Below are 55,529 nucleotides of genomic sequence, written 5' to 3'. Positions count from 1 at the left end.
CGCCGCGCAGTTCGGCGTCATCGCCGGGCAAGGCAATGTCGATGGCAGACTGTTCAGGAGCGCGGAGGGTCAGCCCACCCTGAGCATTCCACAGGGCCGACAACTGGCTCATTTTCGCTTCAGCGCGCTGGGTCAGGAAGCGGCCGCTGGCTTCGTCCACGAGCATCCAGCGTCGGTCGCCATCAAGCCCCAGCTTGTCGAGATCGACGCTTTGCAGCACATCGACTTTGCCGGATTTCAACGGGTAACGATAAAGCGCGCTCAGACGCAGCATGGCCAGCTCCCTGGAGGATAAAGACGCCACCCTATACGAGCTGGTTCAGGGAATCAAAGAGCAAAGACTGTAGGAGTGAGCCCGCTCGCGATAGCGGTGTAGCAAGCAATGACTCGGGGCTGACACCCCGCTATCGCGAGCAGGCTCACTCCCGCACAGGGTGTGTGATCAGGCCGGGACTTCGTCGAGCATCAGGCGCTGGCGCACCACGTCGACCAGTTTGTCCGGCTGGAACTTGGAGAGGAAATTGTCGCAACCGACCTTCTTCACCATCGAGTCGTTGAAGCTGCCGGACAGCGAGGTATGCAGCACCACATACAGGCCGCGCAGACGCGGATCATTGCGAATTTCGGTGGTCAGACGGTAACCGTCCATTTCCGGCATTTCCGCGTCGGTGAAGATCATCAGCAGCTTGTCGGTCATGTTCACGCCGGTGTCGGCCCAGGCCTTGAGCATTTTCAACGCCTTCAGGCCGTCGCTGGCAATGTGCATTTTTACCCCGAGCTGGCCAAGGGTGTCGCGCAATTGCGAAAGCGCCACATTGGAATCGTCCACCAACAGCACTTCGCGGCCACGGGCACGCTCCAGCACTGGATCTTCGAGCTTTTCGCGGGAGACTTTGGCGTTGTACGGAACGATCTCGGCGAGAACTTTTTCGACGTCGATGATTTCCACCAGTTGATCGTCAACCTTGCTGATCGCGGTCAGGTAGTGCTGACGGCCAGCGCTGGTTGGCGGCGGCAGAATGGCTTCCCAGTTCATGTTGACGATGCGATCCACACCACCGACCAGGAAAGCCTGCACCGAGCGGTTGTATTCGGTGACGATGATCGTGCTGTTCGGCCCCGGCACCAGCGGGCGCATGCCGATCGCCTGGGACAGGTCGATCACCGGCAACGTCTGCCCGCGCAGATTGACCACGCCACAGACAAACGGGTGCCGCTGAGGCATCAGGGTCAGTTTCGGCAACTGCAGCACTTCCTGCACCTTGAACACGTTGATCGCGAACAATTGGCGCCCGGCCAGTCGAAACATGAGAATTTCCAGGCGATTCTCACCCACCAGTTGCGTGCGTTGGTCTACCGTGTCGAGAATGCCGGCCATCAATGACTCCTGGGCTTGTTCTGTTGATTTCACTAAGAGGGTTTATCGGCTGCGTGCGGCGAATCTTGATGACTGCTAAATTCGCATAGCAAAATGCCACATCCGACCATTGATGTCACATTAACATCATGGTTTACTGGCCCCCGTGATTTCATCTGCTACAGTCCTTGCGGCGCGACCTCGGTTTGCGTCCCAGGTTCCCGCGTCTAGGGGATTCCCCTACCCACAATCAGGCCCAACCTGATATTCGCGATATCCAATAGCCATTAATGTGACGCCATTCTCATTGCATGAACGGAGTCAGGCTATTGTGTGCGATCGCAGTTCAGTGGAAACACATCCTCTTGAAACCCCGAACTTGTGCACCTGCGCACCGGGGCGCGATCTCGCGACGGTTCATGATCGTCGACACACACGGCATTCCCTCATCAGACATGACGTGGTGGAGATAAGCATGCCAATCGACCGTAAAGAGTGGGCCCAGCGGTTCCCCGAATTTCTTGTCGAGGCGGAAACGCTGCTGGCCAAGTCCGAAGAGTGCCTCAGCCACCTGCAATTGATCAGCAACGACAAAGATGCCATCGATTGCATGCTTACTACCCTCCTCAAGCTCGCGGGCAGAGCCCAGGCTTTGGCCCTGGAAGCTGTTTCCGAGTTTTCCCTGCACATTTACGGCTTGCTCAACCTCGCGCAGGATCATGTCGACCTGCACGAACAGGCGCTCGCGGCCTTGAAAGACTGCTTCACGCTGATGGCCTGGCAGCTCGAACTGGTTGATCAGAACACCGGGCAATTGAGCCTGGATGACAGTGAACAGACCTCGTTGCTCGAGGCCTTCGCCTTCCAGGTCGGCCAGACTCGCTTTCAACCGGTACCCGCGTCACAGCCTTTGTCACTTATGTCCTATTCAGAGCGACAGGCCTGACCGAAGGCATGTCGTAATTGAAATGTTCATACCTGCCAGCGACAAGACCCATTAAATAACCCACCTGATCAGAGCGGATATTTTCCAGCAGGCCTCAGGGTTTTCCTGTGTCCAGGCAACCCAACTTCGGACACGTAACGATATCTATCGAACTCGATAAACTGACTTTTTCCATTATGGAACTTACGTCCAACATGTCGTATTTCCTGACTCATTGGACATATATGGCAAACGCGACCAACGGTATCTTAAGTGGTATTATGCCGACCGTTAGTTGCTTTCAATTTAATGGCACAGTGACTTCAGAGATCGACATCCAGCGAAGTTGACGGTCAATACCGCTCACTGAAGCCTGTTGAAATCAATAATATATTTGTCAGCATTTCCAGACAGAGACCCGTCAGCCTTCGGCAGGTCTACCCGCAGCGAACATCCATTGGCTCCATCCGTTATGTACGCCAGCCTCAAGTCAATCTCTACATGGCCACCCTCCCGGGAAAATGCCCGCCGGTTCACCCTCATATTGTGTGTGCTCGCGGCACTGGGCAGTCTGCTGACCTATGGTTTTTCCCTGCCACTTTACTTCGGGTTGCTGTCGCTCAACATCGCGGCCACGGCTTGTGTATGGGTGCAATATCGGCTGTCGCGCAAATCGATAAAGTTTCAGCCGCAGGAACTCGCAGATCGCTTGCTCGAAGTCCAGGAAAACGAGCGCCATCGCCTCAGCCGCGAATTGCACGACGACATTGGCCAGTTGCTGACCGCCGCCAAACTGCAAAGCGAATGGCTCAAGCGGCGGCTGCCGGAAGATTTGCAAGAGCACTGCACAACGCTTTGCGACACGCTGGAAGAAACCCTCAACAAGGTGCGCGATGTTTCGGCGATCCTTAACCCGCGCCAATTGACCAGCCTTGGCCTGGAGGCCAGCCTGCGCGCGCACCTGCTCAAGACACTGGCCAACACCCCGGTGCACTGGAGCCTCGATTGCCAGCAGCGCCTCAACGGTATTCCTGAAGAAATGGCGGTTGCCGCGTTTCGTATCGCGCAGGAAGCCGTGACCAATATCCTGCGTCACGCCCAGGCGAAAAATCTGCTGATACGCGTGCAGCGACTGCCTCAGGGACTGACGCTGATGATCACCGATGATGGCCAGGGATTTGCGCCAGCCGCCAATCCGGGACGAGAAGGACAACGGGGCATGGCCGGGATGGCCGAACGTATCGAGCAATTGGGTGGCACGCTGAGCGTCACCAGTGAGCCTGGCAATGGCACTCGGATCGAAGCACTTTTCCCCTGGGCGCCCCGGGCACTCGAGCGGGCCAGTACGAATAAGGTTATGCGTTGACTTGTAACTTACTTCTGGTGGATGACCACTCGCTGATCAGGGCCGGCGTTCGCGCTCTGGTATTGGATATTCCCGGTTACGCAGTAATCGGCGAAGCCAATGACGGCTCGCAACTGCTCGAAATGGTCGAGCAGTTGCGTCCCGACATCGTGCTTCTGGATATTTCCATGAAGGAAACCGGCGGCCTCGAAGCCCTGCAACGGCTCAAACGCGTGCGCCCGCAAAGCAAAGTGCTGATTCTGTCGATGCACACCGACCCTGCGCTGATCATGCAGGCGCTGGAGTCCGGCGCCCACGGTTATCTTCTGAAGGACACCACTGCCACCGAACTCGAACACGCGCTGGAAGCCTTGCGCAACGGCGAGCGTTATTTGAGTCCGGCGATCGCCCACACGGTGATCACCCAGGCGTTGACCCGGAATCAGAAGCAGCAACCGGAAGTGGCCGACTCGCATAATCTGACGGCGCGTCAGCTGGAAATTCTCCGGCTGATCGTGCGCGGCAAATCCACCCGGGAAATTGCCAACGGCCTCGGTTTGAGCATCAAGACTGTCGAGACCCACCGCTCGCAGATCATGAAACGCCTGCAAATCTACGATGTGGCGGGCCTCGTGCTGTTCGCCGTGCGCGAGCAGATCATCAGCCTTGATGATTGACCGACGGTTTGCCGCCCAACAGCGGTGAACCCTTGGGCAAATGCACCCGCAACGCCGCCGGACGCGCTTCAAAGCGCATGCTGTCGCCCTCCAGCGGTTCGCCGTCAAGATTGATATAAAGCCCCTCGGCCACCTTGATCTCGACCCACGGCAAGCGAGTGCGGACGAACATGTTGTCGATGCCGAAGCCGTCGCTCAGCAGGTTCTTCAATGTCCCGACCAACTCCTGTGGCGCGGGCAGGATACTGATATCGAGCATCCCGTCATCGACCAACGCCTGCGGACACAGCACGTGCCCGCCACCGGCCTGGCGACCGTTACCGATGCCCAACGCCAGCAGGTCGCCACGCCAATGGAAATCCGGCCCTTGCAGCTCACCATGGGCGGCGTGCAGCTCACTGAATCGCGACAATCCGGTGAACAGGTAGGCAGCGCCACCCAAGACCTTTTTCAGGTCTTCCGAGGTGTTGGCGGTGACCTGACTGCCGAAACCGCCCGTGGCCATATTAAGGAAGATCTGCCCGCCCACTTCGCCCAGATCAATAGCCGATGGCGGTGTATCAAGCAGTTCAAGCGCCTCGGCCGGCTCCAGCGGGATACCCGCCGCACGAGAAAAATCGTTGGCCGTGCCCAGCGGCAATAGCACAAGGCTGGCCTTATGGGGTTGTTGCGCAAGGGCTTCGGCGATGTCGCGCAAGGTGCCATCACCGCCGCCGGCAATAATTTGCGTGTACCCCGCCTCCAGCGCCTCCGTCATCAGACGTTGCGCATCGCCGGCTTCCCAGGTCAGTCGAACCGCCAGCTCCCAGCCTTTCTCGCGCTTGGCCTCGACGGCGGCACGTACCGACTCGTTGAGTGCCTGCTTGCCATGCAGAATCAATAGCGCCCTTCGCTCACTCATAACAGTCACTCCGACAATGGTTGGGTCATGAGATATCCGACCCTCGAAGCGCACAAAAAAGTCGCTGGAATCGCAATTAATTCAAGCGTCTGGCCGTGGCGTCCTACAGGGTGGTATTTATTCTTACAAAAAATGCGGAAACGGCTTAATTGACCAGACTTTGTGTGTAGTCCACCGTGTGTCGGCGCTATCAATCTTCAACCCAACAATACACAAGGACGTGCATGTAATGAGTGGATACACCTTCACGATTATCGACAATCAATCGGGCGACATCCGTTGCCAACGTCAACTCGAAGCAGAAGGCGGATGCGCTCATGCAAAGCGTTGATGCCAGAAAACCAGTGAGTCAGACCGTACCCGTCAGTGACTGTCACCTGCTGCATAAAACCGATACCAAAGACCGCGCCAAAACCACTGGAGACATCGCTATGGAACCTCGATTTGCCGAGCTTGAAACCCATCTCAAGTACATTCGACGCGACATGGACGAAGTCAGAGGTGACGTCAAATCGATCAAGCATCGTCTTGCCTATGCGGCAGGGGCAACCGCAGTGGTATTGGGTCTGCTGGGCTGGGTGGCCAACAGCCGTTTTGATCAGTTGGTGACGCTCGTGGGCTGAATGTCCGGAGTGCTGGCGCCGGTTGTTTGCAACCGGCACGGCACTCACGGCAGCGAGTTTCAACCGAGAAGATCGCTCATCGGGATGAAACCCACCTCATCACCGGCCACCAGCGTTCTTCCTTCCAGCACCTCGACAAGACCATCGGCCCAGGCAGCACTGCGCAGGACACCGGAGCTTTGATTGCGGTAAATGATTGCCCGCCCCTGCTCAAGACGACCGCGCAAATATTCCCGCCGGTTGCCTGCTTGTGGCCAGTCGAAGCCCGCAGGCACCTTGAACTTCAGCGGTTCGAGATCCTTCACACCTTGCCGGCGCAACAGATAAGGGCGAGTCAGCAAGGCGAACGTCACCAGCGTCGACGCCGGGTTCCCTGGCAAACCGATCACTGGCACATTGCGAAAATGGCCGACGGTCAATGGTTTGCCGGGCTTGATCGCAAGCTTCCATAACGCCAGCTCACCCTCCTCCCGCAACGCGATGCCAAGAAAGTCGGCCTCGCCGACCGACACGCCGCCGGTGGAAAGAATCAAGTCAACGTCCTGCAGTTCGCCCAAACGTTTTCGGGTGGTGGCCAGATCATCCGGAAGAATACCGGCATCGATCACTTCACACCCAAGCCGCTGCAGCCAGCTGCACAGCACCACGCGATTGCTGTTGTAGATCTGCCCCGGGCCTAACGCCTGCCCCGGTTCGACCAGTTCATCCCCGGTCGACAGCACCGCCACACGGACCTTGCGCACGACATTGAGCCCGGCACAACCCAACGATGCAGACAAGCCCTGCTCGATCGGGCCGAGCCGGGTTCCAGCCTCAAGGATCAATTCACCGACCGTGGTCTCCTGACCTTGCGGACGGATGTTCTGTCCTGCGGCCATCGTCTCGATGAAACGTACCCGGCCATCGGCCTGGACCTCGGCGTTTTCTTGCATCTCGACGCAATCTGCACCCGCTGGAACCGGCGCACCGGTAAAAATCCGCGCGCAGGTTCCCCGCTGCAAAGGCTCGGGCGCCTGACCGGCAAAAACCTTCTGGCTGACCGGCAGCGGTGCGCCCGTCCAGTCGGCCAGATTCAGGGCATAGCCATCCATGGCGCTGTTCGGCCACGGTGGCAGATCAAGGGTCGAAATCAGATCCTCGGCCAGCACCCGTCCCTGAACCTCGGCCAGCGGCAAGTATTCACGCTCGCTGATGGGCGAGGCCGCGGCCAGTTCCAGCAAGCGCGCCAACGCCGCCTCGACGGGCATCAGGCTAGCGGTCTTGCCCGGCTTACCCACGGGATTCACAAGGCGCCGCCTGTTTCAGATGCGTAACGAAATTGCACGGGCGGTGTCGAGCATCGAGCTGTTCGCCAAGAATGCCGTCCCAACCTGTACGCACCGCGTTGGTCGAGCCCGGCAAGCAGCAAACCAGCGTACCGTTGGCCAGCCCGGCGAGTGCGCGCGATTGCACGGTCGAGGTGCCGATGTCGGCTACCGAAATTTGCCGGAACAGTTCGCCGAAACCATCCACTTGCTTGTCGAGCAGGCACGCTACCGCTTCCGGCGTGCTGTCGCGACCAGTGAAACCGGTGCCGCCAGTGATCAGCACCACTTGCACGACATCGTCGGCAATCCAGTTGGCGACTTGCGCACGAATTTTGTAGAGATCATCTTTGAGCAAGACCCGCTCCGCCAGAAGGTGACCAGCCGCCGTCAAGCGGTCGACGAAGACCTGGCCTGAGGTGTCGGTTTCCAGGGTACGGGTATCACTGACAGTCAGTACCGCTATATTGAGCGGCACGAAAGGTACATCAGCCTTGGCTTTCATAGGCTCGTCCAGTTGTAGGAGAAACAGCCCGGTGTTATATCACAGCGCCCCATTTTTTCGCCGCCCCCGTGGAGAGCTGCCATGCCCCTGAATACGCAATTGCCACCCTGCTCCATTCTGCTCCTGGCAGGCGGACGCGGCCAACGCATGGGCGGCCAGGACAAAGGACTGGTGGAGTGGCTGGGCGAACCGTTGATTGCCCATCTGCACCGCCAGGTGCGGGCGCTGACTGATGACCTGATCATCTCGTGCAACCGCAATCGTGAGCGTTATGCACCGTTTGCCGATCAGTTGGTCACAGATGACGAAGGCGGATTTCCCGGGCCGTTGGCCGGTATCCTTGCGGGCCTGAACGCCGCCCGCCACTCGCACCTGCTGGTGTTGCCGTGCGATGTTCCGCGGATTGACGCAGCGCTGCTGCAAAGCATGCGCGAGACCGCCAGGCAGAATCCTGAAAAACCTTTAATGTTGCGCCATGACGAACATTGGGAACCGTTGCTGTGTGTGATTCCGGTCGCCCTTTTGCCTGCATTCGAAGAGGCCTGGAACCGCGGTGAGCGCAGTCCTGGCCGGGTCATGCGCAACCTCGGCGCCTGTGCACTGGAATGTCCTGACAATGACCCGCGACTGGCCAACCTCAATACCCCCGAACTGTTAAATTCGCACAACACTGTGTCAGACTGACAGCACTCAAGGAACTCTCACGCCTTGTATACGTCTCAAGCTCAGTAACCAAAAGAATTCCCATTCGGAGACACACCCATGACTCAACGGACCCTCGCCACTTTCATGCTCGCACTGGGCCTGGCTACCCTCGCTGGTTGCTCGTCGCCTACAGTGATCACCTTGAATGACGGTCGCGAAATCCAGGCCGTCGACACCCCGAAATACGATGACGATTCGGGCTTCTACGAGTTCAAACAGCTGGACGGCAAAGAAACCCGCATCAACAAGGATCAGGTTCGTACCGTTAAAGAGCTGTAAGCTCTGGGTCGACACCGGATACAGAAAAGCCCGCATTATTGCGGGCTTTTTCATGGGCGCTGGAAAGTGGACTCACCTCACCACTGCAAAGTGATCCGGCTCTCGAATTGCCGTTCTTCACCCGTCACCGGATCGATAAATCGCAGCCCCTGCGCCAGAAGCTTGAGCGGTTTGGCGTAGTCATCCTCGACGTCTTTCAGCACATCCGGATAAAACGGATCGTTGCAGATGCTCGCGCCAAGGGCGGTCATGTGCACACGCAGTTGATGCTTCTTGCCGGTCACCGGGAACAGCCCATAACGCCAGAGTTCACCGTTTTTTTCACGGACTTCCACCGCTGTTTCGGTATTACTGACACCCGGCCCTTCCTGCATGCGAAAGAACGGCTGGCCATCGACCAGGCGGCTTTTGTGGATCAGTGGAAAATCAAGATCGGGCAAGGCCGGGGCAATCGCCTCGTAACGCTTGTCGATCTGCCGTGTCGGGAACAGCGACTGGTAGGCCGAGCGGGTTTGCGGATGGGCCGAGAAAATCACCAGCCCCGCCGTGTGCCGATCGATCCGGTGCAGCGGCACCAGATGGGGGTTGTCCAACCGCCGAATCAAGCGCCGCAGCAGGGTTTGCTCGACATACTCGCCGGCGGGTGTCACCGGCAGAAAATGCGGCTTGTCGGCCACCACCAGATGTTCATCGGCATAGAGAATTGACTCGACCACCGGAATCGGTTTTTCGTCCGGCACTTCGCGGAAGTAGTGAATCCGCAGACCTTCCTTGTACGGCAGATCCAGCGTGATCGGCTGGCCCTGACCATCGAGTACCCGACCGCGGGCAATCCGGTCTAGCCATTGCTCGCGACCAATCGCACTGAAATGCTCGCACAGGCAATCGAGCACGGTCAGCCAGGAACCGGGCGGCAGGTACAGCGTGCTGGCCTGATTCTGAGCAGCAGAGAAAGTAGAGGTGGACATACGCGAATTCGAATCCTCAAGACAGGCCGGCATTATCCAACACCGACGGAAACGAACCTAGCGCAGAATCCTCAGGCGGGAATCGATTTGAGCGCCGCGGCCTCGGTGAACTCCTTTAGCCAGCGCAGCACATCGACGGCCTCCCAGCGTCCCGGGTCATACAAGGCGTACAGCAAACCCTGATAGCCGACCACATCGAGTTGCCGGTGGTAACCGGCACGCTGGAACAAGGCTTCGATCTCGGCAAAACAGGTGTTGAAATGCAGTTTGTTGAACGGCGTCTTGCCTTCCGTGACCAGCCCGTCCAGGCGCAATTCGAGGACGGCCTCGCGCACCACGTCAACCGACATCCGGTTCACGCTGTTCTTCAACTGTTCGACATTGACCACGGTTCATCCCTCTGACGCAATTACTGTATGAACATACAGTAACCGAATAAACCGCAAAGTGCCAAGGGATGGATGCGCGGTGACGACCAGCGGGGCCACGTTGCGAAAATCGCTCAGCGCAGGAACGCCACGACTTGATCGGCGCTGAACGGCCAGTCCAGTTCCGCACCGGTATCGACCCGACGCAGTACCGGGATGCGCAGGCTGTAAGCCTCGAACCAGCGCTCGTCTTCAGCGATGTCTACCAGCTCGACCAGCAGACCATGCTCGACAAAAGGCATCAGCTCGGCTTCAGCCACTTCACAGAGATGGCACCCCAGGGTGCCGAACAGCTGACATTCAGGAGGCATGTGCGCTCAACCAACAATTAATTCGCCCATTCTAGGCTCGCCTCCAAATGCCGTCGACCCGCTACCGCCCAAAGGCTCAAGCGCTGCACGCGCAAAACCCTGACGCACATCAGTTGGCAGAAATGGCAATTACGCGATCCTCCCGGACTTTTTGCCTCTACGCTTGAGAAGCTTGAGCCTGACATCGGAGTGTCCCGTGTTTGCCAATCTGTTGATCATCCTCGCCTCGTCCCTCGTGGTGATTGCCCTGTTCCGGCGCCTGCGCCTGCCACCGGTTCTGGGTTACCTGTGCGTCGGATTGCTGGTCGGGCCGAGTGCCTTCGACTGGGTCAATGAGAGCGAACACCTGCCCGATGTGGCTGAACTGGGCGTGGTGTTCCTGCTCTTTTCGCTGGGGTTGGAGTTCTCCCTGTCGAAGATGATTGCACTGCGTCAGGTGGTGTTTCGTCTGGGCAGTCAGCAGGTGTTGATCAGCACGGCGTTGCTGGGTTCGCTGCTGATGCTGCTGGGTATGCCGCTGACGCCTGCGCTGTTGCTCGGCGCAGGGCTGTCGTTGTCGTCTACGGCCATCGTTACCAAAGAGCTGGGCAGCCTCGGCGAGGTATTCAGCAGTCACGGCCAGAATGCGGTCGGCGTTTTACTGTTTCAGGACGTCGTCGCCGTGTTGCTGCTGACGCTGGTTCCGGTGTTTGCCGGCAGCAGCGACCAGGCCTGGTATTGGGCTTTACCGCTGACCCTGGCAAAAACTGTGGTGCTGTTTGTCGGGCTGCTGCTGGCCAGTCGCTGGTTGCTACCACGGCTGTTCCATGAAGTTGCCGCGTCGCGCTCGGCGGAATTATTCGTGCTGCTGGCGCTGGTGATCGTACTGCTGACAGCATGGCTCACGCATTTGCTGGGCTTGTCGCCTGCTCTGGGGGCTTTCCTCGCCGGCATGTTGCTGGGTGAAAGCCACTATCGGCATCAGATCGAGGCGGACATTCGGCCGTTCCGCGACATTCTGCTCGGGGTGTTTTTTGTCAGCATCGGCATGCTGATCAATCTGCAATTGTTCGTCAGCCACAGCCTGTTGATCCTCGGCCTGACGCTGGGACTGATGATCATCAAGGGCATCGTCGTTGCGCTGCTGGTGAAGTGGCGCGGCAGTGACAGTGAAACGGCATGGCGCAGTGGCCTGGCGTTGGCGCAGGGTGGCGAATTCTGTTTTGCCTTGATGGCACAGATGCAGCAGAACAGCCTGATGCCCAATGAACTGGGCGCTCTGCTGCTCGCAGCGACATTCTGCTCGATGCTGCTGACCCCGCTGTTATTGCGCGCCGCACCACGCCTCGCTGCGGCCTTGCACCGCAAGCCCAATCAGGAAGCGCAGATCGAGGAGATCAGCGCGCTCAATGCTGGCCTCGATAAACATGTGGTGATTTGCGGGTACGGCCGGGTCGGCCAATCCATCGGCCGTTTCATGCGCAACGCCCGGCAACCTTTCATTGCGCTGGACAATGATCCGGTACGAATACAGGAAGCCGCCTCGGGCGAAAGCGACGTGCACTACGGCGACTCATCGCGCGGCGATCTGTTGACCGCTGTCGGTCTGTTGCGCGCGAGGTTACTGGTGATCGCCGTCGACCAGAGTGATGTGGCCCTGCGCATCCTCAAGGAGGCGCGCCGGCTCAACGCGCACGTGCCGATTCTGGTGCGCACCCGCGACGACAGCCAATGGGCTGAACTGAAAGCCGCCGGCGCCACCGAAGTGGTGCCGGAGCTGCTGGAATCGAGCCTGATGCTCGCCTCTCACGCGCTGATCATGCTCGGACTGCCGGCGCATCAGGTGCAGGAGAAAGTCGATCAGGTGCGTATCGATCGCTATCGCCTGCTGCACGGCTTCTACCCGGGAGCCGTCGATGAGGAGACTTAATCCTGGCTCACCGCGCCGATCTTGTGCAGTGACAGATCGGCGCCGTAATACTCTTGTTCCTGACTCAGGCGCAGCCCGTGCAGCGCCTTGATCGCGCCGTAGACCACGAACCCGCCGACCAGCGCCACGGCGACACCCAGCGCGGTGCCGAGCAACTGGCTGATGAGGCTGACGCCGCCGATGCCACCCAGCGCAGTCTGGCCGAATATGCCGCAGGCAATCCCGCCCCACACGCCACACAAACCGTGCAATGGCCAGACACCCAGCACATCGTCGATGCGCCATTTGACCTGCGCAGCGGTAAAGCACCAGACGAACAATGCACCGGCAATCGCTCCGGTCACCAGGGCGCCGACCGGGTGCATCAAATCAGAACCGGCACAGATCGCCACCAAGCCAGCCAACGGGCCGTTGTGCAGAAAACCCGGGTCGTTGCGCCCGACGAGCAGCGCCGCCATGGTGCCGCCGACCATCGCCATCAACGAGTTGACCGCGACCAGACCACTGACGCCCTGCAACGTCTGCGCACTCATCACGTTGAAGCCGAACCAGCCGACAATCAGAATCCACGAACCGAGCGCCAGAAACGGAATGCTCGACGGCGCGAATGCGACCAGTCGTCCGTCGCGATAGCGGCCGTTGCGCGGGCCCAGCAACAGCACGGCGGCCAGCGCCAGCCAGCCGCCCATGGCGTGCACCACCACCGACCCGGCGAAATCATGGAAGGCTGCACCGAACTGCAACGTCAGCCAGGCTTGCAGGCCATAGTTGCCATTCCAGATCATGCCTTCGAAAAACGGGTAGATGAAGGCCACGATCAATGCTGTGGCGCACAGCTGCGGAACGAAGCGCGCTCGTTCGGCAATGCCGCCGGAAATAATCGCCGGAATCGCCGCAGCAAAGGTCAGCAGGAAGAAAAACTTCACCAGTCCATAACCATGATCGGCATTCAGTACAGCCGCTGGCTGCATGAACGTCACGCCGTAGGAGATCCAATAGCCTATAAAGAAATAGGCCAGCGTCGAGACGGCGAAATCACTGAGGATTTTCGACAATGCGTTGACCTGGTTTTTCTGCCGGACCGTTCCGACCTCAAGAAAGGCGAAGCCGGCATGCATGGCCAGGACCATCACCGCGCCGATCAGAATGAACAACGTATTGGAGCTGTGAACCAGCGTGTCCACAGCGCTTTGCAGATTTTCCATGAATAGGCAGACCTGAAGGCTAAAAAGGCACCAAAGCGGTTCGTGCGCACATTTCATGCACCAAGTTGCGACCGCGCAGTCACCGAATGGAATTTCGGCTGAACCGTTTTGGCGCACGAGGTCGATGTGCTGACACCCACCGGGATTATTTGAGTTAAGGTTTTCCTGCATGCGCGCCCGGCAACAGCGCACGACTTGCGAGCGACGCACCACGACACAGCAAAAGTTGTACCAGTCATTTCTACTGAACCTTCGCGCAAGGCTCATACTCGAACGCTTCAGACGTCACTTACGGAGATCTACCCATGGCCAGCATCAAGGCAAAGACTGCTCAAGAAATCCTCATGAACGACTTCCAGACCCTGGTCGCCGACACCGAACGGTTGCTCGAGCACACCGCCACCCTGGCCGGCGATCAGGCGGATGAACTGCGCGAACAGATTCACGACAGCCTGTTGCGTGCCCGGGAAACTTTGAAGTTGACCGAAGACACCTTGCGCGAACGCGGTCAGGCTGCTGTCAGCGCGACTGAAGATTATGTCTCGGCCAATCCATGGCAATCGGTGGGCATCGCGGCCGGTGTCGGCTTTCTGATTGGCCTGCTGGCCACACGGCGCTGATCATGTCGATCGGTGAATCCGGCCCGACTGCGGGCACCGCCTCCTCCACCCGGCGCCTGGGCGCAGCCGTCCTCGGTCTGCTGCACAGCCATGTCGAATTGTTCGGCATCGAATTGCAGGAGCAAAAATCACGCACCGTCAGCCTGTTGCTGTTCGCAGGCCTGGCGCTGGTGTTTGCTCTGCTGTTGCTGGTGGGTTTATCGACACTGGTCATGATCATCTTCTGGGACACTTATCGCCTTGCCGCGATCATCGGTTTGTGCGTGTTTTATACCCTGGCTTCGATCTTCTGCGGGCTGCGCCTCAAGGCTGCAATCTTCGATGAGTCCTCGCCCTTCCACGGCACGCTCGAAGAGCTGGCCAACGACCGGGAGCGCCTGCTGCCATGAGCCTGCCTGAACTTCCACACAACAGCTCACGCCGGGAAATGCGCAAGGCATTGATTCGCTTGCGCATGGAAATGCACCGCCAGGAAATCCGTCATGAAGTCGGGCAAGTGCTGCAGCCATTGCAGCGCGTGCGCGGCATGACGCAAAACCTGCACGACGGTTTTGGTATCAAGCACGCGCCGTTGTGGGGCGTGGCCGCTGTCACGCTACTGGGCTTTCTCACCGGCAAAGGCGCAAAAAGCGGCGGCGTCGGTGGTCTGACCCGGTTGGTTCGACTGGGCACCAGCCTTGGCCCGTTGATCAAACTGGTGATGCAGAGTTCGAGCAAACGCTAAGCCGATACATCTGGCTACATTCTTGCACTGTCGCTGGGATGAACCTCTTTACCCGGAGGTTCAATCCCGCGCGCCTACCCGGTCGGCGGGGTTCAACCAGAACAAAAACGACTAAGGAGGCCTCGTGATCGACGGGCAACCGCTCGCCTGCTTTCAGCCTTTCATCGATACCGCCACCGGACGTATTGCAGGCGTCGAAGCATTGGGCCGCCTGCGCCAGCCTGATGGTCAACTGACGTCGGTCGGGCCGCTGTTCGCCGACCCGCGCATGCCAGCCATCGCCTTGCGCCGCCTCGACCGGCAGATCCGCGACAATGCCATAAGCCGTCTGCATGAAGCGCCGGCAGATTGGTTTCTCAGCCTTAACATGTCGCCGCGCTGGATCAGCCGTCTGCGCCCGGACCAGGCCCTGCCCAGCCTCAAGCAACTGGCGCGACACAACGTCGATCCGCAACGCATCGTGTTCGAAATCACTGAACTGGGTGGCAACGGCCAACGTCTGGCCGAGGTCGTTGCGCGTTATCGCGATGCTGGCGCGAGAATCGCCATTGACGATTTCGGTGCCGGTTATTCACAACTTGATCGCGTACTGGCGCTGCAACCGGACATCCTCAAACTCGACATGCGCCTGTTTCAGGCCGCCGCCCTTGGCGGGCCGAGCAGTGAGGTGGTCAAGGCACTCGCGCAGATGGCCGAGAAAACCGGCTGCTGGATCATCGCCGAAGGAGTCGAGACCGAAGCGCAACTGAATTTCGCCCTCGAGTGCGGATCACGTTACGTGCAGGGTTTCCTCTTCGCCCGCGCGCAGGAAGCGTTCTTTGCCACCGATGCTTTCGTGCCGCGCTTCGCCGAACTGCGCCAGCGCTATGTGCAACAAAAACTCGCCGAGCGCGGACGTTTGATGCAGATGCGCCAGCAACTCGGCGAATTGATGGCCATCCTGCAAGGCTGGGCCGGAGCGCATGCACCGCTCAGTGCACTGCCGCAACTGGAAGCCTTTCCCTGGCTGCTGCGCTTTTACCAGTGCGACCGCCACGGCACGCAACTGACCCCAAACCTGGAGTGGCGACACAACGGCTGGGTCGCCGATAACCGCTATCTGGGCCACAACTGGTCATGGCGTCCGTACTTCTATCACCTGCTCGCCGAAGGCTGGGAAGAGCGGCGCCTGACCCTGTCCAACACCTACCGCGACGCCACCAGCAATCAGTATTGCCTGACGGCCGGGCAGTTTTTCGATAACGGCGAGCGGCTGCTGTTGATCGACATTGACGCCGCAGGGTTGTAGTTCCGCTTGCAGGCGTGCGCACGAACCGGGAAGCTAGGGCAACAGTCATCCTGACGGAGAGAATCAGCCTTGGATTGGCAAACCCTGCTCAACCGCGAACGCCTCGGCAAGCCGCTGCACAGCCCGCAAGAACTCGGCCGCAGCCCTTTTCACAAAGACCACGACCGCATCATCTTCTCCGGCGCCTTCCGCCGCCTGGGCCGCAAGACCCAAGTGCACCCGGTGTCGAGCAACGACCATATTCACACGCGTCTGACCCACTCGCTGGAAGTCAGTTGCGTGGGTCGTTCGCTGGGCATGCGGGTCGGCGAAACCCTGCGCAGCGCCCTGCCCGACTGGTGCGACCCGAGTGATCTGGGCATGGTGGTGCAATCGGCGTGTCTGGCCCACGACATCGGCAACCCGCCCTTCGGTCACTCCGGTGAAGATGCCATTCGCCACTGGTTCCAACAGGCCGCCGGGCGTGGCTGGCTCGATGCAATGAGCGAAGCCGAGCGCGGTGACTTCCTCAATTTCGAAGGCAACGCTCAAGGCTTTCGGGTACTGACTCAACTGGAATATCACCAGTTCGACGGTGGCACTCGCCTGACCTACGCGACCCTCGGCACGTATTTGAAATACCCGTGGACGGCACGTCACGCTGACTCGCTCGGTTACAAGAAGCACAAGTTCGGCTGCTACCAGAGCGAGCTGCCGCTGCTCGAGCAGATCGCCCACAAACTGGGTCTGCCGCAACTGGAAGATCAACGCTGGGCGCGCCATCCGCTGGTTTATCTGATGGAGGCCGCCGACGACATCTGCTACGCGCTGATCGATCTGGAAGACGGTGTGGAAATGGAGTTGCTCGAGTACGCCGAAGTCGAGTCGCTGCTGCTCGGGCTGGTCGGCGATGATCTGCCGGAGACTTACCGTCAGCTCGGCCCGCAGGATTCCCGCCGGCGCAAACTGGCGATTCTGCGCGGCAAGGCCATTGAGCATTTGACCAATGCGGCGGCGCGAGCATTCGTCGAGCAACAAGACGCGCTGCTCGCCGGCACTCTGCACGGCGATCTGGTCGAACACATGCACGGTCCGGCCAAACGCTGCGTGTTGAACGCCAAGGACATTGCCCGCAAGAAGATCTTTCAGGATAAACGCAAGACGCTGCATGAAATCGGCGCCTACACCACGCTGGAGATTCTCCTCAATGCGTTTTGCGGTGCGGCACTCGAGCAGCACAATGGTCGTACGCCATCGTTCAAGAGCCGCCGCATCCTCGACCTGCTGGGAAACAACGCACCTGACCCGCATGGGCCGCTGCACGCGTCGTTCCTGCGCATGATCGATTTCATCGCCGGCATGACCGACAGTTACGCCAGCGACATGGCGCTGGAAATGACCGGTCGCTCCAGTCACTGACAAGGTTCGTCTCGACCGTCCAGCCTGCGCTGGCCGGTTGAGTGCGGGTGTCGTGAGTATTCATCGCCCCCCCCTGGAACCCATGTGTCTCTCAAAAAGCCTTTAAAAACTTTCCTGAAACATTAATAAACATCTACCCGATATCTTTAAACAACTTAGAACAGCCCTATAAACATACAAACCCCACACTTCCTAACGCCACACCTAGTTCAACCGTAGTCGAATTCCCTTAAGTGTGTAGGAATAATCCTATATTGCCGCTAGAGCCACCTCAGTTCATGCGAGCGCTCATTCATCTGAGCTAAGGTGCGCGCTTTATTCGCGTACGTATGGGATTTGATTATGAACTCCGTTTTTATTGTCGATGATCACCCCGTCATCCGACTTGCCGTTCGAATGCTGCTGGAGCACGAAGGCTACAAGGTCGTTGGCGAAACCGATAATGGGGTCGACGCCATGCAAATGGTCCGCGAATGCATGCCCGATCTGGTCATCCTCGACATCAGTATCCCCAAGCTCGATGGGCTGGAGGTTCTCGCCCGTTTCAACGCCATGAGCACCCCGCTCAAGACCCTCGTACTGACCGCCCAGTGCCCGACTCTCTTCGGTATTCGCTGCATGCAGTCCGGCGCATCCGGTTATGTATGCAAGGAAGAAGACCTCAGTGAACTGGTCAGCGCCATCAAGGCGGTTCTTTCCGGTTACAACTACTTCCCCAGCCAGGCACTCAATCCGGTACGCAGCGACGATATACGTTATGCCGAACTTGAACTGTTCAAATCCGTCAATGACCGTGAACTTATGGTCTTGCAGTTATTTGCCCAAGGCCGTACTAACAAGGAAATTGCCAAAGGCATGTTCCTCAGTAACAAGACCGTCAGCACTTACAAAAAACGCCTGATGCAAAAACTCAAAGCCAAGTCCCTGGTGGAACTTATCGAGATGGCCAAACGTAACGCATTAGTGTGAGAGCCCGCATGCCCATTCGCTTTGTCCATCTTGCCGGACTGATTGCAGGCCTGTTTCTGAGTACACAGGTTCTGGCCTCCCTCCTCGCCCCGCACAGCTATGTCCTGCGGAGCCGGTCGACGTTCGAATTGATGCCAGTGCCCCTCGATGCCTCACAACGGCAATGGTTGCAGGGACGGCATGAACTGATCCTGGGCACCTCCGCCCCGGATTATCCACCGTTCGACATGACGTCAAGCGGGCGCGACTACGAGGGCTTCACCGCGGACTACGCCGGTTTCCTCGGCCAGGCCACCGGCCTGCCAATCCGCATCGAGCGCTTCGCCTCCCGGGACGCGGCCCTGGAGGCGCTGCTGGCGGGCCAGGTCGACATGCTCGGCAGCGCCAACGGATTCGAAGCGAGCAACCCCGACATCGTCCTTTCCATCCCCTACGCCATCGATCAACCGGTGCTGGTGACCCGGGAAGACGAGACCCGTTCGCTGACCGAACGGCTGGCCGGATTGCGTCTGAGCATGGTCTATCACTACTTGCCGCAAGAAGAAGTCAAAGCCCTGTACCCGAAGGCCATTCTCACTTCCTACCCGTCCTATCAGAATGCGATCAACGCGGTAGCATTTGACCAGGCCGACGTGTTTCTCGGCGACACCATTTCCACCCACTACATGATCAACAGGGGTTACCTGAACAACATTCGCATGGCCAACTTCGGCAAACAGGAAGCCCATGGCTTCAGCTTTGCCGTACACACTGGCAACGGGCAACTGCTGAACATCATCAACACCGTACTCAATGCTGTTCCGCGCAGTGAACGCGACAGTATTGCGAAACGCTGGAGTGCCGGCAGCGACATCCTGCTGACCGACCAGAAGTTGCAATTGACCCGTAATGAAGAAGAATGGCTCAAACAGCACCCGGTGATTCGAGTGGTGGTGAACGACGCCCTCGCTCCGCTGACATTTTTCGACAGCGACGGCAATTTCCGGGGCATCACCGCCGACCTGCTCGAACTGCTGCGACTGCGCACCGGACTACGCTTCGAGATTCGCCGCAGTCACAGCGACGACGCAATGATCGAGCAGGTCAGGCTGCATCAAGCCGATCTGATCGCTGCCCTGCTACCAAGTCCGCAACGTGAGAAGCGCCTGCAATTCAGCCGCCCCTACCTGGAAAACTCCTACGTTTTACTGACGCGCAAAGCCGCTGACAGCCCTTCGCATCTAAGTCAGCTCAAGGATAAGTACCTGGCGATCGCCCAAGGCAGTCCCTTGACCGATTACCTGCGCCGCGAGTTTCCACACATCGAAGTCATTGAAACGTCCGATACCTTCAGCGCCGCGACCTTGCTTGCCGAGGGCAAGGTTGATGGCGCCGTCAGTTCGCTGGTGATTGCCAACTATCTGATTTCCTCGCGCATCTTCGAACACCCCTTACAGATCACTACCACCCTTGGCACACGTCAGGCAGCGTTTTCACTGGCCATCGCGCGAGGCAATACCGAGCTGGGCTCGATCCTCGACAAGGCACTGCTAAGCATCACGCCCGAAGAACTGGGCGTGATCAACAGTCGCTGGCGGGGTTTCTCGACAGCGACGCAAAGTAACTGGCGGCATTACCAGCGCCTGTTCTATCAAGTGATTGGTGGTGCCTGCCTGCTGCTGTTGTTGTCATTGCTCTGGAACGCTTACATGAGTCGACAGATCAAGCAACGCAAGATGGCCGAACGGGCCTTGAATGATCAGTTCGAATTCATGAGTTCGCTGGTCAACGGCACGCCCCATCCCATCTATGTGCGTGATTGCCAGGGTTTGCTGCAGAGCTGCAACGACAGCTACCTTGATGCGTTCAATGCCAAACGCGAAGACGTCATCGGTAAAAGTGTCATGCAAGGCACGCTGAGCAACGCGTTCGAAGCCCAGACATTTCAGGCGGACTACCAACGGGTGTTAGCTGAAGGTACGCCGCTGGTACTTGATCGTCCGTTGCATATCGGTACCCGACGCTTGACGATCTATCACTGGATATTGCCCTACCGCGACTCCAGCGGCGAAGTCAAAGGCATCATCGGTGGCTGGATCGACATCAGCGAGCGCCGCCAACTGTTCGATGAACTGCGCCTGGCCAAGGAACAGGCGGATGACGCCAATCGCGCCAAAAGCACCTTTCTGGCGACCATGAGCCACGAGATCCGCACGCCGATGAATGCGGTGATCGGCATGCTCGAACTGACCCTCAAGCGCATGGACCAACAGCATCCGGACCGATCGTCAATCGACACCGCCTACCACTCGGCCAAGGATCTGCTGGGACTGATCGGCGATATCCTCGATATCGCCAGAATCGAGTCCGGCCGCCTGAGCCTGAGCCCGGAACGGGTCAACCTTGTTGAAACGGTGGCGTCGGTGGCGAGAATCTTCGATGGCCTCGCCCGACAGAAAAACCTCCCCCTGACACTGACCGTCAATCCACCCGAACTGGACGTCGACGTTGATCTGGACCCGATGCGCTTCAAGCAGGTGCTGTCGAACCTGATCAGCAACGCCATCAAGTTCACCGAACACGGACGCATCCGTATCGACCTCGACATACTGCCCGGCGGCACACCCGAACTCTCACTGATCCAGTTGACGATTCAGGACACCGGCGTCGGTATCAGCGCCGAAGTCCAGCAACGACTGTTCGAACCTTTTTCCCAGGCCGACAACTCTCAACAGCAAAGTCGTGGCGGCGCAGGCCTCGGTCTGTTCATCAGTCGCAGCCTCTGCGAAATGATGGGTGGCCGGTTGCAATTGTGCAGTCAGCCCGGCATCGGCACCCAGGTCTGCCTGTCGATGCCGCTACAGACGCTACCCAGCGAAGTGAGCACCGCACGGCGCGAGCCGCCGATCCGGGTGACTTTCGCGCCGTTGAACATATTGGTGGTCGATGACCATCCGGCCAATCGCCTATTGATGTGCCAGCAACTGGAATACCTCGGGCACCGCTTCAGCCTGGCCGAAGAGGGTCGAAGCGGTCTGGAAAAATGGCAGACCGGCAATTTCGATCTGGTCATCGCCGACTGCAATATGCCGGTGATGAACGGCTATGAGCTGACCCGAGCGATTCGCCAGCAGGAGCAACTGACCGGGAAACCACCGTGTACCGTGCTGGGTTTCACGGCCAACGCGCAACCCGAGGAAATCCAGCGCTGCAAACAGGCCGGCATGAACGACTGCCTGTTCAAACCGCTGAGCCTTAGCGCGCTGAGCCACTGGGTCAATGAACTCAAGCCGGCCTTCCCGGCACCAACCTTCAACCTTGAAGGCCTCAGTCAGCTCACGGGGGATAACCCGGTGCAGATCCAGCGTCTGCTCCGCGAACTGCTCAACAGCAGCCGGCTTGATCGCCAGGAACTGCTGGCCTTGTCGCCGCACTCCGACCGCGAGGCGTTGATCGTGACGGCGCACAAGATCAAGGGCGCCGCGCGGATCGCCCAGGCGTCGCGCCTGATCGCCTGTTGCGAAGCACTGGAGCAAGCCTGCGTACAAGTGCAGTCCGCAGCCACCATCGCTCAACACTGCAAAACCACCGACACGGCGATACTTGAACTGGAGCAGGCATTGCAGCAACAGCTGGAGCAGAACCATAAAAGCAGAATGACCGAGCCTTAACTATGCTTGGGCGCTGAGCAGTGTGTTTATCCCCCATGGAGAGTCAGCAATGCCCAGCCCACTGCGCACGGATCAACGCCGGTTCCCTCTGCACGTACATATCAGCGTGATGTTCACCTTCCTGATGTTGCTGACCGCAGTGGTGCTGGGGCTGTTCAATTACAGCCAGACGACCCGCATCATTCTTTCGAGCAGTGAGCATCTGTTCAATCGGATCGAACAGGATGTACGCCTGGATCTGCACGCCACGTACCAGCCGATCCGCCACTTGTTGAGCCTGCTGGCCGACTACCCCGCGGCCCAGGCAACTGATCTGCAACAGCGTCTGGCTCTGCTCAAACCCTTCAGCCAGTCGCTCAAGGACAATCCTGACCTCGCCTCGCTTTACCTCGGCTATGGCAATGGCGACTTCTTCATGGTACGGGCCTTGCGCAGCGAGGCCTTGAAGACCCAGCTCAAGGCGCCGCCGGCAGCGGTGTATCAAGTCTGGAGCATCGAGCACGACGGCAGCGCCGGCACCCGCTCGCAGTCATTGTTTTTCGATCAGGGCCTGTCGCTCCTCGCCCGCCAGGACAACCCCGATGACAGTTACGATCCACGCAGCCGCGATTGGTACAGCAACGCCCGGCAAAGTGGCGACCAGATCACCACCGAACCCTATGTGTTTTTCTCCACTCACAATGTCGGTACCACCCTGGCCCGGCGCAGCGCTGACACGACGGTCATCGGCGCCGACCTGACCCTCGCCGCACTCTCGGCGACGCTGATCAAGCACGTGGTGACACCGAACACCGAGATCGTCCTGTTCGACGCCGAAGGCAATGCCGTGGCCTGGCCGGACAGCAGCCGACTGATCGTCGACGACCGCACCGCGCGCCTGGCCAAGGCTGCCGACTTGAGCCCGCGCCTGCATGCCTTGTTGTCCGGCGAGCAGCACGGCAATCGCATAAAAGTCGATGGCCGCCCGTGGATCGTCGCCCGCAGCAGCTTGCAGGAGGGCGGGCCGCAAGGCCTGCAAATGGCCTTGCTGGTGCCGGAGGATGAATTGCTCGTCGACGCTTATCGCATGCGCTGGCAAGGCGCGCTGATAACCCTGGCAACGTTGCTGTTGTGCCTGCCATTGGGCTGGCTGATTTCGCGCACACTGGTCAAACCCTTGCACGCTCTGGTCAAGGAAGCCGATGCGATTCGCAGTTTCGACTTCAATTTCCCGGTGACCCGGCGCTCGCCCGTGCTGGAAGTTGACCAACTGAGTCTGTCGATGGCGCGCATGAAGGACACCCTGGCGAGCTTCTTCCGCATCACCGACAGCCTGTGCGCCGAAACCCGCTTCGCGCAGTTGCTGCAACGGGTGCTGTTCGAGACGGTGCAGATCGCCCAGGCACAGGCGGGCCTGATTTATTTGCGCGAGAGCGATGGCAGCCGCATGGAGCCTTATGGATTGGTGATCGATGACACCCCGCAAACCCTGGAAACTTTCGACATTCAGGGCCACGACCTGCAAACGAGCCAGGGCCCGGCATGGTTCGAGGAACTGGTGCACGCCGACAATGTGGTCATAAACCTCGGTTTCGAGCAGGCCAGGGATTTGCAAAAAGTATTGCTCGCGATGACGTCACCGCGCGTGCATCTGATCGGCATGCGCCTGCGCAACCGCCACAACGAAACGATTGGCCTGTTGATTTTGCTGGTCAATGACAGCGGCACGCCTGCCGATCTGGAAAAACTGCGCCCCGACCGTATCGCCTTCCTGCAAGCGGTATCCGGCGCGGCGGCAGTGAGTATCGAAAGTCAGCGCCTGCAGGCGAAACAGAAACAGTTGCTGGACGCTTTCATTCAATTGCTCGCCGGCGCTATCGATGCCAAAAGTCCGTACACCGGCGGCCACTGTCAGCGCGTGCCGGAGCTCACCCTGATGCTCGCCCAGGCTGCGGCGGCCAGCCAGGCACCGGCGTTCAGCACCTACCAGCCCAGCGAGGATGACTGGGAAGCCTTGCACATTGCGGCGTGGCTGCATGATTGCGGCAAGGTCACGACACCGGAATACGTGGTCGACAAAGCCACCAAGCTGGAAACCATCAACGACCGCATCCACGAGATTCGCACCCGCTTCGAGGTGCTCAAGCGCGATGCCTGGATCGATTACTGGCAAGCGCTGGCCAAGGGCGCAGACGAGGTGGCATTGCGCGACCTGCGGGATGCCACACTGGCTGCGCTGGACGCAGACTTCGCCTTTGTCGCCCGTTGCAATCTGGGCGGCGAAGCCATGGCCGAAGCCGATCTGCAACGCCTTGATAAGCTTGCCCGCCGGACCTGGACGCGCACGCTGGATGATCGATTGGGCGTGTCGTGGGACGAAAACCGCCGTCAGGCCCGCACGCCTGCGCCGACCCTGCCGGTCAGCGAATCGCTGCTGGCAGACAAGCCCGAACATCTGCTTGAAAGAGACAAGAACGAGTTGATACCCGAAGACAATCCATGGGGTTTCAAGCTGGATGTACCGCGCTACAAATACAATCGTGGCGAGTTGTACAACCTGAGCATCACCCGTGGCACGCTGACCCGCGAGGAGCGCTACATCATCAATCATCACATGGTGCAGACAATCATGATGCTCAGTCACCTGCCATTCCCCGGCCACCTCGAGAGCATCGCCGAAATCGCCGGCGGCCATCATGAAAAGATGGACGGCAGCGGTTACCCGAAACGCTTGAAACGTGAGGAAATGAGCCTGCCGGCAAGGATGATGGCGATCGCCGATATTTTCGAAGCGCTGACCGCAGCCGATCGGCCCTACAAGAAGGCCAAGTCGCTGAGCGAAGCGTTAGGGATCATGGCGACGATGTGCCGCGAGGCGCACATCGATGCACAGCTGTTCGGCTTGTTCGTCAACGAGGGTGTGTACCTGCAATACGCCGCACGTTTTCTCGACCCACAGCAAATCGACGCCGTGGATGCGGCCAGCCTGTTGCACAAGGCTGGCCTCACCGCATGATCAGCAGTCGGTCAGACGCAGGAAGATCGACGCCAGTTGTTCGATGCCGGCCTGATCGTCGGCGCCAAAACGCGCCAGTTTCGGGCTGTCCAGATCGAGAACAGCGACCAGGCGGCCGTCCTTGACCAACGGCACGACCAACTCACTGTTCGACGCGCTGTCGCAGGCGATGTGCCCGGGAAACGCGTGCACATCTTCGACCCGCTGGGTTTGCCGAGTGGCCGCCGCCGCGCCGCACACGCCACGACCGAATGGAATGCGCACGCAGGCGATTTGCCCCTGAAACGGGCCGAGCACCAGTTCTTCGTTGCGATTGAGGTAGAAACCGGCCCAGTTCAGATCATCGAGCTGGTTGAACAGGAACGCCGAAAACTGCGCAGCGTTGGCGATAAAATCGCGCTCGTCAGCCAGCAGCGACTCCAGTTGAGCGGCCAACATGCCATAGCCTTCGAGGCCCTGGCCGCTTTGTTGCAAATCAATCATGCCTTGTGCTCCAACAATTTCAGTCCCACCCAGTATCGGGCGAATTGATACGCGCAACGTCCGTTGCGATTACCGCGGCCGGTGGCCCAACGCACGGCAAGGATGTCCAGCTCTTCGTCGCGCTGCCAGCTCAGGCCGGCCTTGGCGGCCAGTTGGCCGATCCAGTGTTCGACGACGTCGAGGAAATGTTCTTGGGTAAACGGGTAAAACGACAGCCACAGGCCGAATCGATCCGACAGGGCGATCTTGTCTTCGACGGCTTCGCTTGGGTGCAGCTCGCCATCTACACGTTTCCAGTTTTCGTTGTCGCTTTCCTTTTCCGGCACCAGATGACGGCGGTTGGAGGTCGCATAGAGCAAAACGTTATCCGGCGCCTGCTCGAGCGAACCGTCGAGCACGCTTTTCAGGACGCGGTAATCGCCTTCACCGGACTCGAACGACAAATCATCGCAAAACAGCACGAAGCGTTGTGGCAGTTTACCGATCTGCTCGACCACGCGGGGCAGGTCAGCCAGATGGTCGCGCTCGATTTCGATCAGGCGCAGGCCGGATTTGGCGTGTTCGGCGAGCAGCGCCCGTACCAGCGAGGATTTGCCGGTACCGCGCGAGCCCCAGAGCAATGCGTGGTTGGCCGGCATGCCGTCAAGGAATTGCTGAGTGTTGCGGCCCAACTGCTCGAGTTGACGGTCGACACCAATCAGGTCGGACAGGCGCATGTCGAGGCTGACTTCCAGCGGCAGCAGATACCCGCTGCGCCCGTCACGCTGCCAGCGCGCAGCCAGGCACGTGCCCCAGTCAATGACGGGGCGCGATGCCGGCAACAGCGGTTCGATTCGCGCCAGAACCGATTCGGCGCGCTCAAGAAAAGCATTCAATCGGGAATCCACGTCTTCTCCTCGGGCATTTTCAAAGTGATGATGGTAACCCTGCGACGGCAAACAGATTTAAACCCCCGCGCCGCGCCTTGTTACAAGGCGATTCGGGAACCTCGGCATCCATACATGATCGACTATGCTTGAGCAGCGAAGGGAAACGGAAGTGGTTCAACACCCCATGGATATCAAATTCACCCACCGGCTGTCTTACAAGCAAGCCAGGCTTACTGTGCTGGTCGGGTTCATTCTGGGCACGCTGCTCAGCCTGCTGCAAATCGGCATCGATTATGCCAGTGAAGACGCCTCCATCAATCGTGAAATCCTGTCTTTGCTGGAAATCAGCCATAACCCGGCATCGCGCATCGCCTACAACATCGACGCCGAACTGGCACAGGAACTCACGCTGGGTTTGCTGCGTTCGCCGGCGATCGTCTCTGCGCAACTGACCGACAACAACGGTACGGTGCTGGCCAGCGTCAAACGCCCCGAACTGCAGAGCAGCTATCGGGTGATCAGCGACTTCCTGTTTGGCGCCAAGCGGCAGTTCGAAGACCGCCTCTATCTTGATCACTTGCCCAACGAATCTCTGGGTGTCTTGAGCCTTGAAGTCGACACTTATGCTTTCGGCAGCCGTTTTCTGCGCCGCGCGGAAATCACCCTCCTCAACGGTTTTGCCCGCAGCCTGATCCTGACCGGAATCCTGCTCGCGCTGTTTTACGTCATGCTGACCAAACCACTGGTGCGGGTGATCCGCGAACTCAGCGGGCGTGACCCTCGTTCCGCCGAGCCAACAACTCTGGAGTGTCCGGCCGGGCACGGCAATGACGAGATTGGCGTGCTGGTCAAAGTTGCCAACCAGCAGTTCGAAAACATTGCCACCGAGATCCAGCAACGCCGCAACGCCGAAAATCGCCTGACCGACTATCTCGGCCAACTGGAAAACATCGTCTCGGCGCGCACCGCTGAACTCAAGGCGATCAACGCCCGGCTCAGCCAGTCCAACCAGGAACTCGAAGTTGCGCGCAGCACCGCGCTGGAAATGGCCGAAGCGCGCTCGGCCTTCCTCGCCAACATGAGCCATGAAATCCGCACGCCGCTCAACGGTTTGCTGGGGATGATCGCGCTGTCGCTCGACGGCCCGCTGAACGCCGAGCAACAGCAACAGCTGTCGATTGCCCATGACTCCGGCAAGGTGCTGGTGGAGTTGCTCAACGATATCCTCGACCTGTCCAAGTTCGACGCCGGGCAACTGGAGCTGGAAAATATTCCGTTCGATCTCGGCTCTCTGATCGAAGACACGGCCAACCTGCTGTCGCAGAATGCCGCGCCGAGCGTTGAGCTGACTTGCCTGATCGATCCGCACTTCCCCGCTCTGGTACTGGGCGATCCGACCCGGGTTCGGCAGATTGTCAGCAACCTGCTGTCCAACGCGCTGAAGTTCACCCGTTTCGGCCGCGTCGATGTGCGCCTGTCGGCTTACAAGGACGGCGTGCGCATCGAGGTCTGCGACACCGGGATCGGCATCGCCCAGGATGCGCAGGTGAAAATATTCCAGCCGTTCACCCAGGCCGGCGCCGGGATTACCCGCCAGTACGGCGGCACCGGGCTGGGACTGGCACTGACCTACAACCTCTGCGAGGCCATGCAGGGACGTCTGACCATCAGTTCCGAGACCGGTTTTGGCAGTCAGTTCTGCGCCGAGTTGCCACTTCCCTGCCACACCCGCGCGCTGGCCCCGGCGCCACTGCACGGCAAAGTACTGGCAATCACTGCGGGCAGCAGCGGCCTGGCCGAGTTGCTGCAAAGCGTGCTGCCGGTCTGGGGCCTCGAGTATGAACAGCGCACCATCGACGATTCGCTCCTGGGCCTGACGCCAGACGTGCTGATTACCGACTGTCCGGAATGTCTGTTCGGCTTGCGACCGACCCTCGTCGCGCCAATTCTGCTGGTGACCGCCTACGGCAGTTTCCTGCCCAGCGAAGAGGCTGCCGCCCTCGCGCCTTTGCAGCAACAGGCACGACCGCTGGCGCGTAATGCGCTCTATCAGAATCTGCGTCGCACCCTGCAACCGGACACCACCACGATCAACGATGCGCGTCTGGAGTCTTCACCCAGCGTGCGGCGTGGGCGGGTATTGCTGGTCGAGGACAACCCGGTCAATCAGTTGGTGGCCAAGGGCATGCTTGGCAAGCTCGGCTGCGAGGTCGTAGTCGCCGCGCATGGTGCCGAAGCGCTGGATCAGTTGGAGTATCACGAGTTCGACATGGTCCTGATGGACTGCAACATGCCGGTCATGGACGGCTACGAAGCCAGCCGGCAGATTCGCCAGAGCGGACGCTGGCCGAGTCTGCCGATTGTCGCCCTGACCGCCAACGCCATGTCCGAAGAGCGCGAACGCTGCCGGGCGGCGGGCATGAGCGACTATCTGGCGAAACCGTTCCGCCGCGAGGAACTGGCGGCACTGCTGGATCAATGGATTCCGTCTACGACAGCGCTTTGATCTGCCCCAACAGTTGATCGAGGCCGTTGCGCAGGTCGTTGAGCCGGTCCAGATCCACACCGCTGTCGCACAGCAGCCGGGCCTTCAGCGGCCCGACCTGTTCGCGCAACGCCTGGCCAGCAGACGTCAGACTCAAATGCACTTCCCGCTCATCACGGGCCGAGCGCTGCCGTTGTACCAGTTGCAACTGCTCAAGACGCTTGAGCAATGGCGTCAGCGTGCCGGAGTCGAGCGCCAGGCGTTCGCCCAAAGCCTTGACCGTCGGTTGCTCCGGCGCGGCGTCCTGCCACTCCCACAACACCAGCATCGCCAGATATTGCGGATAGGTCAGGCCGAGTTGATCGAGCATCGGCTTGTAGGCACGAATCACTGCCCGGGACGCGGCGTACAGTTTGAAGCACAACTGACTGTCGAGCTTCAGCGAATCGACCGACAGATTGTTCATTTGAGCAGGGCTTCGATCTCGCGGCTCAGGTCCTGCGGCTTGGTTGCCGGGGCAAAGCGCTTGACCAACTGGCCGTCCTTGCCGATCAGGAACTTGGTGAAATTCCACTTGATGCCCTGAGAGCCGAGTACGCCCGGCGCACGTTTCTTCAACTGCACGAACAGCGGATGGGCATCGGCACCGTTGACTTCGATTTTCTTGAACAGGGGGAAGCTGACACCGAAGTTCAACTCGCAGAATTCGCTGATTGCGCCTTCGTTGCCCGGCTCCTGCTTGCCGAACTGGTTGCAAGGAAAGCCCAGCACCACCAGGCCCTGATCCTTGTAGGTCTGCCAGAGTTGTTCAAGGCCTTTGTACTGTGGGGTGAAACCGCATTTGCTCGCCGTGTTGACCACCAGCACGGCTTTGCCGGCGAAATCAGCGAGGGTCTTTTGCTCGCCTTTGATGGTGGTGCACGGAATATTCAGCAGGTTGTCGCTCATGAGACGGGCTCCGCAGATAATCGGGAAAGGCCAAACATAGCGAGCAATTAAATTGTGTGCAATTTAATTAATAGAAACACCCTCGTGTAGGAGCTGCCGAAGGCTGCGATCTTTTGATCCTGTCCTTAAAAAGCAAAATCAAAAGATCGCAGCCTTCGGCGGCTCCTACAGGGGTTGATCGCACGGTTCGACAGGCGTGCGATCGTCGAATTGATCGCACCGTCCGAAAGGCGTGCGATTGTGGGTTTATTCGCGCGGTTCGAGGTTCAGGCACACCGAGTTGATGCAATAACGCAGGCCGGTGGGCGGCGGGCCGTCCGGGAACACATGACCCAGATGCGCGTCGCAGCGGGCGCACTTCACTTCGGTACGGATCATGCCGTGGCTGACATCGCGGATTTCGGTCATTGCGCTTTCGCCGATCGGCTCATAAAAGCTCGGCCAGCCACAACCGGAGTCGAATTTGGCTTGGGAGTCGAACAATGCTTCGTTGCAGCAGACGCAGTGGTAAACACCGTCGGTTTTGGTGGCGTTGTATTTGCCAGAGAACGGTCGCTCGGTCGCACTGAGGCGGCAAACCTCGTACTGCTGCGGATCGAGCATGGCCTTCCATTCTTCCAGGGTTTTTTCCAACTTTTCCATCATCACACCTCAGCGGCTGAAAAAGCCCGATCTGTACCTTTTCCACGGATCGGGTGGCACGTATGATTGCGCCTTGTTTTGACGCCAGTCTGGCAGCCACGTTACACGCACTCAAACGGATTTTTTGCAGCGTTGAGTGCCGGCAACCGATTGGCGTGCACATGCAGGATTCCCAGTACGGTAGTTCATACAGCGTCTGGATCGTTCATTTTCGGGATCACATCGCCATGCAGTTCAGCAAATCGAACAAGCTCGCCAACGTCTGCTACGACATTCGCGGCCCGGTGCTCAAGCACGCCAAACGACTGGAAGAGGAAGGCCAGCGCATCCTCAAGCTGAACATCGGCAACCCGGCGCCGTTTGGTTTCGAGGCGCCGGACGAAATTCTTCAGGATGTGATCCGCAACCTGCCGACCGCGCAAGGCTACAGCGACTCCAAAGGCCTGTTCAGCGCGCGCAAGGCGGTGATGCAGTATTACCAGCAAAAGAATGTTGAAGGTGTCGGCATCGAAGACATCTATCTGGGCAACGGCGTGTCCGAGCTGATCGTGATGTCGTTGCAGGCGCTGCTCAACAACGGCGACGAAGTGCTGGTTCCGGCGCCGGATTATCCACTGTGGACCGCCGCCGTCAGTCTGGCCGGTGGTAATGCCGTGCATTACCTGTGCGACGAAGGCGCCGACTGGTTCCCGGATCTGGCCGACATCAAGGCCAAGATCACCCCGAACACCAAAGCCATGGTGATCATCAACCCGAACAACCCGACCGGTGCGGTGTATTCGAAGGAAGTGCTGCTGGGCATGCTGGAAATCGCCCGCGCGCACAACCTGGTGGTGTTCTCCGACGAGATCTACGACAAGATCCTCTATGACGATGCCGTGCACATCTGCACCGCGTCGCTGGCGCCCGACCTGCTCTGCCTGACCTTCAACGGTCTGTCGAAGTCGTACCGTGTGGCCGGTTTCCGCTCCGGCTGGATCGCCATCTCCGGGCCGAAACACAACGCCCAGAGCTACATCGAAGGCATCGACATGCTGGCCAACATGCGCCTGTGCGCCAACGTGCCAAGCCAGCATGCGATCCAGACCGCACTCGGTGGCTATCAGAGCATCAACGATCTGGTGCTGCCGCAAGGTCGTCTGCTGGAACAGCGCAACCGTACCTGGGAGCTGCTCAACGACATTCCGGGCGTCAGCTGCGTCAAGCCGATGGGCGCGCTCTACGCCTTCCCGCGCATTGATCCGAAGGTCTGCCCGATCCACAACGACGAGAAGTTCGTTCTCGACCTGCTGCTTTCCGAGAAGCTGCTGGTCGTTCAGGGCACCGCGTTCAACTGGCCATGGCCGGATCATTTCCGTGTGGTCACCCTGCCCCGCGTCGACGATCTGGAAATGGCCATCGGCCGCATCGGCAACTTCCTCAAGTCCTACCGCCAGTAACTGGCCAGCAGTGCGCGACGGCCCGAACGTCGCGCAATGTCTGATTCAGCAACACTTCTGTGATCCGCGCCTGCACAGGCCTTCTACACTTGCGATTCGAACCGGTCACCCGCGTCGGAGGTAATGGCGACGGGTCGCCGCCGTGCGTCATCGGTAGCGATATTGACAGTGGGAATTGTCCTGCACGCCTGCGAATTCGCTGTAGGACACAGTTTGAAATAGTCACTCGGTTGAATAGCCCCGTGCCGCACCTTATATACCCCGCAGTACGCTACATCTTTAGCTTGAGGAGATTTCTACAACCATGATGCGCATCCTGCTGTTTTTGGCCACTAACCTGGCGGTCGTGCTGATAGCCAGCATCACCCTGAGCCTTTTCGGCTTCAACGGGTTCATGGCGGCCAACGGGGTTGATCTCAACCTTAGTCAGCTGCTGGTTTTCTGTGCGGTCTTTGGTTTCGCCGGTTCGCTGTTCTCGCTGTTCATCTCCAAGTGGATGGCAAAGATGAGCACCGGTACCCAGATCATCAGCCAGCCACGTACCCGTCATGAGCAATGGCTGCTGCAAACCGTCGAGCAACTGTCCCGTGAAGCCGGGATCAAGATGCCCGAAGTCGGTATTTTCCCGGCCTACGAAGCGAACGCTTTCGCCACCGGCTGGAACAAGAACGACGCGCTGGTCGCGGTCAGCCAGGGTTTGCTGGAGCGTTTTTCGCCCGATGAAGTGAAAGCCGTGCTGGCCCACGAAATCGGCCACGTTGCCAACGGCGATATGGTCACCCTGGCACTGATCCAGGGCGTGGTGAACACCTTTGTGATGTTCTTCGCGCGGATCATCGGCAACTTCGTCGACAAAGTGATCTTCAAGAACGAAGAAGGCCAGGGCATTGCCTACTACGTGGCAACCATCTTCGCCGAACTGGTTCTGGGCATTCTCGCCAGCTCGATCGTCATGTGGTTCTCGCGCAAGCGCGAATTCCGTGCCGACGAAGCCGGTGCGCGCCTGGCCGGTACCAGCGCGATGATTGGCGCCCTGCAACGCCTGCGTGCCGAACAGGGCCTGCCGGTGCACATGCCGGACACCCTGAACGCCTTTGGTATCAACGGTGGCATCAAACAGGGCTTTGCCCGCATGTTCATGAGCCACCCGCCGCTGGAAGAGCGTATTGACGCACTGCGTCGTCGCGGTTGATCAGATTGGCGTAAATACAAAAGGCCCGCAGTGATGCGGGCCTTTTTTTTGTTGCCTGACAAATGGGTTGCTCCCAATGGCCTCATCGCTGGCAAGCCAGCTCCCACAATGATTTGTGGGCGCTGAAGATTTTGATGAACACCCGAAACCCTGTGGGAGCTGGCTTGCCAGCGATGGGGCCGGCCCTACTGGCGCAGAACTATTGGCTGGAAATCCGGTACACCCGCTCCTCAAGCCGCGTCACCCCCGCCTGCAAGAACTTCCAGCTCTCGCCCAGCACATCCTGCTCTTCCAGCATCTGCAGCTGCCAGACATCTCCCAGCAACCGCTGCACCTCTTCATCCACCACCGCAAATGGCGGCCCCGGCATCTGCGCCTGATCGTAATCCAGCGTAATCAACAGCCCTTGCACCCCTTGCGCAAGGATCTGCTGAAGATGCGCCGCATACCGCTCACGCATCGGCAGCGGCAAGGCGATCAGTGCCGCCCGGTCGTACAGCGCCGAGCAGTCGGCCACATCGTTCGCCGTCAACGCGAAGAAGTCACCACACCACAACTCGATGGCATCACCGCGATAGACCTTGAACGCGCCCTTCTGACTAATCTGCGGCTGAATCTGATGCTCGGTGAAGAAGTCTTCGATCGCCTTTTCCGACAGTTCGATCCCGAGCACCGAATGACCGCGCCCAGCAAGCCACGCCAGATCCAGACTTTTCCCACACAAAGGTACGAGCACCCGCGCCGATGCCGGGACCGCCCAGTGCCGCTGCAAATACGGGTTCACGTCAGGCAGATGAAAACCGATCTGGCCCGACGCCCATTTCTTGTGCCAAAACTCAGGCTGCATGTATCACTCCCAAAAAATCGATCAAAAAGCGCTAAAACTTATATTAGATTTAGATCAAACAACTGACTGAAGATGGCTCATCTTAACGCTCAGGATCCTTTCCATGTTTCCCAGCCTGTATATCTCCCATGGCTCGCCCATGCTTGCGCTCGAACCCGGTGCCAGTGGCCCGGCACTGGCGCGACTGGCAGCCGAACTGCCCCGGCCGAAAGCCATCGTGATCGTCTCCGCACACTGGGAGAGCCAGGAATTGCTGGTCAGCAGCCATCCGCAACCGGAAACCTGGCACGACTTCGGCGGCTTCCCCCGTGCACTGTTTGAAGTACAGTACCCGGCGCCCGGCGACCCACAACTGGCCGCCGAAGTCGCCGCGCTGCTGAACAGTCACAACCTGCCCGCGCGCCTTGATTCACAACGTCCGTTTGATCATGGGGTGTGGGTACCGTTGTCGCTGATGTATCCGCAAGCCGATATTCCGGTAGTGCAGGTCTCGCTGCCAAGCCGCGCCGGCCCGGCGTTACAGACCCGCGTCGGCCGAGCGCTGGCCAGCCTGCGTGATCAGGGTATTTTGCTGATCGGCTCCGGCAGCATCACTCACAACCTGCGCGAACTGGACTGGCATGCCGGCCCGGAAAGTGTCGAACCGTGGGCGCGGGATTTCCGTGACTGGATGATCGACAAGCTGGCGGCCGACGATGAGCCGGCGCTGCATGACTACCGTCAGCAGGCGCCGAACGCCGTGCGCAACCATCCGAGTGATGAGCATTTGTTGCCGTTGTATTTTGCTCGGGGTGCGGGTGGTGAGTTCAGCGTGGCGCACAAGGGCTTCACGATGGGTGCGCTGGGGATGGATATTTATCGTTTTGGTTGACGCCTTCGCGAGCAGGCTCGCTCCCACAAAGGCAAAAAGCAGGCAAAAAAATCCCCGAACCAGTCGGGGATTTTTTATCTGCGATCAATCAGCTCAGGGGCCGATCAATCTTCGCGATAGCGACGCAGTTTCAGCTGCTTACCGGCAACGCGAGTGTCCTTCAGTTTGGTCAGGAGTTTGTCCAGACCATCTTCCGGCAGCTCGACGAGGCTGAAGCTGTCACGCACCTGGATGCGACCGATCGCTTCACGGGCCAGACCGCCTTCGTTGAGGATGGCGCCCAGCAGGTTTTTCGCAGCGATACCGTCACGCGCACCCAGCGCGGTACGGCAACGAGCACGGCCTTCGCCCAAAGGCATTGGCGCGCGACGCTCGCGGTCACCACGATCAGGACGATCACCGGTGCGCTCAGGACGGTCGCCACGCGGTGCATTGTTCGGCACCAGTGGACGTTCCTTCTCGATCGCTGCCAGGGTCAGCGCTTGGCCATTGGTAGCCTTGCGCAGCAGCGCAGCAGCCAGAGCACGCGGAGTGCAGCCGATGTCTGCAGTCAGACGATCGAGCAACTCACCGTGAGTCGATTCGGCATCAGCAACCAGCGGCGACAGGCTGTTGGTCAGTTTCTTGATGCGTGCATCGAGAACAGCTTGAGCGTCCGGCAGGCGTACTTCAGCCACTTTCTGACCGGTTACACGCTCGATCACTTGCAGCATGCGGCGCTCACGTGGAGTCACCAGCAGCAGTGCACGACCTTCGCGACCGGCACGGCCAGTACGGCCGATACGGTGAACGTAAGATTCCGGATCGTACGGCATATCAACGTTGAATACGTGAGTGATGCGCGGAACGTCCAGACCACGAGCAGCAACGTCGGTCGCAACAACGATGTCCAGACGGCCATCTTTCAGCGAGTCGATGACGCGCTCACGCTGGTTCTGGGCGATGTCACCGTTCAGCGCCGCGGCTTTGTAGCCTTTGGCGTCGAGGGCGCTTGCCAGATCCAGGGTCGCTTGCTTGGTGCGTACGAACATGATCAGAGCGTCGAAATCTTCCACTTCCAGCAAGCTGAGAACGGCCGAAGTCTTCTGGTCAGCGTGAACCAACAGGTGAGCCTGTTCGATCGCGGTAACGGTCTGGGTCTTGGTCTGGATCTTCACGTGTTGCGGATCGCGCAGATGGCGTTCAGCAATGGCACGGATCGACTGCGGCAGGGTAGCCGAGAACAAAACGGTCTGACGGGTAGCTGGCAGAGCCTTGAAGATGACTTCCAGGTCATCCATGAAGCCCAGCTTCAACATTTCGTCAGCTTCGTCGAGAACCAGGTGGTTCACGGTCGACAGAACTTTTTCGTCACGGCGCAGGTGGTCGCACAGACGGCCCGGAGTGGCGACAACGATCTGTGCGCCATTACGGATTGCTTTCAGTTGCGGGCCCATCGGCGCGCCGCCGTAAACGGCCACAACAGTAACGCCCGGCATCTGCTTGGCGTAGGTTTCGAAAGCGGTTGCTACTTGCAGCGCCAACTCACGAGTTGGCGCCAGGATCAGGGCTTGCGGTTCGCGCTTGGCAGGATCGATGCGGTGCAGGATAGGCAGTGCGAACGCGGCGGTTTTACCGGTACCGGTTTGCGCCTGGCCAATCATGTCCTGGCCGGCCATGATGATCGGGATCGATTGCTGCTGAATCGCCGAAGGCTCTTCGTAGCCAGTCGCTGCGACGGCTGCAAGAATATTCGGGTTAAGATTAAAAGCGGCGAATCCGCCGGTTTCCTGGGTCATGGGTCTGCCTCTAAGTGCATCCGCAAAGACCCATGCTCCAAAGCTGCGCATGCCGTGTTGAGACTCAAGAGTCGCCCTGGCAGCTTTGTCGGCGGGGATTTGCGAAAACGAATGAATGAAAAAAAAGAATCGTCCGGGAAGAGCCCGCAATGCGGACGTGCAGCCGAAGCTGACTTCGGGAAATTGCGCTACCTAAACGCGGCCCGGTTAAAGGCCGGCGCGCACTATACCGGATTTTGCCCAAAAAGGGAGCTTTTTTTATCGGCAAAATACCTGTGTCACCGCTGTGTAACGGGGTTTTGCGGATAATCGCGCCAAGGTCTATTTTTCAAAGGCCCGGCCCTGCGGGCGATGACGCTTAAACGATTCATCGACATGCGGCATTCCGTCGCTGCACCCGCCCTTCCCGCCCGAGGATCCAGCCATGAATCAGCCCTGCCCCGGCCGCGTCAGCCGAGAACGCCGTGGTCACGTCCACCTGATTGGCCTTGACCGAGCGGCCAAGCGCAATGCTTTCGACCTCGACCTGCTGAATGAGCTGAGCCTGGCCTATGGCGAGTTCGAGGCCGACAGCGAGGCACGAGTCGCGGTGGTGTTCGGCCATGGCGAACACTTTACCGCCGGTCTGGATCTGGTGAATACCAGTGGCGCACTCGCCGAAGGCTGGCAGGTTCCGACCGGCGGTTGCGATCCGTGGGGCGTTTTCGTCGGCCCACGGGTGAGCAAACCGGTGATCGTCGCCGCCCAAGGTTATTGCCTGACCATTGGCATCGAGTTGATGCTGGCCGCCGACATCAACCTGTGTGCGAGCAATACTCGCTTCGCGCAAATGGAAGTGCAGCGTGGGATCTTTCCTTTTGGTGGCGCGACTTTACGTTTTCATCAAGTCGCCGGCTGGGGCAATGCGATGCGCTGGTTGCTGACCGGCGATGAGTTTGATGCGCACGATGCGTTGCACCTGGGGTTGGTGCAGGAAGTGATGGCCAGTGAAGACCTGCTGCCACGGGCGATTGAACTGGCTGAGCGAATTGCCCGGCAGGCGCCGCTGGGGGTGCAGGCGACGCTGATGTCGGCGCGACAGGCACGGTATGAAGGTGAGACGGCGGCGGCGCAAGGGTTGCCGGCGTTGGTGAAGAAGTTGCTGGCCAGCGAGGATGCCAAGGAGGGCGTGCGGTCTTTGGTTGAGCGCCGACCTGGCATCTTCAAAGGAATCTAACCCCCCTGTAGGAGCTGCCGAAGGCTGCGATCTTTTGATGTTGATCTTGTAAAAAACAGGATCAAAAAATCGCAGCCTGCGGCAGTTCCTACAGGGGGCGGTGATCAGGTCGCCGGGCGAATGGCGTTGATCAACGACTGCAACGAATAGCCCAACTGTGGCGCCAGCGCTGCGGCCCGCGCGGTCAACGCTTGCATGTCCAGCTCCTGATCGAGGTCCGCCGGCACCAGCAGAATCACATTGCCCTCCTTCACCGGCAGCTCCCAATAATGCCGGTGATAGAGCCCGCGCAACAGTGCCGCGCCCAGCGGCTGGCCATCATCGGTGGCCCACTGATTGATCACCAGCCAGCCACCCGGATTCAGACGCTTCTGGCAATCACCGAGAAAACCCCAGGCCAGATGCCCGACACCCGGGCCGACGTCAGTGTAGAGGTCGACGAAGATCAGATCCGCAGGCTCTGCGGTCGGCAACAACTCCAGCGCATCGCCGACACGGATGTACAGGCGAGGATCATCATCCAGCCCAAGGTATTCGATAGCCAGACGCGGCACATCCGGGCGCAGCTCGATCGCTTCAACGTCTTCCAGCGGCAGAAACTTGAGGCATGCCTGGGTCAACGTACCCGCACCAAGCCCTAGAAACAGCGCACTCTCCGGCAACTCATGGCACAACGCGCCAATCAGCATCGCGCGGGTATAGTCGTACTCCAGCCAGCTCGGATCAGCGGTGAACACACAGCTCTGCTCGATGGCATCGCCGAATTCGAGAAACCGGTAGTCAGCCACTTCCAGCACGCGAATCACGCCGAACTCATCCTGTACTTCGGCGAGCAGATGCTCGACGCGCTCCTCAGTCATTTCGTCTCCTGATGGTCACCGGGCGCGGTGACGCGATGGCACCGCTGTGGCGCCGTGGCAAAGCGGCGATTGTCGGCGATGGGGCGGGAGCAGGTCACGCACTAATTGCTGCTAACATGGCCTTCCGTGCGTAGAACCTTAGAGACCGTGATGAGCCAACCGTGGAGCCCTGATAGCTGGCGCGCCTTGCCGATCCAGCAACAACCCCAATACCCCGACGCCGCGCACCTGCGCCAGGTCGAGCAAACCCTGGCCAGTTATCCGCCACTGGTGTTTGCCGGTGAAGCGCGCGAACTGCGTCGGCAGTTTGCCGAAGTCACTCAGGGCCGGGCATTCCTGCTGCAGGGCGGCGATTGCGCGGAAAGCTTCGCCGAGTTCTCCGCCGCGAAGATTCGCGACACCTTTAAAGTGTTGTTGCAAATGGCGATCGTCATGACCTTCGCGGCCGGTTGCCCGGTGGTCAAGGTCGGGCGCATGGCCGGTCAGTTCGCCAAGCCGCGTTCGGCCAACGACGAGACCATCGATGGCGTGACCCTGCCGGCTTATCGCGGCGACATCGTCAACGGCATCGGTTTCGATGAGAAGAGCCGCGTACCGGATCCGGAACGTCTGCTGCAGTCCTATCACCAATCCACCGCGACGCTGAACCTGTTGCGCGCCTTCGCCCAGGGCGGCTTTGCCGATCTGCACCAGGTGCACAAATGGAACCTCGATTTCATCGCCAACTCGGCGCTGGCCGAGAAGTACAGCCACCTCGCCGACCGCATCGATGAAACCCTGGCGTTCATGCGCGCCTGCGGCATGGACAGCTCGCCGCAACTGCGCGAAACCAGTTTCTTCACCGCCCACGAAGCGTTGCTGCTGAACTACGAAGAAGCCTTCGTGCGCCGCGACAGCCTGACCAACGATTACTACGATTGCTCGGCGCACATGCTGTGGATCGGCGACCGCACTCGTCAGCTCGACGGCGCGCATGTCGAATTCCTCCGTGGCGTGAACAACCCGATCGGGGTGAAAGTCGGCCCGAGCATGAACCCGGACGATCTGATCCGCCTGATCGACGTGCTCAACCCGGACAACGATCCGGGGCGCCTGAACCTGATTGCGCGGATGGGCGCGAACAAGGTCGGCGATCACCTGCCGGCGCTGATTCGCGCGGTGCAGCGTGAAGGCAAGCAAGTGCTGTGGAGTTCCGACCCGATGCACGGCAACACCATCAAGGCGAGCAGCGGCTACAAGACCCGCGACTTTGCGCAGATTCTTGGCGAGGTGAAGCAGTTCTTCCAGGTGCACGAAGCGGAAGGCAGCTACGCCGGCGGGATTCACATCGAGATGACCGGGCAGAACGTCACCGAGTGCATCGGTGGGGCGCGGCCGATTACTGAAGATGGCTTGTCGGATCGCTATCACACGCATTGTGATCCGCGGATGAATGCTGATCAGTCGCTGGAGTTGGCGTTCCTGATTGCTGAAACCCTGAAGCAAGTCCGCCGCTAAGGTTTCGACATCTCTATCGCTTGAACGGGCCTCATCGCTGGCAAGCCAGGCTCCCACAGTGATCGCGTCGGTCACAAGACCCGTGTACGACACGGACACTGTAGGAGCTGCCCAAGGCTGCGATCTTTTGATCTTGATCTTATAAAAACAACATCAAAAGATCGCAGCCTTCGGCAGCTCCTACAGGGGTCAGTCCAGTTGCGCTAATGCCACCCGCAACCGTGCGGCACTCTCGCGCTGACAATTAAGCTGCACCCGCGCAAGCCCGAGCCAATCCGCCATCCGCCGCAAATTCAGCGCCAGCGCCAACATCCCGTCCGCATCCAGCCCCGGCACCTCTTCGTGCAGCGCATGCACCGCCAACCGCCCCGCCGCTCGCTCGGCACGCACATCCACCCGCGCCGCAATCCGCTCGTTGTGCAAGAACGGCAACACGTAATAGCCGTAAACCCGCTTGTCCTGCGGCGTATAGATTTCCAGCCGATAGCGGAAGTCGAACAACCGCTCGGTGCGGCTGCGCTCCCAGATCAACGAGTCGAACGGCGACAACAACGCACTGGCAACCACCTTGCGCGGGACTTTTGGCTCCGGCAGGCAATAAGCAATCTGCCGCCAACCGGCGACTTCGCACATCTGCAACTGCCCGGCCTCGACCAGCTCCGCCAAGCGTGGTCGCGCATCCGCCGGGTTCAGGCGAAAGTAATCACGCAGGTCTTTTTCCGTGCCGACGCCCAACGCCTGCGCCGCATGCAACAGCAACCCACGCTGCGCCTCGGCCTCATCGGGCAACGCTTGCTGCAGGATAGAAGAAGGAATCACCCGCTCCGGCAAATCGTACAACCGCTCAAACCCACGCCGCCCCGCTACCGTCACTTCACCGGCGGCGAACAACCACTCCAGCGCATGCTTTTCTGCGCTCCAGTCCCACCAGGGCCCGGCCTTGTCTTCACGCGTCGACAGACTGCCGGCACCCAGCGCGCCCTGCTCTTCAACCGAACTTAAAACCCGACGAACAACGTCCTGCTGCTCACGGCCGAACTTTGCCAGTTGCTGATAGATGTCCTCACCACGTTTGGCCCGCTGCATGCGCCAGCCCATCAATGGGAACATCGACAGCGGCAACAACGACGCCTCATGCCCCCAATATTCAAACAACGAACGACGACGCCCCGAACTCCAGGCAGCCTGGTCGAGCAAATCAGCGGAATAGGAACCGAGACGGGAAAACAGCGGCAGGTAGTGCGAGCGCACCACGGCGTTGACGGAGTCGATCTGCAACAGCCCCAGCCGTTCGATCAGCCGGTTGAGGTGTGGCGCCTTGACGGTCGGCGGCTGGCGCCCGTTGAACCCTTGGGCAGCCAGCGCCAGACGTCGTGCCTGTTTGAGGGAAAAGGATACTGTTGCGGGCATGAGCATCTCCTTGTCTGCTCGCAACCTACCTCACCTGAAAGTGGTTTGTGTAGCACTGGCGCCATCATTTATGCATCGGGTCATCCCAGAACGGCCGCACGGCTTCGTGTTCAACGTCGGCACGACTGACCCCGATGTCCTTCAACGCTTCGTCACTCAGACTGGCGAGCAACTCGCGCTCACGGTGCAATTCATACCAGCGGCTAAACTTGTGCAGCAGATCGGAAACGATATGGCCGTGGCCGGAAAATTTGTCTTCGTCTACATACTCTCTTTGACCTTTCATCGTCTTGCCCTCCTTGTGGATGGCTCAAGTCTCGCCCTGGCGTTAAGATCAATCCAACGAATGTTTCTGATGGCATGCATCACGGAGATTCATCAATTGTCGGCCTACCCCAGTATCGATACCGATGTTCTGCGCACCTTCGTCGCGATTGCCGATCAGGGCGGTTTCACCCGCGCCGGCGAGATGGTCAACCGCACGCAGTCGGCGGTGAGCATGCAGATGAAACGTCTGGAAGAAGACGTGTTGCAGCGCCAGCTGTTCGAGCGCGACGGACGCCAGGTGCGCCTGACTGCCGAAGGCCAGGTGCTGCTCGGTTACGCGCGGCGCATCCTCAAGCTGCACAGCGAAGTGTTCAACACCCTGCGCGAGCCACACATGGTCGGCACGGTGCGCATCGGTACGCCAGACGATTACGTCATGCGCTTTCTGCCAGGGATCCTTTCGCGATTCGCGCAGTTCTACCCGCTGATCCAGATCGAAGTGCATTGCGAGTCGACCAAGCAGCTGTTGCAGCGCACCGATCTCGATCTGTCGATCGTCACCCGCGAGCCGGGCAACGAGATCGGCCAGCTGTTGCGCAAGGAGCGTTTCGTCTGGGCCGAGGCGCAAAACTTCAGCGCCCATGAGCAAACGCCGCTGCCCTTGGCGATGTTCAACAGTGATTGTTTCTGCCGTTTGTGGGCGTGCAATGCGCTTGATGCCATGGGCCGCGATTACCGCATTGCCTACAACAGCACCAGTTTGTCGGCGCTGATGGCCGTGGTCAGCGCCGGTCTGGCGATCACCGCGCAACTTGAAAGCCTGATCACCCCGGACATGCGCATCCTCGGTGCCGATGAAGACCTGCCGCTGTTGCCGGAAGCCAGCATCATGCTGATCCGCAACCTCAACAACCCTTCGCCGATCACCGAATGCCTGGCCGAGCATATTGTCGAAGGCTTCAAACTTTAAACGCGAGCATCACCGCACACAGCACCAGAAAACCGCAGAACAGCCCACGCAGCAGCCGTTCCGGCATGGCGTGGGCGACCTTGACGCCCCAACTGATGCTGGCCAGACCACCGATGGCCAGCGGCAGACCGATCATCCAGTCAACTTCGTGATGCACGGCGTAGGTCACCAGGGTCACGCCGGTACTTGGCAGCGCCAGCGCCAGTGACAAGCCTTGCGCGACGACCTGCGTGGTGCCGAACAGGCTGGTCAGCACGGGCGTCGCCACCACCGCCCCGCCGACCCCGAACAAACCGCCCATGGTCCCGGACGCCGCACCGAGCACACCCAGCCACGGCCATGAATAACGCATCTCGGACGTCGCTGCCGGTTGGCGGCCGAACATCTTCAACAGGTTGTACGTCGACAACACCACAAGGAACGCGACGAAACCGATGCGCATGGTTTGCGCATCGATGCCGACCGCCCAGATCGAGCCGATCCAGGCAAAGCAGAACCCCATCAGCGCCAGCGGCAGCGCGTGACACAACTCGATGCGATTGCGCTGGTGATACCGCCACAGCGCCAGCATCACGTTAGGCACGACCATGACCAGCGCGGTGCCTTGGGCGATCTGCTGATCCAGGCCGAACCACACGCCCAGCAACGGAATGGCGATCAAACCGCCGCCGATACCGAAGATGCCACCGAGTGTGCCGAGCGCAGCGCCGAACAACAGGTACAACAAAAACTCCATCACAGCCGAATTCCTCTCACGTCAGGCGATTCATCCTACGCAGTCATGGCTGGCGGGGAAACGCACAGCAACGCACAATGGCTATGCCAATTTCGCACAAGCGCATAACTCAACATGAACCCTAATCAGTTGACCGATCAACTCGGGCTGTTTCTCGATGTATTGGAGAGTGGCAGCTTTTCCGCCGCTTCGCGCCGTCATCCGCTGACACCTTCGGCGGTCGCGCGACGTATCGATAGCCTGGAAAGCGCGGTCGGCAGCCAGTTGTTCATTCGCAGCACTCATGCCGTGCTCGCCACGCCGGCCGGTCTCGCGTTTGCCGAGCGGGCACGACGCATCGTTGCCGAACTGCAACTGGCCCGCGCTGAAGCGGTGTCGCTGAGTAGTGCGCCGGAGGGCCTGATTCGCATCGATGCTCCGGCAGCATTCGGGCGGCGACATCTGGCGCCGGTGATTGCCGATTTCCTCGTTCTGTATCCGGGGCTGGATGTGCAATTGCACTTGATCGACAGCTTCGTCGATATGGCCGGTTCCAATCTTGGCAAAGTCGATCTGGTCCTGCGCGCAGGGCAAATGGCCGACACCCGGTTGGTCGCGACACCGCTGGCAAGCATGGTGCGGATCGCCTGCGCCAGCCCCGACTACCTCAAGCGCCGAGGCGTGCCGAGCGTTCCTGGGCAATTGAGTTCACACGACGGGCTCGACTGGGACGGACTCGCCCCACCGTTCGCCTGGCGTTTTGAATTGAACGGGCAAATGCAACTGCATCGCCCGGCGCGGATCCGCATGAGCGCCAATAACGCCGAAGCACTGGTCTGCGGCGCCCTCGCCGGATTGGGCATTGCGCACCTGCCGACGTGGCTGGCCAGTGAATACCTGTTACGCGGCGAACTGCTGCCGCTGTTTTGCGAAAGCGGCCTGCCCAACCCTGAGTCCACCGGCATTTATGCATTGCGCATGGAACAGCAGAAGAATTCGCGCAGTCGCTTGTTGCTCGAGTATCTGAAAAGCCGTTTCAGCCCGGTGCCGCCGTGGGATCTGGCGCTACAGCGAGATTTGGGCCGGCACTGACGCTGGAGAATTATCTGGCGCATTAAACATTCGGGCGCTAAATTCATGACCATCACCGATCAAGGCTTTGCTATGACCTCCGAGCGCAATACCCCCGACATTTGCGAAGAACTGCTGCTGGACAACCAGGCCTGCTTCGCCCTGCATTCCACTTCGCTGATGATGACCAAAGTCTACAAGCCGCTGTTGCAGGCGCTGGGCCTGACGTATCCGCAGTACCTGGCGATGATGGTGCTGTGGGAAAAGGATGGTTTGACGGTCGGAGAGATCAGCGCAAAGCTGCTAACTGATCCGGGTTCGCTGACGCCGCTACTGAAACGCCTGGAGGCTGAAGGTTTGCTCAGCCGCACGCGCAGTCGCGAGGATGAGCGGGTAGTCATCGTCGAATTGACCGAACAGGGCCGAGCGCTAAAAGACCAGGCGCGCACTGTTCCCCCTTGCATCCTCGGCGCCAGCGGCTTCACGCTGGAACGCCTGCAAAATCTGCAATCGGAGCTGCAGGCCCTGCGCAGCCACCTGCAACAAAGCCTCGCCTGAATCCACTCTCCCCCCTGTAGGAGCTGCGGCACACTGCGATCTTTTGATCTTAAAAAAGCCAAGGTCAAAAGATCGCAGCGTGCCGCAGCTCCTACAAATGTTTCAGCCACTCTCCATAGCGCTTCCTGCACTTATCGAATCATTTTTAAAAATTTATCTTGCGCGCCAAATATTAGCGCGATACATTTGCCTCGTACTTACTTAGCGCGCAAACAATTAGCGCGAAATATGACACTCAACGAGGCTCACACCATGCAAACTCTCTACACCGCAATCGCAACCTCCACCGGCGGCCGTGATGGTCGTGCGATCTCCAGCGACAACATTCTCGACGTCAAACTCGCCACTCCGAAAGAGCTCGGCGGTGCCGGTGGCGCAGCGACCAACCCTGAGCAGCTGTTCGCAGCCGGCTATTCGGCCTGCTTTATCGGTGCGCTTAAATTCGTTGCCAGCCAGACCCAACGCAAAATCCCCGACGACGCGTCGATCACCGCGCACGTCGGCATCGGCCAGATTCCTGGCGGCTTCGGTCTGGACATCGACCTGCACATCAGCCTGCCAGGCCTGGAACAAGCCGATGCGCAAACGCTGGTCGACGCTGCCCACCAGGTCTGCCCGTACTCCAACGCCACCCGTGGCAATGTCGATGTACGCTTGCACGTCACCGTTTAAAGTCACACCCATATCCCAATGTAGGAGTGAGCCTGCTCGCGATAGCGGTGGTTCAGTCGATGAAGATTGTTGACTGTGCTGACGCCATCGCGAGCAGGCTCACTCCTACAGGGGATCTGCGGCGTGACACAAATCACAGGCACAAAAAAGCCCGACTCAATGGTCGGGCTTTTTCTTTCCGCAAAAAGCAGTGCTTATTTGGCACGGCCTTTGTAGGAACCGCCTTCGCGGGTGTCGATTTCGATCTTGTCACCGATTTCGATGAAGTCAGCAACTTGCAACTCAGTACCGTTGGCCAGCTTGGCTGGCTTCATGACTTTACCGGAAGTGTCGCCGCGAGCCGAACCTTCGGTGTAGTCAACTACGCGCACGATGGTGGTCGGCAGCTCTACGGAAACCAGACGCTCTTCGAAGAAGATCGCTTCGCAAACATCGGTCATGCCTTCTTCAACGAAAGGCAGAACGGCTTCGATGTCTTCAGCGTTCAGCTCGTACATGGTGTAGTCGGTGGTGTCCATGAACGTGTAGGTGTCGCCGCTGATGAAGGACAGGGTCGCTTCTTTGCGGTCGAGGATCACGTCGTCCAGTTTGTCGTCAGCGCTGTAAACGATCTCGGTCTTGTAACCGGTCAGCAGGTTTTTCAGCTTGGTCTTCATGATCGCGCTGTTACGGCCCGACTTGGTGAATTCAGCTTTCTGAACCAGCCAAGGATCGTTCTCGAGACGGATCACGGTACCGGGTTTCAGTTCTTTACCAGTTTTCATTGCGAATATCCGAATTTGGATGGGATTTACAAAAATCTAGGCCGCGTATCATATCCAATTTAGGTAAAACTGTACCAGCGCTGCGGCAAGATCGGCCTGCAAGCCTTGTTCCAGACACCATGCTTCGGCATTTTTGTGCAGTTCTGGCCAATGATTACGGGCTACGAGCCAGTGTTCAGCAATCGGCAGACCGGCATTCCATGCGCGCCACAAACCGTTCGTCGCCTCGGCAGCGGCCGGGGACAGGCCTTTTGTGTAGAGCGCGAGGAACGCGTCGAGCTTGTCCAGATGGATGTCTTCGTCCTGCTGATAGATGTGCCAGAGCATCGGCCGCCCTGCCCACTGCGCGCGGACAAACGAATCTTCGCCGCGCACCGCGTTGAAATCGCAGCACCAGAGCAAATGATCGTATTGATCCTGTCGGACGAACGGCAGCACTTGCACGGTCAATGCCTGACGCACATGAAGCGCCCCGACGCTCAGGGTTTCCACCCCGAGCCAGCGCGCTACATCACCGAGGATCCGCCCTTCCGGCACCAGCAGGTGAGTCGGCATGGCATCCGCCGCCAAGACATCCAGCCAACTGGCCAGCCCGGCATTCTCGTAGGCAAACAGCGAAATCAGCTGTGCATCGGCCGCGCGATCGATCCCCAGCCCTTGCAGGAATTGTCGCTGCGCTGCGCGATCGTGTTGAAACTGCCGACGCTGATCGAGCAATCCTCGCTCGCGCAGCAGGCCTCCGGTACCCGGCTGAAATCCCGGGAAGAAGAAAAACTTCTGCACCGATTTGTATTTGACCGACGGCAAACCGTGACAACCGATCACCCAGTCTTCGGCACTCAAGTAGTCAAGGTTCATCCACAGCGGCGGTTTTTCCCGCTCGGCCATGACGTCCATGTAATCACTCGGCAGTTGGCAGGCGAATGCAGCAATCACCACATCAGCAGCCTCGGTGTGCACCCAGTCACTTGGCCAATGGCGAACTTCAACGCCCTGTTGCCATTGTTGCGCGACATCGATGTCGATCTCGGGGCAGAGACGCTCGAATGCGCGCAGGTCATCGACCCACAAACGCACCTCCAGTGCGTGTTCGGCGACCAATTGCCGGGCCAGGCGCCAGGTCACACCGATGTCGCCGTAGTTGTCGACCACCGTGCAGAAAATATCCCAGCGGGTTTTCGGTTGCAGCATTCAAGACTCCCGTTGGCAAAAGCACCGATTGTCCGCATAAATGACCTCGTGCAGAAGAGCCGACGAGGATTAATCTTCGTGCGACAATCGCCACTTGCCCGCAATCATCCGCCAGGAGGCAGCCATGCCCTACCGTCCCAATCCGCGTCGCCCCTTGCCTGTTCAGCTTAGCGCGCTGCACCTGACCGGCAGCATTGCCTTGGGCATGTGGCTGGGTTTCCTCGCCATCGCGCTGACCTGCTGGCTGCTTTCCCGCTTTCTGTTCACTGAACAACTGGCGCCTGTCGCTCAGGCGGTGCAGCAACTGGCCAAGCCGCCGGCGGCCGCGCAAGTGCAACCGGATATTCCGCCGCAAAGTCCGCTGTTCGACCAGTACGAAGAAAACCTGCGCAAGAACGAACAGCAGGCTCGACTCGATCAGGCGCGCAGCAGCTCGCGCAATCAGTCGAACCCGAAATGCCAGTTCTGGCTGCAACAGGATCAGACGGCTCCGAGCGAAAAAAGCCGCGCCAACGTTTTACAATTCTGCGATTGATCATGAACAAGCACATCGTCCACCAACTGATTCTCGACAAACTGCGCGTTGACCTCGACATCGCCGAGCGTGCCGCGCAGACCGCCTACGAAACCGCGACTCACGAAGAGAACATTGCCGAAAACAAATACGACACGCTGGGCCTGGAAGCGTCGTATCTGGCAGCGGGGCAAGCAAAACGGGTCGAGGAAATTCGGCAGTCACTGGCGCTGTGCCAGAACCTGACGCTGCGTGCCTATGACGAAAACCGCGGAATCGAGATCGGCGCCCTGCTCGGCCTTGAAGACGAAAAGGGTCGCGAGCAATGGCTGTTTCTGGCGCCGGATGCGGCAGGCCTGAAAGTCGATGTGGTGGGTCAGCCGATTACCGTCATCACCCCACGCTCGCCGCTGGGCAAAAGCCTGCTGGGCAAGTTCGAAGGCGATGAGGTGGAGATTCTGGTGGCAGGCACCCGGCAACAGTTCGCTGTCACCGAGGTGCTCTGAAACAAGTGCTTAGTGAACCGGCAGTTCGACGCCGTCGAACAGCTCTTCCAGCTCTTGCTTGTTGTGGCACTGAATGGCTTTGGCCATGACTTCGCGGGTCAGGTGCGGGGCGAACTTCTCGATGAAGTCGCACATGAAACCACGCAGGAAGGTGCCGCGACGGAAACCGATCTTGGTGATGCTCGACTCGAACAGTTCGCTGGCATCCAGCACCACCAGGTCGCTATCGAGTTTGGTGTCGACTGCCATTTTCGCCACGATGCCCACACCCAGGCCCAGGCGCACGTAGGTTTTGATTACGTCGGCGTCGGCGGCGGTGAACACCACTTTCGGCGTCAGGCCGCGATGACTGAAGGCTTCGTCGAGTTTCGAACGGCCGGTAAAACCGAACACGTACGTCACGATCGGGTATTCGGCCAGCGCTTCGAGGGTCAGCTTCGGCAACTTGGTCAGCGGATGCCCCTGCGGCACGACCACGCAGCGGTTCCAGCGGTAGCACGGCATCATCACCAGATCGCCGAACAGTTCCAGCGCTTCGGTGGCGATGGCGAAATCGACGGTGCCATCAGCGGCCATTTCAGCGATCTGCATCGGCGAACCCTGGTGCATGTGCAGCGCGACGTCAGGGTATTGCTTGATGAAATTGCTGATCACCGGCGGCAATGCATAACGCGCCTGGGTATGCGTGGTGGCGATCGACAGGGTGCCTTTCTTCTCGTTGGAGAATTCCTGGGCGATCTGCTTGATGCTTTCGACCTTGCGCAGAATCTCGCCAGCGGTGGTGATGATGCGCTCGCCGGCCGGCGTGACGCGGGTCAGGTGCTTGCCGCTGCGGGCAAATACTTCGACGCCGAGTTCGTCTTCGAGCAGACGGATTTGTTTACTGATGCCCGGTTGCGAGGTGTAAAGGCTTTGGGCTGTAGCGGAAACGTTGAGGTCGTGGTGCGCCACTTCCCAGATGTAGCGCAATTGTTGAAGCTTCATATGAATCCCTCAAAGCAGGTAGACGCCACGGGCATCAGCGACGGTATATAACTATATTAATGGTTTGAAGAATAAATCTAGAACTTTTTTGTCAAAGTGCCATTATTCTGCTTCAGCGATCCTCACTGCGCCGACGCTCAACCAGTGGCACTAGATAAACCGGCACCTTCGATAACTGCAGAACCCGCGCCGCCGTACGCCCCAACGGCGTTTCCGCGCCCACCCCGTGGCTATGACTGCCAACGATCAGCAAGTCGACAGAGAGCTTCTGCACCTGGTCGAGAATCACCTGCGACGGATCGCCCTGCAGCACGCGCACCGCGCGAATGCGCTGCAAGTCTTGTTCGCCTTCATCACCCAATTCTTCACGAAAGCTTTCCAGCACCCGCTGCTCAATATTGGCGATGACTGTTTTCAGACCCTGGCTATGAAATTCGTTCAATGCCTGCTCATCGAGATAGCTCTGCAACACCGATTCGGCGAACAGCCCCATCGGCTCCACCGCGTGCACCACGTACAGGTCAGCATTGAACGTTCGCGCCAACGCCAAGGCATGCTGCATCACTAACGGTGCGTACAGACCGAGGTCAGTGGCATACAGCATCGAACGAATCATATGACCTCCTCGCAAGCCAACATGGCGGAGATTTGATTCAGCTTAGCAGTGCCTTGGCGAGTACGACGTGCGGCGCAACGTCTTGAACCACAGGGCTTTAGACCGACGGTTCGTTGCTGATGCCGTGCGGTACATGACCCGTGGCGACCACTTCACGCGCCAGTTCGCAGTGGCCGGCCTGATCATCGAAGAACACGTCAGCGGCGAACGCTTCGAGAAACGCCGATTTGGTCAGGCCGCCGAGGAACAGTGACTCGTCGAGACGGATGTCCCACTCGCGCAAGGTGCGGATCACCCGCTCATGCGCCGGTGCCGAACGCGCGGTGACCAGCGCCGTGCGGATCGGGCAGTCATCGTCAGGGAATTCGCGCTGCAACAGATTGAGTGCTGCGAGAAAGCCTTTGAACGGCCCACCACGCAACGGCTCGCGCGCCGCTTCACGCTCCTTGGCCTGGAACGCTTCGAGCCCGCCTGACTGATAGACACGCTCCGACTCGTCGGAAAAAATCACCGCGTCACCGTCGAAAGCGATACGCAATTCGTCACTCGCGGCACGGCTGGCGCCACCGGAGAGAATGGTTGCCGCAGCGAAGCCGGCGTCCAGCGCCGCGCGCACATCTTCCGCATGGGTGGAAAGAAACAGGTCGCAACCAAAGGCTTTCAAATAGGGATACGGACTGCGCCCGCCAACGAACGCCGCACGGCAAATCGCCAGGCCGTAATGGTGAATCGAGTTGAACACGCGCAGCCCGGTGTCGGCGCTGTTGCGCGAGACCAGAATCACTTCGACCCGCGCGCGACCGAGGCGACTGTTAAGGTTCAGGAGTTTTTCCACCAGCGGGAAGGCATCGCCGGGCGCGAGGATTTCGTCTTCGTGCTCGATCTGATATTGCCGATAGGCTTCGACGCCGCTCGACAGGTAGACCTTGTGGCTCTCGCTCAGGTCGAACAAGGCGCGCGACGAAATCGCCAGCACCAGTTTGTCATCGATGTTCTTGGCCATGCTTTCCCCCAGAGCGACCGACTCAAACGTTGCGTCGGTCGATAAAACACAAATTGCGGTACAACGCTTCAATACGCGGCAGCTCACAGCCTGCCGCTTTCGCCGCCGCCAGTGGCCGGGCGTAAATCGCCTCCAGCTCAAGCGGTCGTTTATGCAACAAATCGTGGTACATGCTCGGCCAGTAGTCGGGCATTTTTTCAGTCATCGTGAACAGAAATTCGGCATAGCCGGGCGGCACTTCCAGACCACAGGCCTTGGCGCCCTGCACCACCTCGGCCATCAATGCCTGGATCGATGCGCGGCTGTCGGCATCGGCCATCAACGGTGTGGTGCTGGCACCGAGCAACACCGATAGACCGTTGTAGGGAATATTCCAGACCAGTTTTTGCCAGCGTGCCTGATGCAGATTGGGCATTGCCTGGGAGTCGAGACCGGCACTGCGGAACAGCCCGGAACCTTGCTCGACAATCGCCATGCGCGCGGCGTCATCGGCGGCCGGGCCGCTGTGATAACCGACATTGACTGCGCCGAGCGCCTGATGGGTGATCAGGCCAGGGCCATCACGATGCACGCAGATCAGGCACAGCCCGCCGAGCAAATGCAGGGAATCGGGCAACAGCGCGCGCAGACTGTCTTCGACATCCAGACCGTTCTGCAGTAACAGCACTTTCGCATCCGGCTTGGCTGCTTGAATGATTGCCGGCGCCAGATCAGCGTTGCTGGTGGTTTTTGCGCCGACCAGCAGCCAGTCACACTTGGGCATGTCCTCGGCTGCCGAATAGGCTTGCGCCGGATTCAGCGTCAGTTGGCCATGCACCGCGCTGTTGACCTGCAATCCGCGCTCGGCGACTGCCGAGAACTCGCTGCGCAACAGAAAGTGCACATCGAAGCCGGCACGCGCCAGCATCACCCCGTAAAACCCGCCAATTGCCCCGGTACCAATAATCCCCACCACCGGTTTATGCACTGCCCCCATCATGGCAACTCCTCTGCAATTCGACCCAGTGCCTGCGCCAGCGCCGCGTTCAGCGCATCGGCCGTCAGGCGTGTGTGCAATGCCCCAAAGAACTCGCCGTCGCGCACTACAAACAGCGCCGGCAAATGAAAGACCTGATAACGCTCGACCAGCCCGCCGTTGTCGCCGGCATCGATCCAGCACAGGCGATCGATGGCCAGTTCGAGCCCCGGCAACACCTCGCGGGCATAACGACAACTGGCGCAGCCGACGCTGGTGAAAATCACCAGGGAAACGCCGCTCATCGCCAACAGCCGTTGGTCGGCGTCGAAATCGGTCAGTGCGGATTCGACCACTATACTGGGGGAAACAATGTCAAATGGCCGACACAGGGAGTCTGTGCTCATGGGACGTTTCATTCCTCATCCGGACGAGGTGCCGGTTGAATTAACCTTGCTCAAGCCTGAGTGTATTTCCAGGCAACAGTTGCACACTATCAGCCTCGGCGGCATCGCTTGCAATTACCACCGTGCCTGGCGTCATGGCACGGCGCTGCAAGTGCGCATGCCGACGCTGAATGCCGACATCTGTTATCCGGGCTACGTGGCGTGGTGTCTGCGGCGTAAAAAAGGTTATCTGGTGGGCATCGCCTTCACCGATGAGCAGACGCTGTTCAGCGCGCGAATGGGTGAGCAGGTGTGTCAGATCGAGCGCTTCTGCCGCATGAATGACGCCCACGATGACCTGCACGATATTCAGGCGCTGGCCCTGCAATGGGTCGAGCAACACGCCGACGAGTTCTCCCATGACAGCGTGCGCAAGGCTTTCGCCCAGCCGGTGCTGGACTGACGCTGTTCTCTAAACAGTTACATGCCCATTGTCGAGCAGGCGCCTAACGCGCTAAGGTTCCGCTCCCCGACGCGCTTAAATCTGCTGTGCTCCGCCGCGCGGGGATCGCTGGCGGCCGGCACCCGTGACCTGACGAGTAAACGATGGCTGATTTACCGATCAACGACCTAAACGTCGCCTCTAACGAGACCCTGATCACTCCTGATCAGCTCAAGCGTGATATCCCTCTGAGCGACGCCGCCCTGCGCACCGTCACCAAGGGCCGCGAAGTCATTCGCAACATTCTTGATGGCACCGACCACCGTCTGTTCGTAGTGATCGGCCCGTGCTCGATCCACGACATCAAGGCTGCCCACGAATACGCCGATCGCCTCAAGGTGCTGGCGGAGGAAGTCTCCGACACCCTGTATCTGGTCATGCGTGTGTATTTCGAGAAGCCGCGCACCACCGTCGGCTGGAAAGGCCTGATCAACGATCCGTATCTGGACGACTCGTTCAAGATCCAGGACGGCCTGCACATCGGTCGCCAGTTGCTGCTGGATCTGGCCGAAAAAGGCCTGCCGACCGCCACCGAAGCCCTCGACCCGATCTCCCCGCAGTATCTGCAGGACCTGATCAGCTGGTCGGCGATCGGCGCGCGTACCACTGAATCGCAGACGCACCGTGAAATGGCTTCCGGCCTGTCCTCGGCTGTCGGCTTCAAGAACGGCACCGATGGCGGCCTGACCGTGGCGATCAACGCTCTGCAGTCGGTGTCCAGCCCGCACCGTTTCCTCGGTATCAACCAGGAAGGTGGCGTGTCGATCGTCACCACCAAAGGCAATGCCTACGGTCACGTGGTGCTGCGCGGCGGTAACGGCAAGCCGAACTACGATTCGGTCAGCGTTGCCCTGTGCGAACAGGCGCTGAACAAGGCCAAGATCAAGCCGAACGTGATGGTCGATTGCAGCCACGCCAACTCCAACAAGGATCCGGCCCTGCAACCGCTGGTGATGGAAAACGTCGCCAACCAGATCCTCGAAGGCAATCAGTCGATCATCGGCCTGATGGTCGAGAGCCACTTGAACTGGGGCTGCCAGGCGATTCCAAAAGACCTCGCCGACCTGCAATACGGCGTGTCGATCACCGATGCCTGCATCGACTGGTCTGCCACCGAGACGACGCTGCGCAGCATGCACGCCAAGCTCAAGGATGTGCTGCCGAAACGTCAGCGCAGCTGATCGACGTTTCGCAGGCATAAAAAAACGCCGGGCATTGCCCGGCGTTTTTGTGCGTGCGGTTCAGATCTTCGCGGCGCGGCGCTGATGGCGCTCCATGTAGCGCTCGACGTAGGAGCACGACGGGATCACCGTGTAGCCCATTTCTTCGGCGTATTGCAGCGCGCTTTCGGTCAGCGCGGCGGCAATGCCCCGGCCACGCAGTGCGTTGGGCACAAACGTGCGATAGATATCCAGGGTCTGTTTCCCCAGATCCATATAGGTCAGGTAGGCACGATGACCGTCCACATTGGTCTCGAACTGATGACCAGCCTGGTCATGGTGGATGGACAACGCCTCGCTCATCACTACTCCTCGCGGGTCTTGGATTCTGACCCCTACCTTACCGATGTTTTTCCGGCGAAGGAACATCTACGCCACCCCGTGCCTGTTGGACACCGAGAAGAGCCACACCGATCTCGCGCAACCGAGCACCTGATAAATAGTAGGCACCATTGGCGAAAATGCTCAAGGTGCGCTCGTCATCAAGCGAGTTGACGGGGGGTTGCTCCGATGGACGCAGGGGTGGCGTGGGAGAAGATCTTCCCGGGCCGCTCACCTGAACATTGCCGGATGTTGAGACTTAAGACGTGCGACCTTTTTTAAAGTCACCTCAACATGGACAAAGATAAGCGAAGCAGCGCGCAAAATCGGAACAAAAGTATGGACGAATTCATTTAGACAGACTTTAGCCAAGACGGCAAAAACAGCACGGCACAACGGGAACTTTTTCTCATTAACTCGCTCTGCGCGGGGCTTGCAGCTGGGTATTTTTTAAACAACCCAGTTAAAAGTTGCTCGAAAAAGAATCAGCAACTACAATTTTTTTTGCTTCTTGCGCTACGTCAGTTTACTTACTACAAGTAATGGGTAGTATGTACGCCGGCTATTTCCTCAATCGGAGGAGACAGCCACTTAATTGAAAGTCCGTGCCGGGGCACCCGATGAAGACCGGTCTGCTAGTCGCTGCTCTGGCTCGGGCCGCCGGTCTGGCGGCCGGGGGCCGCTGCGCCGC

57 protein-coding genes (1 of these 57 running past the window's edge) are annotated in these 55,529 nt (G+C 59.3%); 29 read left to right on the top strand and 28 right to left on the bottom strand.

All coding sequences use genetic code 11. The features are described 5' to 3' along the window. Positions 1–274: the 5' end (the start) of an MOSC domain-containing protein gene (locus ACIPZE_RS16900; RefSeq protein WP_283438880.1), read on the bottom strand. 533 nt of this gene lie to the left of the window's left edge; 274 of the gene's 807 nt are visible here — the first part of the coding sequence; its start codon is at positions 272–274; its stop codon lies beyond the left edge, outside the window. Between the two features lie 168 nt (positions 275–442). Then, a complete protein-coding gene (locus ACIPZE_RS16895) occupies positions 443–1,378 on the bottom strand; it encodes a chemotaxis protein CheV (protein ID WP_400774006.1) in 936 nt (311 codons plus the stop codon). A 454-nt stretch (positions 1,379–1,832) separates the two neighbouring features. Between ACIPZE_RS16895 and ACIPZE_RS16890 the strand changes: the two genes are divergently transcribed. From ACIPZE_RS16890 to ACIPZE_RS16880, 3 genes are all read left to right on the top strand, one after another. After that, complete coding sequence (locus tag ACIPZE_RS16890; protein ID WP_283438881.1) at positions 1,833–2,303, top strand: hypothetical protein; 471 nt, start codon at positions 1,833–1,835, stop codon at positions 2,301–2,303. Between the two features lie 451 nt (positions 2,304–2,754). Next, a complete protein-coding gene (locus ACIPZE_RS16885) occupies positions 2,755–3,648 on the top strand; it encodes a sensor histidine kinase (protein ID WP_129396158.1) in 894 nt (297 codons plus the stop codon). Continuing rightward, complete coding sequence (locus tag ACIPZE_RS16880) at positions 3,645–4,304, top strand: response regulator transcription factor (protein ID WP_283438882.1); 660 nt, start codon at positions 3,645–3,647, stop codon at positions 4,302–4,304. The genes ACIPZE_RS16885 and ACIPZE_RS16880 overlap by 4 nt, the downstream gene beginning before the upstream one ends. On the opposite strand, the gene yegS is transcribed toward ACIPZE_RS16880, so the two are convergent. Continuing rightward, positions 4,288–5,205: a lipid kinase YegS gene (gene yegS, locus ACIPZE_RS16875; protein WP_400774003.1), complete on the bottom strand. Its 918-nt coding sequence runs from the start codon at positions 5,203–5,205 to the stop codon at positions 4,288–4,290. The genes ACIPZE_RS16880 and yegS overlap by 17 nt on opposite strands. Before the next feature lie 317 nt (positions 5,206–5,522). On the opposite strand from yegS, the gene ACIPZE_RS16870 reads away from it, so the two are divergent. Next, complete coding sequence (locus ACIPZE_RS16870; protein WP_400774001.1) at positions 5,523–5,828, top strand: hypothetical protein; 306 nt, start codon at positions 5,523–5,525, stop codon at positions 5,826–5,828. 59 nt (positions 5,829–5,887) lie between these two features. Here ACIPZE_RS16870 and glp read toward each other — a convergent pair whose 3' ends face one another. Continuing rightward, complete coding sequence (gene glp / locus ACIPZE_RS16865) at positions 5,888–7,114, bottom strand: gephyrin-like molybdotransferase Glp (RefSeq protein WP_400773998.1); 1,227 nt, start codon at positions 7,112–7,114, stop codon at positions 5,888–5,890. Further along, positions 7,098–7,637 carry a molybdenum cofactor biosynthesis protein B gene (gene moaB, locus ACIPZE_RS16860; protein ID WP_123466480.1) on the bottom strand — a complete coding sequence of 180 codons (540 nt, stop codon included), beginning with the start codon at positions 7,635–7,637 and terminating at the stop codon, positions 7,098–7,100. Before moaB ends, glp begins: the two co-directional genes overlap by 17 nt. Before the next feature lie 81 nt (positions 7,638–7,718). On the opposite strand from moaB, the gene mobA reads away from it, so the two are divergent. Beyond that, positions 7,719–8,321 carry a molybdenum cofactor guanylyltransferase MobA gene (gene mobA / locus ACIPZE_RS16855; protein ID WP_400773996.1) on the top strand — a complete coding sequence of 201 codons (603 nt, stop codon included), beginning with the start codon at positions 7,719–7,721 and terminating at the stop codon, positions 8,319–8,321. Between the two features lie 78 nt (positions 8,322–8,399). Continuing rightward, positions 8,400–8,621, top strand: coding sequence for a YgdI/YgdR family lipoprotein (locus ACIPZE_RS16850; protein ID WP_007908660.1), 222 nt, complete (start codon positions 8,400–8,402; stop codon positions 8,619–8,621). A 77-nt stretch (positions 8,622–8,698) separates the two neighbouring features. On the opposite strand, the gene ACIPZE_RS16845 is transcribed toward ACIPZE_RS16850, so the two are convergent. The 3 genes from ACIPZE_RS16845 to ACIPZE_RS16835 all read right to left on the bottom strand — a co-directional run bounded on the left by ACIPZE_RS16845 (position 8,699) and on the right by ACIPZE_RS16835 (position 10,328). Continuing rightward, positions 8,699–9,589 (bottom strand): pseudouridine synthase, encoded by an 891-nt coding sequence (locus ACIPZE_RS16845; protein ID WP_400773993.1) that lies wholly within the window; start codon positions 9,587–9,589, stop codon positions 8,699–8,701. A 71-nt stretch (positions 9,590–9,660) separates the two neighbouring features. Then, on the bottom strand, positions 9,661–9,978 hold the full coding sequence (locus ACIPZE_RS16840; RefSeq protein WP_095189592.1) for a transcriptional regulator: 318 nt from the start codon (positions 9,976–9,978) through the stop codon (positions 9,661–9,663). A gap of 113 nt (positions 9,979–10,091) precedes the next feature. After that, complete coding sequence (locus tag ACIPZE_RS16835; RefSeq protein ID WP_129394881.1) at positions 10,092–10,328, bottom strand: glutaredoxin family protein; 237 nt, start codon at positions 10,326–10,328, stop codon at positions 10,092–10,094. 196 nt (positions 10,329–10,524) lie between these two features. On the opposite strand from ACIPZE_RS16835, the gene ACIPZE_RS16830 reads away from it, so the two are divergent. Next, positions 10,525–12,237 (top strand): monovalent cation:proton antiporter-2 (CPA2) family protein, encoded by a 1,713-nt coding sequence (locus tag ACIPZE_RS16830; protein WP_283438888.1) that lies wholly within the window; start codon positions 10,525–10,527, stop codon positions 12,235–12,237. Here ACIPZE_RS16830 and ACIPZE_RS16825 read toward each other — a convergent pair. After that, positions 12,234–13,442, bottom strand: a complete 1,209-nt coding sequence (locus ACIPZE_RS16825) for an ammonium transporter (RefSeq protein WP_400773989.1) — start codon at positions 13,440–13,442, stop codon at positions 12,234–12,236. The two genes, ACIPZE_RS16830 and ACIPZE_RS16825, sit on opposite strands and share 4 nt — an antisense overlap. 305 nt (positions 13,443–13,747) lie before the next feature. Here ACIPZE_RS16825 and ACIPZE_RS16820 point away from each other — a divergent pair, with 305 nt between their 5' ends. The 8 genes from ACIPZE_RS16820 (at position 13,748) to ACIPZE_RS16785 (ending at position 25,086) form a co-directional block, all read left to right on the top strand. Then, positions 13,748–14,062 carry a YqjD family protein gene (locus ACIPZE_RS16820; protein ID WP_053122315.1) on the top strand — a complete coding sequence of 105 codons (315 nt, stop codon included), beginning with the start codon at positions 13,748–13,750 and terminating at the stop codon, positions 14,060–14,062. 2 nt (positions 14,063–14,064) lie between these two features. After that, positions 14,065–14,451, top strand: a complete 387-nt coding sequence (locus ACIPZE_RS16815; protein WP_008079909.1) for a phage holin family protein — start codon at positions 14,065–14,067, stop codon at positions 14,449–14,451. Then, entirely contained in the window at positions 14,448–14,786 is a 339-nt protein-coding gene (locus ACIPZE_RS16810; RefSeq protein ID WP_129394884.1) for a hypothetical protein, read from the top strand. Before ACIPZE_RS16815 ends, ACIPZE_RS16810 begins: the two co-directional genes overlap by 4 nt. A gap of 124 nt (positions 14,787–14,910) precedes the next feature. Next, positions 14,911–16,074: an EAL domain-containing protein gene (locus ACIPZE_RS16805; protein WP_283438890.1), complete on the top strand. Its 1,164-nt coding sequence runs from the start codon at positions 14,911–14,913 to the stop codon at positions 16,072–16,074. A 69-nt stretch (positions 16,075–16,143) separates the two neighbouring features. Beyond that, on the top strand, positions 16,144–17,472 hold the full coding sequence (locus ACIPZE_RS16800; protein WP_400773986.1) for a deoxyguanosinetriphosphate triphosphohydrolase: 1,329 nt from the start codon (positions 16,144–16,146) through the stop codon (positions 17,470–17,472). A gap of 342 nt (positions 17,473–17,814) precedes the next feature. Further along, positions 17,815–18,441, top strand: a complete 627-nt coding sequence (locus tag ACIPZE_RS16795; RefSeq protein WP_064391377.1) for a response regulator transcription factor — start codon at positions 17,815–17,817, stop codon at positions 18,439–18,441. Positions 18,442–18,449: 8 nt separating this feature from the next. Then, positions 18,450–22,091 (top strand): transporter substrate-binding domain-containing protein, encoded by a 3,642-nt coding sequence (locus ACIPZE_RS16790; protein ID WP_400773984.1) that lies wholly within the window; start codon positions 18,450–18,452, stop codon positions 22,089–22,091. A 49-nt stretch (positions 22,092–22,140) separates the two neighbouring features. Next, positions 22,141–25,086 carry an HD domain-containing phosphohydrolase gene (locus tag ACIPZE_RS16785; protein ID WP_400773982.1) on the top strand — a complete coding sequence of 982 codons (2,946 nt, stop codon included), beginning with the start codon at positions 22,141–22,143 and terminating at the stop codon, positions 25,084–25,086. Here ACIPZE_RS16785 and ACIPZE_RS16780 read toward each other — a convergent pair whose 3' ends face one another. Both ACIPZE_RS16780 and ACIPZE_RS16775 read right to left on the bottom strand, forming a co-directional pair. Then, positions 25,087–25,569, bottom strand: a complete 483-nt coding sequence (locus tag ACIPZE_RS16780) for a GAF domain-containing protein (protein WP_129394889.1) — start codon at positions 25,567–25,569, stop codon at positions 25,087–25,089. Then, on the bottom strand, positions 25,566–26,456 hold the full coding sequence (locus ACIPZE_RS16775) for an ATP-binding protein (RefSeq protein WP_129394890.1): 891 nt from the start codon (positions 26,454–26,456) through the stop codon (positions 25,566–25,568). The genes ACIPZE_RS16780 and ACIPZE_RS16775 overlap by 4 nt, the downstream gene beginning before the upstream one ends. A 166-nt stretch (positions 26,457–26,622) precedes the next feature. Here ACIPZE_RS16775 and ACIPZE_RS16770 point away from each other — a divergent pair, with 166 nt between their 5' ends. Then, entirely contained in the window at positions 26,623–28,944 is a 2,322-nt protein-coding gene (locus ACIPZE_RS16770; protein ID WP_400773980.1) for a response regulator, read from the top strand. On the opposite strand, the gene ACIPZE_RS16765 is transcribed toward ACIPZE_RS16770, so the two are convergent. The 3 genes from ACIPZE_RS16765 to msrB form a co-directional block, all read right to left on the bottom strand. After that, a complete protein-coding gene (locus ACIPZE_RS16765) occupies positions 28,928–29,389 on the bottom strand; it encodes a MarR family winged helix-turn-helix transcriptional regulator (protein WP_283438894.1) in 462 nt (153 codons plus the stop codon). The two genes, ACIPZE_RS16770 and ACIPZE_RS16765, sit on opposite strands and share 17 nt — an antisense overlap. After that, positions 29,386–29,871, bottom strand: coding sequence for a glutathione peroxidase (locus ACIPZE_RS16760; protein WP_400773978.1), 486 nt, complete (start codon positions 29,869–29,871; stop codon positions 29,386–29,388). The genes ACIPZE_RS16765 and ACIPZE_RS16760 overlap by 4 nt, the downstream gene beginning before the upstream one ends. A gap of 246 nt (positions 29,872–30,117) precedes the next feature. After that, complete coding sequence (msrB, locus tag ACIPZE_RS16755) at positions 30,118–30,513, bottom strand: peptide-methionine (R)-S-oxide reductase MsrB (RefSeq protein ID WP_400773976.1); 396 nt, start codon at positions 30,511–30,513, stop codon at positions 30,118–30,120. A gap of 227 nt (positions 30,514–30,740) precedes the next feature. Between msrB and ACIPZE_RS16750 the strand changes: the two genes are divergently transcribed. Then, the gene (locus tag ACIPZE_RS16750; RefSeq protein WP_003226761.1) at positions 30,741–31,952 is read left to right on the top strand and encodes a pyridoxal phosphate-dependent aminotransferase; all 1,212 of its coding nucleotides are present in this window, start codon (positions 30,741–30,743) and stop codon (positions 31,950–31,952) included. Between the two features lie 304 nt (positions 31,953–32,256). Further along, on the top strand, positions 32,257–33,144 hold the full coding sequence (htpX, locus tag ACIPZE_RS16745; protein ID WP_129394895.1) for a protease HtpX: 888 nt from the start codon (positions 32,257–32,259) through the stop codon (positions 33,142–33,144). A gap of 199 nt (positions 33,145–33,343) precedes the next feature. On the opposite strand, the gene ACIPZE_RS16740 is transcribed toward htpX, so the two are convergent. Then, complete coding sequence (locus ACIPZE_RS16740) at positions 33,344–33,991, bottom strand: thiopurine S-methyltransferase (RefSeq protein WP_400773973.1); 648 nt, start codon at positions 33,989–33,991, stop codon at positions 33,344–33,346. A gap of 103 nt (positions 33,992–34,094) precedes the next feature. Between ACIPZE_RS16740 and ACIPZE_RS16735 the strand changes: the two genes are divergently transcribed. Continuing rightward, entirely contained in the window at positions 34,095–34,862 is a 768-nt protein-coding gene (locus ACIPZE_RS16735; RefSeq protein ID WP_400773971.1) for a DODA-type extradiol aromatic ring-opening family dioxygenase, read from the top strand. A 104-nt stretch (positions 34,863–34,966) separates the two neighbouring features. Here the strand turns inward: ACIPZE_RS16735 and ACIPZE_RS16730 are convergent, their stop codons facing one another. Beyond that, entirely contained in the window at positions 34,967–36,640 is a 1,674-nt protein-coding gene (locus ACIPZE_RS16730; protein ID WP_129394898.1) for a DEAD/DEAH box helicase, read from the bottom strand. A gap of 424 nt (positions 36,641–37,064) precedes the next feature. Between ACIPZE_RS16730 and ACIPZE_RS16725 the strand changes: the two genes are divergently transcribed. Continuing rightward, positions 37,065–37,856 carry a crotonase/enoyl-CoA hydratase family protein gene (locus tag ACIPZE_RS16725; protein ID WP_283438897.1) on the top strand — a complete coding sequence of 264 codons (792 nt, stop codon included), beginning with the start codon at positions 37,065–37,067 and terminating at the stop codon, positions 37,854–37,856. 104 nt (positions 37,857–37,960) lie between these two features. Here ACIPZE_RS16725 and ACIPZE_RS16720 read toward each other — a convergent pair whose 3' ends face one another. After that, entirely contained in the window at positions 37,961–38,716 is a 756-nt protein-coding gene (locus ACIPZE_RS16720; protein WP_400773968.1) for a spermidine synthase, read from the bottom strand. A 150-nt stretch (positions 38,717–38,866) separates the two neighbouring features. On the opposite strand from ACIPZE_RS16720, the gene ACIPZE_RS16715 reads away from it, so the two are divergent. Then, complete coding sequence (locus ACIPZE_RS16715; protein WP_003226774.1) at positions 38,867–40,213, top strand: class II 3-deoxy-7-phosphoheptulonate synthase; 1,347 nt, start codon at positions 38,867–38,869, stop codon at positions 40,211–40,213. Between the two features lie 189 nt (positions 40,214–40,402). On the opposite strand, the gene ACIPZE_RS16710 is transcribed toward ACIPZE_RS16715, so the two are convergent. Then, complete coding sequence (locus tag ACIPZE_RS16710) at positions 40,403–41,623, bottom strand: winged helix-turn-helix domain-containing protein (protein ID WP_400773966.1); 1,221 nt, start codon at positions 41,621–41,623, stop codon at positions 40,403–40,405. Positions 41,624–41,687: 64 nt separating this feature from the next. Beyond that, on the bottom strand, positions 41,688–41,909 hold the full coding sequence (locus ACIPZE_RS16705; RefSeq protein WP_129394902.1) for a DUF1127 domain-containing protein: 222 nt from the start codon (positions 41,907–41,909) through the stop codon (positions 41,688–41,690). 96 nt (positions 41,910–42,005) lie between these two features. Between ACIPZE_RS16705 and ACIPZE_RS16700 the strand changes: the two genes are divergently transcribed. Next, positions 42,006–42,860 carry a LysR substrate-binding domain-containing protein gene (locus tag ACIPZE_RS16700; RefSeq protein WP_174823975.1) on the top strand — a complete coding sequence of 285 codons (855 nt, stop codon included), beginning with the start codon at positions 42,006–42,008 and terminating at the stop codon, positions 42,858–42,860. Here the strand turns inward: ACIPZE_RS16700 and ACIPZE_RS16695 are convergent. Then, a complete protein-coding gene (locus ACIPZE_RS16695) occupies positions 42,850–43,599 on the bottom strand; it encodes a sulfite exporter TauE/SafE family protein (RefSeq protein ID WP_283438901.1) in 750 nt (249 codons plus the stop codon). The two genes, ACIPZE_RS16700 and ACIPZE_RS16695, sit on opposite strands and share 11 nt — an antisense overlap. 111 nt (positions 43,600–43,710) lie before the next feature. Between ACIPZE_RS16695 and ACIPZE_RS16690 the strand changes: the two genes are divergently transcribed. The 3 genes from ACIPZE_RS16690 to ACIPZE_RS16680 all read left to right on the top strand — a co-directional run bounded on the left by ACIPZE_RS16690 (position 43,711) and on the right by ACIPZE_RS16680 (position 45,876). After that, complete coding sequence (locus ACIPZE_RS16690) at positions 43,711–44,667, top strand: LysR family transcriptional regulator (RefSeq protein ID WP_283438902.1); 957 nt, start codon at positions 43,711–43,713, stop codon at positions 44,665–44,667. A 72-nt stretch (positions 44,668–44,739) separates the two neighbouring features. Further along, entirely contained in the window at positions 44,740–45,204 is a 465-nt protein-coding gene (locus ACIPZE_RS16685) for a MarR family winged helix-turn-helix transcriptional regulator (protein WP_283439473.1), read from the top strand. Between the two features lie 252 nt (positions 45,205–45,456). After that, positions 45,457–45,876, top strand: a complete 420-nt coding sequence (locus ACIPZE_RS16680; protein WP_283438903.1) for an organic hydroperoxide resistance protein — start codon at positions 45,457–45,459, stop codon at positions 45,874–45,876. A gap of 194 nt (positions 45,877–46,070) precedes the next feature. Here ACIPZE_RS16680 and ACIPZE_RS16675 read toward each other — a convergent pair whose 3' ends face one another. Both ACIPZE_RS16675 and earP read right to left on the bottom strand, forming a co-directional pair. Then, on the bottom strand, positions 46,071–46,640 hold the full coding sequence (locus ACIPZE_RS16675) for an elongation factor P (protein WP_007908599.1): 570 nt from the start codon (positions 46,638–46,640) through the stop codon (positions 46,071–46,073). 48 nt (positions 46,641–46,688) lie between these two features. After that, positions 46,689–47,831 carry an elongation factor P maturation arginine rhamnosyltransferase EarP gene (gene earP / locus ACIPZE_RS16670; RefSeq protein ID WP_400773961.1) on the bottom strand — a complete coding sequence of 381 codons (1,143 nt, stop codon included), beginning with the start codon at positions 47,829–47,831 and terminating at the stop codon, positions 46,689–46,691. A gap of 124 nt (positions 47,832–47,955) precedes the next feature. On the opposite strand from earP, the gene ACIPZE_RS16665 reads away from it, so the two are divergent. Together ACIPZE_RS16665 and ACIPZE_RS16660 are read left to right on the top strand one after the other, a co-directional pair. After that, positions 47,956–48,366, top strand: coding sequence for a hypothetical protein (locus tag ACIPZE_RS16665; RefSeq protein WP_129394907.1), 411 nt, complete (start codon positions 47,956–47,958; stop codon positions 48,364–48,366). Positions 48,367–48,368: 2 nt separating this feature from the next. Next, complete coding sequence (locus ACIPZE_RS16660; protein WP_400773958.1) at positions 48,369–48,851, top strand: transcription elongation factor GreAB; 483 nt, start codon at positions 48,369–48,371, stop codon at positions 48,849–48,851. A 9-nt stretch (positions 48,852–48,860) separates the two neighbouring features. On the opposite strand, the gene cysB is transcribed toward ACIPZE_RS16660, so the two are convergent. From cysB to ACIPZE_RS16635, 5 genes are all read right to left on the bottom strand, one after another. Continuing rightward, entirely contained in the window at positions 48,861–49,835 is a 975-nt protein-coding gene (cysB, locus tag ACIPZE_RS16655) for an HTH-type transcriptional regulator CysB (protein ID WP_008079948.1), read from the bottom strand. 112 nt (positions 49,836–49,947) lie between these two features. Next, positions 49,948–50,451 (bottom strand): universal stress protein, encoded by a 504-nt coding sequence (locus tag ACIPZE_RS16650; RefSeq protein ID WP_053122288.1) that lies wholly within the window; start codon positions 50,449–50,451, stop codon positions 49,948–49,950. A gap of 97 nt (positions 50,452–50,548) precedes the next feature. Continuing rightward, a complete protein-coding gene (locus ACIPZE_RS16645) occupies positions 50,549–51,454 on the bottom strand; it encodes a 5'-nucleotidase (protein ID WP_400773956.1) in 906 nt (301 codons plus the stop codon). A gap of 22 nt (positions 51,455–51,476) precedes the next feature. Continuing rightward, complete coding sequence (locus tag ACIPZE_RS16640) at positions 51,477–52,433, bottom strand: putative 2-dehydropantoate 2-reductase (RefSeq protein WP_283438908.1); 957 nt, start codon at positions 52,431–52,433, stop codon at positions 51,477–51,479. Continuing rightward, entirely contained in the window at positions 52,430–52,816 is a 387-nt protein-coding gene (locus ACIPZE_RS16635; RefSeq protein WP_129394911.1) for a co-chaperone YbbN, read from the bottom strand. Before ACIPZE_RS16635 ends, ACIPZE_RS16640 begins: the two co-directional genes overlap by 4 nt. Here ACIPZE_RS16635 and ACIPZE_RS16630 point away from each other — a divergent pair. Both ACIPZE_RS16630 and ACIPZE_RS16625 read left to right on the top strand, forming a co-directional pair. Next, entirely contained in the window at positions 52,815–53,258 is a 444-nt protein-coding gene (locus ACIPZE_RS16630; RefSeq protein ID WP_129394912.1) for a PilZ domain-containing protein, read from the top strand. The genes ACIPZE_RS16635 and ACIPZE_RS16630 overlap by 2 nt on opposite strands. Positions 53,259–53,401: 143 nt before the next feature. Next, positions 53,402–54,478, top strand: a complete 1,077-nt coding sequence (locus tag ACIPZE_RS16625) for a 3-deoxy-7-phosphoheptulonate synthase (protein WP_129394913.1) — start codon at positions 53,402–53,404, stop codon at positions 54,476–54,478. A gap of 60 nt (positions 54,479–54,538) precedes the next feature. Here the strand turns inward: ACIPZE_RS16625 and ACIPZE_RS16620 are convergent, their stop codons facing one another. Further along, on the bottom strand, positions 54,539–54,820 hold the full coding sequence (locus tag ACIPZE_RS16620) for a GNAT family N-acetyltransferase (RefSeq protein WP_003226804.1): 282 nt from the start codon (positions 54,818–54,820) through the stop codon (positions 54,539–54,541). Positions 54,821–55,529 lie beyond the last annotated feature (709 nt).

Origin of the sequence: Pseudomonas sp. NPDC089741 (assembly GCF_044748825.1) — a bacterium.
GTDB classification, from domain to species: domain Bacteria; phylum Pseudomonadota; class Gammaproteobacteria; order Pseudomonadales; family Pseudomonadaceae; genus Aquipseudomonas; species Aquipseudomonas helmanticensis.
This window is presented reverse-complemented; position numbering and strand designations above follow the sequence as displayed.

Bases quoted from the DNA above. Each gene is read 5' to 3' on its own strand.
- ACIPZE_RS16735 (WP_400773971.1), top strand. From the start codon at position 34,095: ATGTTTCCCAGCCTGTATATCTCCCATGGCTCGCCCATGCTTGCGCTC.
- ACIPZE_RS16675 (WP_007908599.1), bottom strand. From the start codon at position 46,640: ATGAAAACTGGTAAAGAACTGAAACCCGGTACCGTGATCCGTCTCGAG.
- ACIPZE_RS16680 (WP_283438903.1), top strand. From the start codon at position 45,457: ATGCAAACTCTCTACACCGCAATCGCAACCTCCACCGGCGGCCGTGAT.
- ACIPZE_RS16770 (WP_400773980.1), top strand. From the start codon at position 26,623: ATGGATATCAAATTCACCCACCGGCTGTCTTACAAGCAAGCCAGGCTT.
- ACIPZE_RS16635 (WP_129394911.1), bottom strand. From the start codon at position 52,816: ATGAGCACAGACTCCCTGTGTCGGCCATTTGACATTGTTTCCCCCAGT.
- ACIPZE_RS16665 (WP_129394907.1), top strand. From the start codon at position 47,956: ATGCCCTACCGTCCCAATCCGCGTCGCCCCTTGCCTGTTCAGCTTAGC.
- ACIPZE_RS16730 (WP_129394898.1), bottom strand. From the start codon at position 36,640: ATGACCCAGGAAACCGGCGGATTCGCCGCTTTTAATCTTAACCCGAAT.
- ACIPZE_RS16870 (WP_400774001.1), top strand. From the start codon at position 5,523: ATGCAAAGCGTTGATGCCAGAAAACCAGTGAGTCAGACCGTACCCGTC.
- ACIPZE_RS16720 (WP_400773968.1), bottom strand. From the start codon at position 38,716: ATGACTGAGGAGCGCGTCGAGCATCTGCTCGCCGAAGTACAGGATGAG.
- ACIPZE_RS16815 (WP_008079909.1), top strand. From the start codon at position 14,065: ATGTCGATCGGTGAATCCGGCCCGACTGCGGGCACCGCCTCCTCCACC.
- ACIPZE_RS16620 (WP_003226804.1), bottom strand. From the start codon at position 54,820: ATGAGCGAGGCGTTGTCCATCCACCATGACCAGGCTGGTCATCAGTTC.
- ACIPZE_RS16685 (WP_283439473.1), top strand. From the start codon at position 44,740: ATGACCTCCGAGCGCAATACCCCCGACATTTGCGAAGAACTGCTGCTG.
- ACIPZE_RS16810 (WP_129394884.1), top strand. From the start codon at position 14,448: ATGAGCCTGCCTGAACTTCCACACAACAGCTCACGCCGGGAAATGCGC.
- ACIPZE_RS16845 (WP_400773993.1), bottom strand. From the start codon at position 9,589: ATGTCCACCTCTACTTTCTCTGCTGCTCAGAATCAGGCCAGCACGCTG.
- ACIPZE_RS16890 (WP_283438881.1), top strand. From the start codon at position 1,833: ATGCCAATCGACCGTAAAGAGTGGGCCCAGCGGTTCCCCGAATTTCTT.
- cysB (WP_008079948.1), bottom strand. From the start codon at position 49,835: ATGAAGCTTCAACAATTGCGCTACATCTGGGAAGTGGCGCACCACGAC.
- mobA (WP_400773996.1), top strand. From the start codon at position 7,719: ATGCCCCTGAATACGCAATTGCCACCCTGCTCCATTCTGCTCCTGGCA.
- ACIPZE_RS16705 (WP_129394902.1), bottom strand. From the start codon at position 41,909: ATGAAAGGTCAAAGAGAGTATGTAGACGAAGACAAATTTTCCGGCCAC.
- ACIPZE_RS16640 (WP_283438908.1), bottom strand. From the start codon at position 52,433: ATGATGGGGGCAGTGCATAAACCGGTGGTGGGGATTATTGGTACCGGG.
- ACIPZE_RS16885 (WP_129396158.1), top strand. From the start codon at position 2,755: ATGTACGCCAGCCTCAAGTCAATCTCTACATGGCCACCCTCCCGGGAA.
- ACIPZE_RS16725 (WP_283438897.1), top strand. From the start codon at position 37,065: ATGAATCAGCCCTGCCCCGGCCGCGTCAGCCGAGAACGCCGTGGTCAC.
- ACIPZE_RS16650 (WP_053122288.1), bottom strand. From the start codon at position 50,451: ATGATTCGTTCGATGCTGTATGCCACTGACCTCGGTCTGTACGCACCG.
- ACIPZE_RS16690 (WP_283438902.1), top strand. From the start codon at position 43,711: ATGAACCCTAATCAGTTGACCGATCAACTCGGGCTGTTTCTCGATGTA.
- ACIPZE_RS16740 (WP_400773973.1), bottom strand. From the start codon at position 33,991: ATGCAGCCTGAGTTTTGGCACAAGAAATGGGCGTCGGGCCAGATCGGT.
- ACIPZE_RS16625 (WP_129394913.1), top strand. From the start codon at position 53,402: ATGGCTGATTTACCGATCAACGACCTAAACGTCGCCTCTAACGAGACC.
- ACIPZE_RS16630 (WP_129394912.1), top strand. From the start codon at position 52,815: ATGGGACGTTTCATTCCTCATCCGGACGAGGTGCCGGTTGAATTAACC.
- ACIPZE_RS16760 (WP_400773978.1), bottom strand. From the start codon at position 29,871: ATGAGCGACAACCTGCTGAATATTCCGTGCACCACCATCAAAGGCGAG.
- ACIPZE_RS16750 (WP_003226761.1), top strand. From the start codon at position 30,741: ATGCAGTTCAGCAAATCGAACAAGCTCGCCAACGTCTGCTACGACATT.
- ACIPZE_RS16835 (WP_129394881.1), bottom strand. From the start codon at position 10,328: ATGCCTCCTGAATGTCAGCTGTTCGGCACCCTGGGGTGCCATCTCTGT.
- ACIPZE_RS16645 (WP_400773956.1), bottom strand. From the start codon at position 51,454: ATGGCCAAGAACATCGATGACAAACTGGTGCTGGCGATTTCGTCGCGC.
- ACIPZE_RS16895 (WP_400774006.1), bottom strand. From the start codon at position 1,378: ATGGCCGGCATTCTCGACACGGTAGACCAACGCACGCAACTGGTGGGT.
- ACIPZE_RS16795 (WP_064391377.1), top strand. From the start codon at position 17,815: ATGAACTCCGTTTTTATTGTCGATGATCACCCCGTCATCCGACTTGCC.
- ACIPZE_RS16765 (WP_283438894.1), bottom strand. From the start codon at position 29,389: ATGAACAATCTGTCGGTCGATTCGCTGAAGCTCGACAGTCAGTTGTGC.
- moaB (WP_123466480.1), bottom strand. From the start codon at position 7,637: ATGAAAGCCAAGGCTGATGTACCTTTCGTGCCGCTCAATATAGCGGTA.
- ACIPZE_RS16710 (WP_400773966.1), bottom strand. From the start codon at position 41,623: ATGCCCGCAACAGTATCCTTTTCCCTCAAACAGGCACGACGTCTGGCG.
- ACIPZE_RS16780 (WP_129394889.1), bottom strand. From the start codon at position 25,569: ATGATTGATTTGCAACAAAGCGGCCAGGGCCTCGAAGGCTATGGCATG.
- ACIPZE_RS16850 (WP_007908660.1), top strand. From the start codon at position 8,400: ATGACTCAACGGACCCTCGCCACTTTCATGCTCGCACTGGGCCTGGCT.
- ACIPZE_RS16790 (WP_400773984.1), top strand. From the start codon at position 18,450: ATGCCCATTCGCTTTGTCCATCTTGCCGGACTGATTGCAGGCCTGTTT.
- ACIPZE_RS16825 (WP_400773989.1), bottom strand. From the start codon at position 13,442: ATGGAAAATCTGCAAAGCGCTGTGGACACGCTGGTTCACAGCTCCAAT.
- yegS (WP_400774003.1), bottom strand. From the start codon at position 5,205: ATGAGTGAGCGAAGGGCGCTATTGATTCTGCATGGCAAGCAGGCACTC.
- ACIPZE_RS16660 (WP_400773958.1), top strand. From the start codon at position 48,369: ATGAACAAGCACATCGTCCACCAACTGATTCTCGACAAACTGCGCGTT.
- earP (WP_400773961.1), bottom strand. From the start codon at position 47,831: ATGCTGCAACCGAAAACCCGCTGGGATATTTTCTGCACGGTGGTCGAC.
- msrB (WP_400773976.1), bottom strand. From the start codon at position 30,513: ATGGAAAAGTTGGAAAAAACCCTGGAAGAATGGAAGGCCATGCTCGAT.
- ACIPZE_RS16785 (WP_400773982.1), top strand. From the start codon at position 22,141: ATGCCCAGCCCACTGCGCACGGATCAACGCCGGTTCCCTCTGCACGTA.
- ACIPZE_RS16715 (WP_003226774.1), top strand. From the start codon at position 38,867: ATGAGCCAACCGTGGAGCCCTGATAGCTGGCGCGCCTTGCCGATCCAG.
- ACIPZE_RS16820 (WP_053122315.1), top strand. From the start codon at position 13,748: ATGGCCAGCATCAAGGCAAAGACTGCTCAAGAAATCCTCATGAACGAC.
- htpX (WP_129394895.1), top strand. From the start codon at position 32,257: ATGATGCGCATCCTGCTGTTTTTGGCCACTAACCTGGCGGTCGTGCTG.